We start from the raw sequence: 57,671 nt of genomic DNA, 5'->3' as shown, positions 1-57,671 counted from the left end.
TTGAACGTCAGCGCGTAGCGCTCCGGGTTGTCCGCCGGCCCCCAGCGCAGCGGCTGGTGGGAGTGCTCGATATCGATGATGGCCAGGCGATTAAACCCGAACACCGCAGAGTCGTCGTTCCAGGTGCCGGCGGCGTCCGGGCCGCGGTGGTACATGCACGGCAGGGCGCGCTCGACAGCATCAACGAACTTGGCTGCGTTTGCGTCCGCGCTAAGCAGGGCAAGAAGGCCACACATACTCAAACCTCTCCGTATATATAAGGTGCGCCGTTGCTACGCGGCGGGAAGTCCCCTCAACAATAAGGTTTTGCGTCCCGTTTTCGTGAACCGGAACCGCCCAACTTTCGCCGTGCCCCATAAGGGGGCCAACTTATGGATGAACTTTTTCACGGGTTCGTTTGCTTGGCGAAGCGTTATCGTCGCTAAGCACTTGCTTATCGACGTTCCCCCGGTGCCCGCGGCTGCGCCTCCCTCCGAGATTCCGACGGGGTAGGCGAGATGAACTATTCTGACCACGTAAGAATGTTCTGTCATGAGCATGGGCATTCAGTGTTTTTAGTGTGGACAGGAAGGCAGACACACGTGGATAAGGAAGTAAACCGCGGTATCGCCAGGAAGCTCGGCGTCGCGGGCGCGCTCCTGCTCGGCAGCTTCGGGCTTGCCGGCTGTGACGTTGCTGCGCCGGAGGCGCTCGCAAACATCCTCGACATGGGCTGGCCGGACCCGGTCACCCCGGAGGGCACCCAGATGTACAACTTCTGGGTGTGGACCTGGCTTGCCGCCTGGATTATCGGCATCATCATGTGGGGCCTGTTCATCATGGCCATCGTCCGTTGGAACGGTAAGGCTCGCGCCAAGAAGGGTGCCGGCGAGTTCCCGCGCCAGCTGCAGTACAACGTCGGCCTCGAGCTGGGCCTGACCATCCTGCCGGTCATCATTGTGATGGTGCTGTTCTTCTTCACCGTCCAGGCGCAGACCAAGACCACCGCCCTGGACAAGGACCCTAAGGTGACCGTGGATGTCACCGGCTACCAGTGGAACTGGAAGTTCGGCTACGCCAACGTTGCCGGCGACCTGACCGAGGACGGCAAGGACTACGACGGTCTGGACTCCGAGCGTCAGGCGCTCGCCGAGGAAACCAAGTACGACCCGGAGGACATGCACAACGCGAACCCGATTCACGGCACCTCCATGGGCGACCAGTCCTACCTCAACTTCAACGAGATTGAGACCATCGGCTCCACCGAAGAGGTGCCGGTGCTGGTGCTGCCGACCGACACCGCGATCGAGTTCCGCCTCGCCTCCGGCGACGTGAACCACGCGTTCTGGGTTCCGGAGTTCCTGTTCAAGCGCGACGTCTACGCGCACCCGGAGAACAACCAGCAGCAGCGCGCGTTCCAGATCGAGCGCATTGAGAAGGAAGGCGCATTCGTCGGCCGTTGCGCCGAGATGTGCGGCACCTACCACTCGATGATGAACTTCGAGGTCCGCGCCGTGAGCCCGGAGAAGTTCGAGCAGTACATCCAGTTCCGCCGCGACAACCCGGACGCACCGAACTCCGAGGCACTGAAGTCTATCGGCGAGGATCCGTACGCAACCTCCACCCGTCCGTTCGTCACCCAGCGCGATGCGACCCGCGACGGCAACAACACTGTCGACCCGAACGCGAACGTTTAAGAAAGAGAGAGCGAAGCCATGGGAACTGGATCAAAGGTTTTCTACGCCATCGGCACCTTCCTTGCTTTGATGGCCGTGTTCTACATCCTCGCTACGACGTGGATCGGCGAGGACGCGTACCTGTTCGGTATCGAGTGGATCGGCTCGGTCGGCCTCGTACTTGCCACCGTCTTCTCCTTCATGCTGGGCGGCTACCTCAGCATCACTGAGCGCCGCATGGACATCGTCCCGGAGGACTGGGAAGAGGCGGAGATCGAAGACGGCGCCGGCGTGCTCGGCTTCTTCTCTCCGAGCTCCATCTGGCCGTTCACGATGGCGATGGCGATCTGCGTGCTCGGCTTGGGCATTGCCTTCTGGCAGCTGTGGCTGCTCGCCCTTGGTGCGGTGTTCCTGATCTGGGCCACTACCATGCTGAGCCTGCAGTACGGTATTCCGCGCGAGAAGCACTAAACGCTGAAACGAAAACTCCCCCCGCCGCGATGGGTCGCGGCGGGGGAATTTTTGCGTTTGACGGTCGAAAATGGTCCGATCATCCGAAAGTTTGTCCCCCATTTTGCGCGGGCGGGCAAGCTGCGGGAGATGTGAGATCAGGCACACCGGGGAACTTTTCGAGGCCGGGAGAGCCGTCCAGAAAATTGTCGGCCAATTCTGCGAGGTAGGGCAGTAGGCGTGCACCCGATGCGATGACCAGCATCGTTCTAGTCGGATATGAGGCAGAAAAGTTCCCGGGAAATTGAAAAAAGTTTTTCCGCAATACGGGCCGTGCGAAAAGGTGCTGGTTGCGCGCGAGTTCACAGGAAAAATGCGGGGGTGAGTGAGATGAATATCAGGACGAAATAGGGGATAATCTCATCCGTGACGACCGCAATGACAAACCAAGATATGGCGACGCCGCAGAATCGCGTCCCAGCGCTGAACCGTCCGAACATGGTCAGCGTGGGCACGATTGCGTTCCTCGCCCAAGAGCTCATGTTCTTTGCCGGTTTGTTCGCGATGTACTTCACGTCGCGCGCAAACGGCCTCGCTAACGGTGACTGGAGCACCCAGACCGATCATCTCAACATCGTGTTCGGCGGAATCATCACCGCTGTGCTGATCGCGTCCTCCTTCACCTCCCAGTTCGGTGTGTTCGCCGCCGAGAGGGGTGACGTGTTCGGCCTGCGCAAGTGGTTCACCGTGACCATTGTGCTGGGCGTCATCTTCCTCGGCCTGGTGGCCTTCGAGTGGACCGAGATGGTCACGGCCGGCGTTACGCCGCAGTCTTCCGTCTTCGGTTCGGTGGTGTACATCATCACCGGCTTCCACATGGCGCACGTGACCGCCGGCATCATCGCGTTCATCGTGGTGCTGCTGCGCGTGGCCAAGTCGAAGTTCACCCCGGCTCAGGCAACCGCCGCAATGGCAGTTTCCTACTACTGGCACTTCGTCGATGCCATCTGGATCGGCGTGTTCATCACCATCTACCTCGTTCAGTAGTCCTCTTCCAGGTGAATGCCTGGGGGAGCGGAAAAGTTCTGAAAAGTCGATAAAGGGAACACAATGGAAAACACACCCAAGAAGAAGCGCCAGGGACGCAAGACGCAGCGCACGCTCGCTGGCGCTGCGGCCTTGACGCTGGGGTTGACCGGCGCGGGGCTTCTCGCGTCCGCACTGACCCCGAACGCACAGGTGGCAACGGCGGCCCGTGATGAGCAAGCGATGATCCAGGAGGGCAAGGACCTCTACGACATCGCCTGCATCACCTGCCACGGCGCAAACCTGCAGGGCGTTCAGGACCGCGGTCCGTCGCTCATCGGTACCGGCGAAGGCGCCGTGTACTTCCAGGTCAACTCCGGCCGTATGCCGATGATGTCCAACGACGCGCAGGCGGAACGCAAGCGCCCGCGCTACACCGAGGAGCAGGCTCTCGCCCTCGCTGCCTACGTCGCAGCGAACGGCGGTGGCCCGGAGCTGGTGTACAACGAGGACGGCTCGCTTGCCATGGAGGAGCTCCGCGGCAAGGACTACGACGGCAAGATCCAGGAAGGCGACGTCGCCCGCGGCGGCGAGCTGTTCCGCCTGAACTGCGCTTCCTGCCACAGCTTCACCGGCCGCGGCGGCGCACTGTCCTCCGGTAAGTACGCGCCCGCACTGGATCCGGCCAACGAGCAGGAGATCTACCAGGCCATGCTCACCGGTCCGCAGAACATGCCGAAGTTCTCCGACCGTCAGCTCTCCGCTGACGAGAAGAAGGACATCATCGCCTTCATCAAGTCCACCAAGGAAACCCCGTCCCCGGGCGGCTACGCCCTCGGTGGCCTCGGCCCGGTTTCTGAAGGTATGGCGATGTGGATCATCGGCGTGACCCTGGTCGCTGCCGCTGCTATGTGGATTGGATCTCGCTCATGAGTGATGTGAAGAAGAATTACACGAAGGAAGAGCTGGACCGCATGAGCAATGCGGAGCTGGCTGCCCTGGGCACCGAGCTCGACGATGTCACGGTGGCGTACCGCAAGGAGCGCTTCCCGGTCGAGGGCGATCCGCGCGAGAAGTCCGCTGCTGCCGGCATCGGCATCTGGCTGACTATCTCGATCATTTCCGCGCTGGCCTTCCTCGGCGTCTACCTGTTCTGGCCGTGGCACCCGAAGTTCCACGGTGATGAGGGTCTGTTTGTCTACACCCTCTACACCCCGCTGCTTGGCCTGACCGCGGCTTTGGCGTTTGTTGGCCTCGGCGTGGCGATCATCCAGTACGTGAAGAAGTTTGTGCCGGAAGAGATCGCAGTGCAGCGCCGCCACGACGGCCGCTCCAGCGAGCTGGACCGCCGCACCACCACCGCGCTGCTGAACGACGCATGGGAGACATCGACCCTCGGCCGTCGTTCGGCACTGAAGGGCCTGCTCGGCACCGCTGGCGTTCTCGCCGGCCTGATGGTCATCGCTCCCCTCGGCGGCGCGATCAAGAACCCGTGGAAGGTCCGCCACGAGCTGGACTACCACGGCGACGGCACCCTGTGGACCCACGGCTGGACCATCCAGGACAAGGGAGTAAAGGTCTACCTCGGCCGCGACACCGGCGCTATCGCCGAGCTGCACGAGGGCGAAACCGGCTCGCACTACACCACCGCGGGTGTGTCCCGCCTGGTGCGCATGCGCCCGGAGGACCTCGCGGCAGCCGCAATGGAAACGGTGTTCCCGCTCTACCCGGAGGACGTCAACGACGGCGACGATTACGATCCGACCCGCGACGTCTACGAGCACCACATGCACTCGATCCACGGTCCGCGTAACCCGGTCATGCTCATCCGCCTGCGTTCCAAAGACGCGCAAAAGGCGGTTGAGCGCGAAGGCCAGGAGGACTTCCACTACGGCGACTACTACGCCTACTCCAAGATCTGCACGCACATCGGTTGCCCGACCTCGCTGTACGAGGCTCAGACCAACCGCATCCTGTGCCCGTGCCACCAGTCGCAGTTCGACGCGCTGCAGTACGGCAAGCCGGTCTTCGGCCCGGCCGCCCGCGCACTGCCGCAGCTGCCTGTGACTGTTGACGAAGACGGTTACCTCATCGCCAACGGGAACTTCATTGAGCCCGTCGGCCCGGCATTCTGGGAGCGTCAGTCCTAATGAGCACTAAACTTGAGCAAGTCGCGGACAACGTTGATTCGCGCTACACAATCTCGGGCGTGCTGCGCCCGCAGCTGAACAAGGTCTTCCCGACCCACTGGTCCTTCATGCTCGGTGAGATGGCGCTGTACAGCTTCATCATCCTGCTGCTGACCGGTATCTACCTGGCACTGTTCTTTGACCCGTCCATCACGAAGGTCATCTACGACGGTGCGTACCTGCCGCTCAACGGCGTCGAAATGTCCCGCGCGTACGCAACCGCGCTCGATATCTCCTTCGACGTCCGCGGCGGCCTGTTTGTCCGCCAGATGCACCACTGGGCCGCGCTGATGTTCATGATGGCGATGTTCGCCCACATGATGCGCGTGTTCTTCACCGGCGCGTTCCGTCGCCCGCGTGAGGCCAACTGGCTCATCGGTGTCACTCTGGTGCTGCTGGGCATGATCGAGGGCTTCATGGGCTACTCCCTGCCGGACGACCTGCTCTCCGGCGTCGGCCTGCGAATCATGTCCGCGATCATCCTGGGCCTGCCGATCATCGGCACCTGGATCCACTGGGCAATCTTCGGCGGCGACTTCCCGTCCGACCTGATGCTGGACCGCTTCTACATCCTCCACGTGCTGATCCTGCCGGGCATCATCCTCGCCCTGGTTGCGGCTCACCTCGCGCTGGTCTGGTTCCAGAAGCACACCCAGTTCCCGGGTCCGGGCCGCACCGAGAACAACGTCGTCGGCGTGCGCATCATGCCGGTGTTCGCAACCGAAGCTATCGGTTACATGATGGTTGTCTTCGCGGTGCTGGCTGGCATGGCTGGTCTCACCTCCATCAACGCGATCTGGAACCTTGGCCCGTACAACCCGTCCCAGGTGTCCGCTGGTTCCCAGCCGGATATCTACATGCTGTGGACGGACGGCGCCGCCCGTGTCATGCCGGCGTGGGAGCTCTACCTGGGCAACTACACCATCCCGGGCGCGTTCTGGGTGGCCCTGCTCTGTGGCCTGATGGTCGTGCTGCTGATCACCTACCCGTTCATCGAGCAGAAGGTCACCGGCGACACCGCCCACCACAACCTGCTGCAGCGTCCGCGCGACGTTCCTGTGCGCACCGGTGTCGGCGTCATGGGCCTGACCTTCTTCCTGCTGCTGACCCTCTCCGGTGGTAACGACCACGTGGCGCACTTCTTCCAAATCTCGCTCAATGCGATGACCTGGGTCGGCCGTATCGGCTTGATCGTGCTGCCGCCGCTGGCCTTCTTCATCACCTACCGCCTGTGCATCGGCCTGCAGCGCTCCGACCGCGAGGTCCTCGAGCACGGTATCGAGACCGGCGTCATCAAGCGCCTGCCCAACGGCGCGTTCGTGGAGATCCACCAGCCGCTGGGCCCGGTGGACGAGCACGGCCACCCGGTGCCGCTGGAGTATGCAGGTGCCCGCGTGCCGAAGCAGATGAACCAGCTCGGTTTCGCGGACTCCGACACCATCGGCAAGTTCTCCCCGGCGGAGCTCGGCGTCACTGAGCGCGTGCGCGACGCTGAGGAGCAGAAGCACCACGAGGCCGTCGAGACGATGCGTGCGCTCGAGGCGACGAAGGATCGCTCCGACCGCGACGCAACTCACGAGAACGCGGAGTAAAAATAGCGCTCTTGCGGTCGCAAGCTGACCCCCTTTCCCGGCTATGGGAGAGGGGGTTTTGCTTTGTTACAAACGCGTAAACAAGGCCATGTGACAAAGACCACAGGAGATTTATGGTTGTGTCTGCGTGCAAACCTTGAGTGAAGTCGCGCGGGCTGAGCGCCACTCAAAAAACGCCAGCGTACGCGTGGAAAACTGTCTTGTTCTGCGTCCCTGAGAGGACGTTAAAGCATGCTGAGAGGCGGTCGTGTCACACAATATTTTTGTTGATAACGGAACTGTAACGGCGTGGCGGGTGGACACCGTTGTTGCCGTTTCGTAACCTGTTCGAGACATTGCGACAACAGCCGTTGGCAGCATGTACCGAAAACAACATATGAGCCGACACCCGAAGCGGCGGTCCGAATCCGCGGACCGTACGCCATGGGGACCGGGGAACCGCAGTGGAGCCAGAAGCTCCCGTGGGGCGCAGGGTCTTTTCTCAACGCCCGGCCCGACAGCTAACCCGGTTGGCGAAGAGAAGATATGGAGAAAACTATCGTGGCAAAGCACCGTCGCCAGGACAACACCGCAGCACGCGCAGCAGCGGCTACCGTAGCCGTCGCAGCGGGCGCCGCTCTGGTCGCGCCGGCCGCCGCCTCCGCAGCAGAGGTCCGTGTTCCCAACACTCCGGTTTCCGTCCAGGTTCCGGGCATCGAGAATGTCCCGGGCATCGCATCCATTCCGGGCATCGACGCTTGGATCCCGTCGCTCGCTGGCGCACCGGCAAACGGCAACGTCCAGAACGCCATTGCCTCTGTGAAGGCAATGCCGGGCGTGGCCAACGTCCCGGGCTTCACCCAGTTCCTCGCTAACGTCGAGCAACAGGTCCGCCCGGCGGCACCGGCTCAGGCACCGGTTCAGCAAACCTACTCCGCACCGGTTGCCGCACCGGCTCCGGAGCCGTCCATTGGCGAGCGCATCGTTTCCATCGCGCAGTCCAAGATCGGCTCCCCGTACGTCTACGGCGCTGCGGGCCCGAACGCCTTCGACTGCTCCGGCTTCACCTCCTGGGTTTACGCGCAGGCTGGCAAGTCCATTCCGCGCACCTCCCAGGCACAGGCGTCTGCCGGCCAGCAGGTCGCGCTGAGCGACATCCAGCCGGGCGACATCGTCGCCTACTACGGCGGCGCTTCCCACGTTGCCATCTACGCTGGCAACGGCCAGATCATCGACGCGTTGAACTCCGGTATCCCGGTCGGCTACCGCGATCTGCACATGATGCCGATCCACTCCGTGGTCCGCTTCTAAGAGTAGAAACTGTGCCCCGTCCCGCATCGCGCGGGCGGGGCATTTTTTCTCTCTTACCTCAGTATTCACTCAAGTCACACGTTGAGCATTTTGCTTGGCGACGGCCACGGGAGCAGCTATAGTTTGTTCGTTCGTGCAGAAATCTGAAGAGGTGTCCACCGTGGGTAAGCACTCCCTCCGCCCCAACCGCTCCCGCGCCGCCGTCGCGGCCACTGTCGCCGGCAGCGTCATCGCCACAACGGTGTTTCCCGCGGCCCCCGCACATGCGGACGACGTGGACGCGTTGATCGAGGAGATGGAGTCCGTCTCCCACGACGCCACGGCGAAGGCGGAGGAGATCAAGGAGCTGGAGGACGAGATTACCGAGTCCGAGGCGAAGCTGCGTTCGGCGAACGCCCGCGCCGCCGAGGCGAAGTCCCAGCTCGAGTCCCTGCGCGGAGTGTCGGACGCGCAGCGCAAGAACGTCGGCGACATTGCGCATTCGCGCTACCGCATCCCCAAGTCCGACGCGATTTTGACCACCCTGGATTCCGGCAACCCGCAGGAGGCGATCGACCGGTCTGCGTACCTGGCCGCATTGGGCCGGAACTCGCAGCGCGCGCTGACGGAGCTGGAGGACGCCAACCGCGCCGCCGGCGAGCGCGCGAGCGTGGCCAGCATCGCGGTGGCAGAAGCGCAGCACGCCCGCAACGAGCTGGACGGCAAGCGCAAGAAGCTGGAAGAGGAGCGCGAGGAGTTGGATCTGCGCGTCGCCGACATTGAGCGCCGCGTGGACAGCCTGAACGAGGCGGACCGCCAGCGGTGGATGAACAAGGACAACCCGGTGGATTCCGCGTCCCTGCCGGGTGTGGACTCCGGTATCGTCGCCGCGGCCATGGCGCAGCTGGGCAAGCCGTACGGCTGGGGCGCTGCCGGCCCGGACGCGTTCGACTGCTCCGGCCTGATGGTGTGGGCCTACGCCCAGAACGGCATCGGCATCCCGCGCACCTCGCAGGCGCAGCTTGCCGGCGGCACCCCGGTGTCGCTGGACGCCCTGCAGCCTGGCGACATCATCGGCTACTACCCGGGCGTGACCCACGTGGGCATGTACATCGGCGACGGCATGGTGGTCCACTCCTCGGACTACGGCATCCCGATCCAGGTGGTGCCGCTGAACTCCATGCCGATCCAGGGTGCAGTTCGCTATTAAGACGCTGCTGGTCACCAACGACTTCCCGCCCACAGTGGGCGGGATTCAGTCGTATTTGCGGGACTTCGCCGGCGAACTCGCGAACCGCCTCGGCCCCGACAAACTCGTGGTGTTCGCCTCCACCCAAGACGCCGACGCGGCCAGCGAGTGGGACGCGTCCGCGCCGTACACCGTGGTGCGCTGGCCGCGCCGCGTCATGCTGCCCACCCCGGCCACAAGCCGCGAGATGCAGCGTCTCATCCGAGACCGCGGCATCGGCACGGTGTGGTTCGGCGCCGCCGCACCGCTGGCGCTGATGGGCGCTGCCGCGAAGCGCGCCGGCGCCGCCTACGTCATCGCCACCACCCACGGCCACGAGGTCGGCTGGGGCATGCTGCCCGTCGCCCGCCAGGTCTTAACCGCCATCGGCCGCAGCGCCGACACCGTCACCTACATCTCGGAATACACGCGACAGCGCCTGACCGCGCTGGGCACCCGCCCCCGGTTCGTGGCGCTGCCGTCCGGCGTGGACACCGAGTTCTTCCGCCCCGCAACCGCCTCCCAGCGGGCCACCGCCCGCAAATTCCTCGGCGTCGGCGACGCGCCGCTGGTGGTCTGCTCCTCGCGGCTGGTGGCCAGGAAGGGGCAAGATGTGCTGATTCGGGGGTGGCCGGAGGTTCGTCGACAAGCAAAAGGCGCCCGGCTGGTCATCGTGGGCTCCGGGCCGTACGAGCGGAAGCTGAAGGCGATGGCGGGCGAGGGCGTCGTGTTCACGGGCGCGGTGCCGGGGGAGCGGCTGCGCGACATCGTGGCGGCCGCGGACGTGTTCGCCATGCCCGCACGCACCCGTCTCGGCGGGCTCGACGTCGAGGGCCTCGGCATCGTCTACCTGGAGGCGCAGGCGTGCGGCGTGCCCGTCGTCGCGGGCGACTCCGGCGGCGCGCCCGAGACGGTCACCGCGGAGACGGGGGTGGTGGTGGACGGCCGGGACACGGATGCCGTCGCCAAGGCGATTGCGCAGCTGCTTCTCGACGACCAAAGGCGCACCCAGATGGGTCGCGCCGGACGCGCGCATGTGACCGAGCACTTCTCCTGGGACGTGCTCGGGGCGCGGTTGGCTGCGCTATGCAGCGCTCGCGGGCGGCGGGACTAGACTGCCATTCCATGGTTGCTCACTCACCGATGACCGTCGGATTCGACATCGGCGGCACGAACGCACGCGCAGCAGTGGTGGACGCTGACGGGGTGATCGTCGATTCGCTCGGCACCGACACACCGCACGACGCGGAGGGGCTCACCCGCACGATCGTGGAGATGGTCGGCGAGCTGCGCGCATCCCACGACATCGGGGCGGTCGGCGTGGCCGTGGCGGGCTTTTTGGACCCTGACTGCGAGATCGTGCGCTTCGCGCCGCACCTGGCCTGGCGCGACGATCAGCCCGTGCGCCGCGACCTCGAGCAGGCGCTGGGCCTGCCGGTACGCCTGGAGCACGACGCGAACTCCGCCGCCTGGGGCGAGTACCGCTACGGTGCCGGCCGCGACCTGGACACGTGGGTGTTCTTCGCCGTCGGCACCGGCATCGGCGCGACGCTGATGCACCACGGCGAGATCTACCGCGGCGCGTTCGGCACCGCGCCCGAGTTCGGCCACATCACCGTGGTCCCCGGCGGGCGCGTGTGCTCCTGCGGCAAGCAGGGGTGCTTAGAGCGCTACGCCTCCGGCACGTCGCTTGTGGACTGCGCCATTGAAATCGCCACCAAGGGCAGCTTTCGCGATTCGTCGGTGTACCGGGCGGTCGTCGAGAAGCGGGCGAGCGGACACGACATCATGGCCGCAGCCCGCGCTGGTGACCCGCTGGGGCAGGCCGCCCTGGACAGCTTCTCCACCTGGCTCGGCCGCGGTCTTGCGATCGTCGCCGACGTGCTGGACCCCGCACACATCGTCCTCGGCGGCGGCGTGAGCGAGGACGCGGACCTGTACCTGGACGACGCCCGCGCGTCCATGGCCGCCAACATCGTCGGAACCGGATACCGCCCGCAGCCGGAGATCCTGTGCGCTGAGCTGGGGTCCCGGGCGGGTATGATCGGGGTCGCTGATCTGGCCCGTGAACTGCTGTAGAAGGCGAGTAAACGATGAACAACAAGTGGTATTCCCTGTTCAAGGTTATTCTCGGGCCACCTCTACTTGTGTGGAACCGCCCCACCATCGAGGGCGCGGAGAACATCCCCGACGAAGGCGCCGCGATTTTGGTGTCCAACCACCAGGCCGTGCTGGACTCGTTCTACCTGCCGCTTCTGGTCAAGCGCCAGATCACCTTCCCTGCGAAGAAGGAGTACTTCACCTCGCCGGGGCTGTCCGGGCGCATCCAGAAGTTCTTCTTCTCCTCGGTGGGCCAAATCCCCGTGGACCGCGCTTCCAAGGACGCCGGCGACGCGCTGCAGAACGCGGCGGAAAGTGTACTGGGCAAGGGCGACCTGTTCGGCATCTACCCGGAGGGCACCCGGTCCCCGGACGGGCGCGTGTACAAAGGCCGCACCGGCATAGCGCGCGTGGCCATGGCCACTGGCGCACCCATCGTGCTTATCGGCATGATCGGCTCTGGGAAAGCCAACCCGATCGGCACCACAATCCCGCGCCCGGTGAAGGTGCGCATCAAGGTTTCCGAGCAGATCCACCCGCACGCCTGGGCCGCCGAGCACGGCTTCGACCCCGCATCGCGCGAGGTCATGCGCCCGTTCACGGACTACTGCATGCGCCGCCTCGCGGACATGGTGGGGGAGGACTACGTGGATGTCTACGCCTCGGACGTGAAGAAGTCGCTGGCGGAGACGGGGGAGTACCCGGAGGAGGCACGCCCGTGAACAAACCGCTGATTATCCGTTTTGCGCTGGTCGCCGTTGTGGTGGCGATCTACCTGGTTGCCTCCGAGGCAGGCTGGTACCCCAAGCTGGCCGGGCCGCTCGCCGTGTTGGCGGTGGCTGCGGTGATGTTCTGGCCCCGCCGCGGCGGCGGTCCGAAGGGGCCGTCGAGACGCGAGCTTCTCGACGACATCCGGTCGGAGCAGCGCAAGTAGATGCGGTATTTCTACGACACTGAATTTATCGAGGACGGCTCCACCATCGAGCTCGTCTCCATCGGCATCGTCGCCGAAGACGGACGCGAATATTACGCCGTGAGCACGGAGTTTAATGCTTCCAACGCGAATGAATGGGTGCGCGAGAACGTGCTGAACAAGCTGCCGCGCGCTTCGCATCCGGCGTGGAAGCCGCTGCAGCAGATCCGCGACGAGGCCCACGAATTTCTCACCGCCGGCCGCGGCAAGCCGGAGCTGTGGGCCTGGGTCGGTGCCTACGATCACGTCGTGTTCGCCCAGCTCTGGGGCGACATGGCCGGCTTGCCAAAGGACCTTCCGCGCTACACGCGCGAGCTGAAGCAGTACTGGCAGATGGCGGGGCGCCCGCGCCTGCCCAAGGTGCCGGATGGCAACCACGACGCGCTCGTGGATGCGCGCCACAACCTGCGTAAATTCCGCGTTTGCATGGAGGCATTGCCTATCGACGCCTCCGGCGCAGTGTCCAAATAGTGAGACAGTTTCTTCACCGTTTGGGAAAGTGCAGGTGAAATAGGTTGTAGTGCGGTGGGATTCGTGCTACTACTGATTGGGTGAGTTGGACAATCGACATCCCCAAAGACGTACTGCCGGACCTGCCCCCGCTGCCGGGCGACCTGAACGAGCAGTTCCAGGACGCAATCTCCCGCGACGCGAAGCAGCAACCCTCCTGGGACCCCACCCAGGCGCAGTACGTGCGCAAGATCCTCGAGTCCGTGCCGCCGGTCGTGCTCGCCCCCGAGGTGGAGGAGCTGAAGGCCCAGCTGGCGGACGTCGCCAACGGCAAGGCGTTCATGCTGCAGGGCGGCGACTGCGCCGAGACCTTCGAGTCCAACACCGAGCCCCACATCCGCGCCAACGTCCGCACCCTGCTGCAGATGGCCGCGGTGCTGACCTACGGCGCGTCCATGCCCGTCGTGAAGCTGGCGCGCATCGCCGGCCAGTACGCGAAGCCGCGTTCCTCTGACCTGGACGCGAACGGCCTGCCTAACTACCGCGGCGACATCGTCAACGGCGTTGAGCCCACCGAGGAAGCCCGCCGCCACGACCCGGCCCGCATGGTCCGCGCCTACGCGAACTCGTCCGCAGCGATGAACCTGGTCCGCGCCCTGACCGCGTCCGGCACCGCCGACCTGCACAACATCAACGACTGGAACCGCGAGTTCGTGACCAACTCCCCGGCGGGTGCGCGCTACGAAGCTTTGGGACGCGAGATCTCCCGCTCCCTGGCCTTCATGGACGCCTGCGGCGTGCGCGACGACAACCTGCGCACCTCCAACGTCTACGCCTCCCACGAGGCGCTGCTTGTGGACTACGAGCGCGCCATGTTGCGCCTAGCCACCGACTCCAAGGGCGATACCAGACTCTACGACCTGTCCGCCCACCAACTCTGGATCGGCGAGCGCACCCGCGGCATCGACGACTTCCACGTCAACTTCGCCGCCCTGATCTCCAACCCGATCGGCATCAAGCTCGGCCCGACCACCACCCCGGAGGAGGCCGTCGCGTACGCCGACAAGCTGGATCCGGACCGCATCCCTGGCCGCCTGACCATGGTCATCCGCATGGGCCAGGACAAGGTCCGCGAGGTCCTGCCGGGCATCGTGAAGGCCGTCGAGGCGTCCGGCCACAAGGTGGTATGGCAGTCCGACCCGATGCACGGCAACACCTTCACTTCCTCAAACGGATACAAAACCCGCCACTTCGACAAAATCCTCGACGAGGTCCAAGGCTTCTTCGAGGTCCACCGCGAGCTGGGCACCCACCCGGGCGGCATCCACATCGAGCTCACCGGCGAAAACGTCACCGAGTGCCTCGGCGGCGCCCAGGACATCACCGACGTCGACCTGCCCGGCCGCTACGAGTCCGCCTGCGACCCCCGCCTCAACACCGAGCAGGCCCTCGAGCTGTCCTTCCTCGTCGCCGAGATGCTGCGCTACTAGTCTTCAGTCGGCCCGCTTGTGTGCTCTGCTGGTCTTCGGGGCCTTCGGGGCCTTCGGGGCCGGCGGGTTTTGTACGAATCGACAACGCTCCGGCATTTCCCCAGGTGGGGGAATGGAGACCCGGGGCGTTTTGTCGATTCGTACAAAATTGCGCTGCTTGCGGACTCCGCATTGCGGACACCTCGGCCAGTACCAACGGTTGGTCGGTGCCCACTATGCAGCTGCATAGCGGTGGGTGGTGGCCCCTCGTAAAAGCTGACATTCTGCCGAAATTGGCCCTTAGTGACCTGCGGAAATGTCGGGCGCCCTCTCTGTCAGGCTGGTTGTGAACAACGATCCGTAGGAGGTTTTGTTCATGACTTTGCTCGATGTTCCAGTGTTGATCCCGGAGCCGGACGTGCTGTCCGAGGCAGCTTCGGTCGGTGGTCAACAGGTTCGAAGCGGTCGCCTGCCCAGGCGGAGGCTTCGCGCTGATGATGTGTTGTCCCTTGCGGTGACGGTGCTGTCTCCTGGCGAGGTCCTCGACGAGGATGACCTGGTTATGCCGCAGGCTGGCGCGGTTGTGTTTACAGCGTGCCAGCCGTATTCGCGGGGGTTGGATTTTACTGCCGCTCAGAAGCGACAGATGGTCACGATCTATCGCCAGTTGCCGTATGGGGCGAAAGGTATCTGGCTTGATCGCCATGGGCTGTATGGAGCCAAGATCTTTCGGTGGGGCCAACAGCTTGGGCTTTTGACCTGCGCGCAGCAAAAGGCAGCGTCGGTCGGCGACGAGGAACTGCCAGCGGTGCTCGACGCCGCGGCGGTGACGTCGCTGGTGCAGCGCTACCTTTCGCTTCCTTACGGTGAAAAGGAGGCGTTTATCGCCAGGCATGATCTGTGCCACCGGACAGTGCTGCGGTGGGCCACCATGGTCGCAGACGGGTCGATCGCGCATTACACGCATAAACGAAAGGCAGGAACAGTGGGAAAACGCACCTCAGATGACCTCACGCAGTCACGTCGCCAGGTTGAGGCGATGATTCGGGAAAACGAACGGTTGAAAAAAGAACTCGCCAAAGCCAACCGCAAACTCACCCGGCAAGAACAAGAACTGGATAAATGGGTCAAAACCAGTGATGTGTTGGGAAAAGCTTTAGCGTCCATGCCCGATCTTCCTGGCGTGGACTACGACGCGGAGGAAAACGCCTATCCGAAGACGAAACGCGACGCTATGAAGCTGGTCGACAAGAAGAACAACGACTCATCGACGCCCTTGTCGGATTAGGCCACTCCACTTCCCGGGCGTGTGTGTTGCTGGGAGTCAGCCGCAGCCGGATCTACTACGAATCCAACCCGCGGCCGAAAACCGCCAACCCGATTGCCCACCACGAACGCAACATCGCCCGGCTCACACAGGAACACGTCGATAAGATCCTCGCCCAGCTGGACGCCAACCCGCAATCGAGCGTGGACGATGTGTTCTACAACGCCTATAACCACGGCGTTTACGTCGCCAGTTTGAGCAGCTTCTACCGCATCGCCCGCAAGCACAACAGACTGTTGAAGCACCGTAACTGCACTCGCACCAAACGCAGGTCGAAACGCGGCAACAACCAGCCACCACATGTCGTCGCTACTGCACCAGCACAAGTGCTGTGCTGGGACATCACATTCCTGCCTGGCCCGTTCGTCAACGAAAACTACGCCTGCCACACCATCATCGACCTGTACTCACGCGCCGTGATCGGCACGTTGGTCACCCACCGCGAAGACGCACGCGGTGTATCCAAACTCTTCGACGACATCTTGACGCGCTACCCCACAGTGCAAACCGTGCACTCCGACAACGGGGCAGCTATGCGAAGCAACGCCTTAAAGCGAGTGTTCGCCAAACACGACGTTGACGCATCGTTTAGCCGGCCGGCAACAAGCAACGACAACCCCCAGATGGAGTCACTGTTCCACACCATGAAGGGATTTGCGTACTACCCGAAAGCCTTCGCCGACATCGACGCCGCCACCCAATGGGTAGCCCGCTTTACCAGGCACTACAACAACCGGCCCCACAGCGGCATCAACGGCTACACCCCGCAAAGCGTGCTCGACGGTACCTGGAAGCAATACGAAACCAACCGCATCAACGCAGCACGTGCCGCACTCGAAGCCGGACTCATCACCGCAATGCCCAAAACACCGACCGGACTACCCAAAGAGGTCACCATCATCCGCACAACCACCAAAACCCGCCCACAATCACCCACACTTACCGTCGCCTGAACCAGAAACTGTTCACAACCACTTGACACAAAGCGGCGGTCGTCAGATCTTGCGAGCGCCGGGAGGGGGGGCGGCGCTTGCGGACTCCGCATTGCGGACAACTCGGCCGCCATCAATGATTGGTCGTCACCCACTATGCAGCTGCATAGCGGTGGGTGGTGGTCCCTCGTAAAAGCTGACATTTTTCTGAAATCGGGTCTCGGTTACCTGCAGAAAAGTCGGACGGTTGTCAGATCTTGCGAGCGCAGGGAGGGGTCGGTGCTTGCGGACCCCGCATTGCGGACAACTCCGCCGCCACCAATGATTGGCCCGCACCCACTATGCAGCTGCATAGCGGCAAGGCGCCGGTTGCGGACTCTGCATTGCGGATAACTCGGCCGTCACCTATGGTTGGCCGGCACCCACTATGCGGCTGCATAGCGACGAGGCGCCGGTTGCGGACTCTGCTTTTGCGGACAGCTTGGCCGTCACCAATGGTTGGCTGATACCCACTATGCAGCTGCATAGTGGAAGTCGCCCGGCTAGGGCTGGGGAACGATGACCTCCGGGATTTCGCCGTACATGCCGGAGCCGAACCACCAAGCCCCCAGCGCCACGGCGACGATCGCGATGATGGCGAAGACGGTGTACAGGGCCACGCCGAACGGGGAACGGTTCGACACGGGTTTAACGGTGGGACGTCGGGAAGCGGATTCGCGGGAGGAGGGGGCATCCGGGGCGTCGGGGGGAATCGGTCTCGGCGCAGGTGCAGGCACTGGAGCAGGTGCCGGGCCAGCGGCCGGGACTGGCGCAGGACCGGCAGCCGGAGCAGCCGCGGGCCATTGGCCGCGCGCCGGGCCGGGTGCTGGCTGGGCCGGCCTGGCGGGGGAAGGGGAGACGCGGGTGGGGGCGTCGTCGCCGGGGAAAAGGCGCTGGTGGGCGGCGCTCTGGGCGCTCGAGTCAGCACCGCCAGCACCACCGCCAACCCCCGCGGCCAGCCCAAAATTGGTCGGGTGCTCGGCGGCGCGGTGCGCGGCGGAGTTGCGCGGCGCCGGCACGGTGTAGGACGGAAGCCGCAGCTCGCTGGCCACATCGTCCAACGCCGCCAAAAACTCTGCGGCGTCGTGGAACCTGTCGTGCGGGTTGCGGGCGGTGGCGGTGGCCACGAGCTCGTCGAAAAGCTTGGGCACCCCCGCGATCAGCGAGGACGGCGCGGGCACATCGGAGCGCAGCCGCGCGTACGCGTGGGCCAAGGGGGTCTCGCCGCTAAACGGCGTGCGGCCGGTGAGTAGTTCGAAGAGGACGATGCCGGCGGAGTAGACGTCGGAGGCGGCGGTCAGCGCCCCTCCGTCGACCTGCTCGGGCGAGAGGTAGGCGACGGTGCCGACGATTTGATCGGTGGATTGGGTGGTTTCGGCGGTGGCGCGCACGAGGCCGAAGTCGGAGAGTTTGACGCGGCTGGAGGTGTCGATGAGCACGTTGTCCGGTTTGATGTCGCGGTGCACCATCCCCTTCGCGTGCGCGACCGAAAGCCCGGTGAGCATGCCGCGCATCACGGCCGCGGCGGCGTGCGGGGGCATGGGGCCGCGCTCTGCCAGCAGCTCGCGCAGGGTGCCGCCGGTGATCAGCTCCATGATCAAAAATACTTCGCCGCCGGATGCGGAGAAGTCGTACACGTTGACCAGGTTCGGGTGGCTGAGCTGCGCCATTGCGCGGGCTTCGCGGCGGAATCGCTCGCGGAACACTTCGTCGTGCACGTACTGCTCGTGCATGACTTTCGCGGCCACTTCGCGCCCGAGTCGCGCGTCGACGCAGCGGTAGACCGTGGCCATGCCGCCGCGGGCGATTGGGCGGTCGACAACGTAACGCCCGTCCAGTGTCGTGCCTGCGCGCAAGGTTGCCATGTGCACCAGAGTAGAATCGCCGACCGTGAGCGCACAAACGAATCTTGAGCAATTGCTTATCGACGAAACCCTGCTGCCGTTCCCGGATGTCGCCGAGAAGCTGGGCGTGCCGGTGACCAAGGTGCATGACTACATCGGCGCGAAGAAGCTGGTGCACTACGTCAAGAACGGCAAGAAGGTTGTGCCGGCGAGCCTGCTCGGCGAGGACGGCTTGAGCAAATTCGTCTCCGGCGCGATCACCGTGCTTTTCGACGGCGGCTACGACGCCGACGAGATCCTGGCGTTCCTGTTTACGCCGGATGAGTCTCTGCCGGGGCGTCCTGTGGACGCGCTGCACGGCCAAAAAGCTCGCGAAGTGATCCGCCGCGCGCAGGCGATGGCGTTCTAGCCGGATCCCTAAACAGCCACTCCACCGCCACGACGGCGGCGATCGCGGCAAAGGCGAGGAACCACATGTCGTAGAGGCGGTGGTTGCCGCTGCCCTTGAACGCCAGCGCCACGACTATGGACGCCCCCACGGTCACCCGCACCACCCAAGCCGGTGGCTTAAACGTGCCTGCCAGCGAGATGACGGAGGCGTAGTACCAGGGCAGCGTCACCGCGTTTGCGGCAAACGCCACGGTGTATGCGGCGGTGGTGCCGGCGACGGCGCGGCGCTCGTAGGCCTCGCCGCGGCGGGGGCGGAAAATCCACCACACCACCGCCAGGCCAACCAGCATGAGCACGGAAAAGACGGTGCGGGTCCAGCCGAGGGCGGTGTTGTAGCGGAACGTGTCGTCGAAAAGCTGGAGCACCGGCGTGATCAGTTCGGCGGCGAGGGTGGGGCCGGCGAGCGGGTTGATCACCTTCGAGTTGCCGGTGATCTCTTCGAGCCACCCCCAGGTGGTGCCAGATGCCCACGTGACCAGCTGGATCACCGCGACGTTGACGGCGAGCGCCCACGCCCCGCCGGCCACGAGCATGCCGGCGGCGCCAAGCGTGGTGGTGCTGCGCCGCTGGACCATCAGCCAAACCACGAACGGCAGCGCCACCGCGGCGGTGGCTTTCAGCGACACCGCCAGCGCGATCAGCGCGATGCCGGGGGTGCACCAGCGGCTGCGCAGGCACGACAGAAGGCCCACGCTGACCAGACCGACCATGACGGCCTCGTTGTGCATGCCGCCGATGAGGTGCAGCAGCATCACCGGGTTGGCCGCGCCCAGCCACAGGGCGAGGGCAGGGTCGCCGCCGATCTGCTTCGCTATCCGCGGCAGCGCCCACACGATCAGCGCGAACCCGGCCAGCGAAATCAGCCGGTAGACCACCAGGCCAGCTGTGACGTTCTCGCCGACCAGCCACGTCACCGCCTTGCCCACGCCGAGGTGCAAAGGACCGTACGGCGTGGTGGTGTTGCGCCAGTCGTGGGAGACCTCCCACAGGTACGGCCCCGGGTTGACGGCGGCGCCTTCGGAGTAGGGGTCGAAGCCGTCGCGAAGCATCGCGCCTTGCATGAGGTAGGAGTACACGTCGCGCGACAGGATCGGCGCGGACAGCGCGAGAACGCCCGCCCACCAGCACACGCTGCGGCGCACCTGCGCCAGGCCGGGCCGGGTTTTCCACAGCAGCACCCACGCCACCACCAGGCCGAGAATGCCGGCGGTGAGCAGCACGTCCATCAGCGCGCGGCCGTGCCCGTAGGACAGGTGCTCCAGGCCCACCGCGCGCAGCAGGCCGCCGCGGTAGCGGGTCGCGCCGGCGCCGAACGAACCCACGGCGATCAGCGCGCAGGCGGCCACGCCCAAATGCTGCGGGCGCATCACATCCGCCGGTCGGTGGCCTTGTGCGCGAGCACGGTGAGCGCTTCAACGGCGGCGTCGTTGATGCCGGCGCCGGCCAAAAAGCCCAGGCCGGAGGCGGTGAGCTCCTCGATGCGCGCCTCCACCGCGTCTTCCGCGCCGCTGGAGCGGATGAGCGCTGCTAATCGACGCAGCTCCGCCTCGTCCTCCGTCTTCCCAATCCCGTCACGTAGCTCTTGCGCGGCGGCCGGGTCCGCCTGGTCCAGCAGCTCGAGGGCGGTGGCGAACAGTTCCGTGCGCTTGCCTTCGCGGATGTCGTCGCCGGCCGGCTTGCCGGTCACCGCCGGGTCGCCGAACACGCCGAGCAAGTCGTCGCGCAGCTGGAACGCGATGCCGATGTCGCGGCCGTAACCACGGAAGGCGTCGATAAGCGAATCGCCCGCACCCGCAAGCGCCGCGCCCAGGTGGAGGGGGCGCTCGATGGTGTACGCCGCCGTTTTGAACCGGTTGACGCGGTTGGCCATCTCCACCGACTCGCTGCCGAGGCTCTCCAGCATCATGTCCAGCAACTGGCCGCCGATGACCTCGGTGCGCATGCCCACCCACGGCTCCGCGGCGCGCGCGAGCGCGTCTTGGGAGACGCCGGAGTAACGCCACATGTCCTCAGCCCAGGCGAGTGCGAGGTCGCCGAGCAGGATCGCCGCGTTCGTGCCGTAGAGCTCCGCGGAGCCGAGCAGGCCCTGGCTGCGGTGCTCCGCTTCGAGCGCGCGGTGCACCGTGGGGTTGCCGCGCCGGGTGTCGGAGGCGTCGATGATGTCGTCGTGCACCAGCGCGCACGCCTGGATCAGCTCCAGCGAGCTGACCGCGCGAAGCACTGCCGCGGGGTCCTCGGTGCCGTGAAGACCGCCGGCGCCGACGAACCCGGCCCATCCGTACGTGGGGCGCACGCGCTTGCCGCCGCCGAGGACAAAGCGACGCAGGTGGCCCACGGCGTGGGCGACAGGCTCACCAATGGTTTCGACAGCCTTCGCGCGCTCGTCAAAAAACGCTGCAAGATGCTGCTCCACCTGTGCCGGTACGTCCTCGAGCCCAAGATTTTTCACGCCCACGCTCCTCGTGCCTGAAATTCGTGCTTTCCCTGCAAACCCTACCCAGTGGGGTTTTGCAGATCGAGGGCGAGGATGGCGAAGGGCCGTTTATCTCCCTCATAGAGGAAATTGCGCGCCACGTCCGTGAAACCGAACTTTCGGTAGAGCCCGAACGCGTTGTTCGCCTCGCCCGCAACCTCCGGAGTAGACAGCAGCGCCCAGCGAGTCGGGGCTTCCCGCAGCAGCTCCGTGAGCAGGCGGGAGCCCAGACCATTGCCTTGCAGGGCGGGGGAGACGTGCACCTCCGCGACCTCGAAGTAGCTGCGCAGCATGTCCCGGTCCTGATCCGTGATCCCGCCGTTCGCCTCCATCGCGCGCACGAGTTGGCGGTCCCACCAGCGCTCCCGGGTGCCGATGAAGCCGTAGGCGACGCCCACGACCTGGCCGCCCTCGATCGCCGCGATCGCAGTGAAACCGGGGGAGCGCACCTCGCCCTTCCACACCTGAATGCGCTGGCGGCGCATAGACCGCGGGTACCCCATGGCCTCGATATAGATGTCAACGAGCGTGGGGACGAGCATCAGGAACTCGGCTGCCGTGAGGCGCTGGATGGTTGCAGTCACCCCTCTATGGAAGCACTTGCGGGTGCGGGGCGTGACAAGAACCCAAACATTGGTTCGAACACACGTTCGTTTGAGGGGCCGGTGGTGTCGAACGGGTGTTTTAGGGTGAGCCCATCACTTAAACGAAAGCAATGTTTGCGCAGGAGGAAGCGATGATGGGAAGCGTAGTTTCGGCAACAACCGGTGCGGTGTACGGGCGGGGCGCGCGTATCAGCAAGGCGGACCAGTTCCTGGCCGCGGCCGAGGAGCTGATTGGACTGGCGCACGATGATTTTGAGGCTGGCAGGCACGACGTGGCGATGGAAAACGCCTACCGTGCGGCGCTTCGGGTCGCCGGGGCGCGGAACGCGGGCTCGCCGGTCGTGCGCAAGCGCAAGCGGCTGCCCACCAGCGCGTGGGACAAGCTCGCGCTCACGGGCGACGACGGCGCGCATTGGGCGGCCGTGTTCAAGCGCTATTCGGCGCAACGCGGCAGGGTGGCGTCCGGCATTGAAACGGATCCGGGCGCGGCCGTCGTGCACCGCTTACTTGCGGATGCGGAGGAGTTCTACCTGTCCACCCGTGCAGGGGAGGTGCCGATGGCCGCCTAGCGGGACGAAAGTGGGACACGGGAACAATCTGCGTACCATGGCCGTTAATCGGATATTGTCAGTCCGCCATCGGTATCTGGAGAGTGAGCAGTGTCTCTATCTGAGCAGGAAATGCGGGCGTTGCGCGAAATTGAGCAGTCGCTCTTCGCGGACGACCCGAAATTCGGTAGCAGTGTCGTGACTGAATCTGGCTTCGGTTCCGCGCCTAAGACGGGGCGATTGACCATGCGCAGCGTCGCGCTGATCGTCTTGGGGCTCGTGCTGCTGCTCGGCGGCGTGGCACTGGCGAGCTTGAGCATTTGGACGATTGTGCTGAGCATCATCGGCTTCGCAGTCATGCTCTTCGGCGGCATCATGGCCCTGCGCACCCCGTCGAACCAGTCGTCCCCGTCCGCACGCGCGTCCAGGCAGGCAAAGCCCCGCACCCAGCGCAGCGCCAGCATGGAGGAAAGCTTTCGTCGGCGTTTTGAGGACCGTCAGTAATATTTAACGGCATCTGCGACAGCGCCTTCCCGGCATAGCGGGAGGGCGCTTTTTCGTGCCCGCCCCAAATCCCCCACTTCTCCCCACCTGTGCCCCAAAAGCGCCCAAACTTGGGTGCAGACGTTCCACTCGGGACGAAAGCCATGGGGTTAGAGGGGGAGAAAGTGGCGTGTGTGAGCCGTGGTTCGAGACTTTGCGGGTAAACTCGCCCACGGCGAAATAGCGGCTTTGAGCTGTGAAAATGCGACACGTCAGAACAAAAAACTGCCGAAGTGTGGCGTTTGTGGGGGAAAGTGGGTTAAAGTGGGGCTCAGCGGAGTGACGTGGCGCGCATCTTGACTACGTGCGCGGTGTGGAACGAAGCCGAGAAAATTTCACAGCCAACGTCAGAAAGTGAAGGAAGGTAGGTCGCCGGATGTTTCTGGGAACCTACACTCCCAAGCTCGACGACAAAGGTCGCCTGACGCTCCCCGCGAAGTTCCGTGAGGATCTTGCGGACGGGTTGATGGTGACCAAGGGGCAGGACCACTCGCTTGCGGTGTACCCGCGTGACGAGTTCGCCGCCCGCGCCCGCAAGGCCGCAGCGGCATCCCGCACAAACCCCAAGGCGCGCGCGTTCATCCGCAACCTGGCTGCCAGCGCGGATGAGCAAACGCTTGACGGGTCTGGGCGAATCACCCTGTCCCCGGCGCACCGGGAGTACGCAAACCTTTCCAAGGAGTGCGTGGTCATCGGTTCGGTGGATTTTCTCGAGATCTGGGACCTCGAGTCCTGGAATAAGTATCAAGAAGAGACTGAAGCCGCGTTCTCCGCGGCGGATGACGACGACATTCTCTCCGGTCTGCTGTAGGGCTGACTACCCGGCAGCAGGCATCGACTACGGAGAGCGTGTACGGACTCTGTCCGGGGCGTGAAGCGTTCTGGTGTACTTCCCCGACATCAGAACAGCCGCCCCGGGCAGGGCTCTATGCGCTCCCCGCGCTGACATCGCTGACACACCGCACGAGCTTGGGACACTAAAGGGACACGGAGGGCATGGCATGGCGAACTTCACGCTCGCTGACGACCCGCACGGTCACGTCCCCGTCATGCGCGAACGCATGGCTGAACTGCTCGTTCCCAGCGTCGAGAAGTTCGGCGCAAATGCGGTGCTTATCGACGGCACGCTTGGCGCCGGCGGCCACACCGAGCACTTCCTCACCGTGTTTCCCAACGCCCGCGTGATCGGCGTGGACCGGGACCCGAACGCGCTGCGTCAGGCGCAGCAGCGCTTGGCGCCCTTCGGCGACCGCTTCACCGCAGTGCAGTGCCGCTTCGACCACGTCGACGAGGCGGTGGCGGACAACACCGGCGACATCTTCGACACGGCCCGCGAGCACGGCATCGCGGGCGCGCTGTTCGACCTGGGCGTGTCGTCCATGCAGCTGGACCAGGAAGAGCGCGGCTTTTCCTACCGGGGCGACGCCCCGCTGGACATGCGCATGGATCAGACCCAAGGCATCACCGCGGCCGAGGTGCTCAACACCTACAGCCACGGCGACCTCGCCCGGATTTTGAAGACCTACGGCGACGAGCGTTTCGCCGGCAAGATCGCCTCCGCCGTGATCGCGGAGCGCGAGCGCGAGCCCTTCGACCGCGCCGCGCGTCTGGTGGAGCTGCTTTATGCCACCATCCCGGCGGCGACCCGCCGCACCGGCGGACACCCCGCCAAGCGCACGTTCCAGGCGCTGCGCATCGAGGTCAACCGCGAGCTCGAGGCGGTGGAAAACGTCGTGCCCGTGATCACCGACCTGCTCGGTGTCGGCGGGCGCGCGATGTTCATGAGCTACCAGTCCCTGGAAGACAAGATCGTCAAAGCCGCGTTCAACGAGCTCACCACCTCCAAGACCCCGGCTGGCCTGCCGATGGACCTGCCGGGCACCGAGCCGGAGTTCCGCACCGTCACTCGCGGCGCGGAGAAAGCTCCGGCGGAGGAGATCGAACGCAATCCCCGCGCCGCACCCGTGAGGGTGCGTTGCATTGAAAAACTCAGCCCCTCCCAGCCCACCCACTAAGCCCGACAAAGGACGGACACCATGGCCGCACGAGCAACGAGATCGGCAACGCTGACCCGTAACCAGAGCCGCACACAGGGCCGCACCCCGCGCCGCACTGAGCACCCGGCCAACCGCGTGCGCACCATGCCGGGTGTGAAGCCGCACGTGGAGTACCCGAAGTCCCGGGGCCGCCTGGGGTCGAATCAGGTGGTGTCCGTCCGCGGGCGCCGCGTGGCCACCACGAAGGCGCGTTCCAAGTTTTCCTCGCTATCCCAGATTGCGTTGCCGCTGCTGGTGGTTGGCATCGCCGCGGCAATGATCTTGTCCGGTATCGCAACTACGCAGACGTTTGCGATCCAGAAGCTACAGGCGCGTGAGCAGGAGCTGTCCAACGAGGTCGAGTCCCTCAATCGCGACTTGGAGGACCGCCGTTCCTCGGCGGCGCTCGCGCAGCGGGCGGACTCGATGGGAATGGTCCTTGCTGGTGAGCCGGGCGTGATTGCGGTGAACGAGGAGGGCCACGCTGAGGAACAGCGCCCCTACAACCCGGAGTCGGCCACCAAGCTGGTGGATGTCAACGGAGAGGGAAGCCCCACCTCCCGCGCCTCGTCGGACAACCGCGCGACGAAGGAGCTGGAAGACGCTCTGACTCAGCGTCCGGGACGCGCCGCGAACGCTCCGCGCCTTGACAATTTGGCGCCGTACCAGGCCAACGTTGCGGCCCGGCCGTAGCGGAGGGCGTGGCGCACCTAGGTATCTGCCCGGGGGCGGGGCATGATGGTTGTCGACAAAACGGCGGGTACCAGCCAGTGGATATGGGAGGTGAGCAGTGCCACGCACTCACGCTAACGCGCAGGTAAGGCCAGAGAAGCCAGCGCCGGCTTCCCAAAAGCAGATCACGGGTACGCGCGTGTATTGGCTTGCTATCGCTTTCTTGGCGGTGGCGGCCTTGCTTATTGGACGCCTGTTTTGGGTGCAGGTGATCATCGGCGACGAACTGCGCGAGCAGGCCAACGATCAACGCAGCCGCACCTATGTGGACCGCGCGCGCCGCGGCGAGATCGTGGACCGCGACGGCAACAAGATGGCATACACCATGCAGGCGCGCTCTTTGACGGTGTCTCCGGTGCAGCTGCGCAAGGAGCTCAAGGAACAGCAGGAACTTGAGATGCGTGTGGATGGCATGTCCCCGGAGGAGATCGCCGCCCAGGTCGATGCCCGCGTGGAGGACCAGCTGCGCACGATGGCCAACGAGATCCCGGGCATGATCGGCGACGGGGAAGTGGTGCGCGACGCGCCAGCGAATACCGCCACCGGCGAGCCGACCACCAAGGTCGGACAGGTCAGCGCCAAGGAGATCCTGGACAAGCTGCACGCCGACACCAGTTATGAGGTGCTGGTGCGCAACGTCGATCCGGATGTGGCCGCCACCGTCGCGGATGCGTTCCACGGCATCGCGGCGGACCACCAGGACATCCGCCAGTACCCGAACGGCGCGGTCGGCGAGAACATCATCGGCAAGGTGTCCATGGACGGCCAGGGCCAGTTCGGCATGGAAGCTTCCCGCGACGCGGATCTCACGGGCATCGACGGCCGCTCCACCGAGGACGTTTCCGCGAACGGCCAGTCCATTCCGGGCTCGCTTCGCGACGTCGTTCCGTCCGTCGGCGGCGCCCAGATCGAGCTGACCATCGACCTGGATCTGCAGACCTACGTCCAGCAGACCCTGGAGCAGGCCAAGGCCAACTCCCTGGCCAAAGAAGCCCAGGCCGTGGTGATGGACGCCCACACCGGCGAGGTGCTGGCAATGGCCAACACCGACACGATCAACCCGAACGGCAACGTGGACCAGCAGGTCAAGCAGGGCAAGGACTTTGAAAACCCGAGCGTGTCGCACCCCTTCGAGCCCGGCTCGGTGGCGAAGGTGATCACCGCGGCCGCGGCGATCGACCAGGGGCTGACCGACCCGTTCGAGGTGCACCAGGTGCCCGGCTCCATCGACATGGCGGGCGTCACGGTGCGCGACGCGTGGGAACACGGTGTAATGCCGTACACCACCGCCGGCATCTTCGGTATGTCCTCCAACGTGGGCACGCTCCAGTTGGCCCAGCGCCTGGGGGAGGAGCGGTTCTGGGATTACCTGAACCGCTTCGGCATCGGCCAGGGCACCGGCATTGAGTTGCCCAACGAGTCCTCTGGCCTGCTTCCGGTCCTTGAGCAGTGGTCCGGCGGCACGTTTGCCAACCTGCCCATCGGTCAGGGCATGAGCTGGACCACCCTGCAGATGGCCGGGGTGTTCCAGACCATCGCGAACGAGGGCGAGCGGATCCAGCCGCGCATCATCCACAAGATCACGGGCCCGGACGGAGAGGAGATCGCGCAGGAGGAGCCGCAGCGCACACGCGTGATCAGCGAGGAGGCTGCGCGCACCACGCTGGACATGTTCCGCGCCGCGTTCCAGGAGGACCCGGCCGGCGTCAACAACGGCACCGCCCAGGGCAACAACCTGGAGGGCTACCAGTTCTCCGGCAAGACCGGCACGGCCCAGAAGGTCAACCCGGACACCGGCGCGTATTCCAACAGCGCCTACTGGATCACCTTCGCCGGCGTCGCGCCCGCGGACGACCCGCGCTTCGTCGTCGCCGTCATGCTGGACGAGCCGCAGCGCGGCGTGCTCGAGGGCGGCAACGGCGGGCAGTCCGCGGCCCCGATTTTCAAGCAGATTTCGGGTTGGCTGCTCAACCGTGAGAACGTGCCGCTGAGCCCGCCGGCAGAGCCGTATCCGTTGCAGGGCCAGTAGATACAGATGGAGGACTCACCTATGACAAGCTTGCAGCATCTCGCCGACATCGCCGGCGCGCGCATCGTCAACCCGCCGAGCGCGGACGCGCCGGTGACCTTCATCGGCCTGGACTCGCAAAACGTCGAGCCCGGCGGCCTGTTCGCCGCGCTGCCCGGCACCCGGGTGCACGGCGCGACCTACGCGTTCGACTCAGCCGCCGGCGCGATACTTACCGACGAAGCCGGGCTGGCGATTATCCAGCAGACGGCCGACCGCCGCCCGGTGCTGGTGGTCGAGGATGTGCGGGCAATTTTGGGCCATGTGGCGGCTGAGGTGTACGGGCACCCGTCGCAAAGCTTCATGCTCCTTGGCGTGACCGGCACGTCCGGTAAGACCACAACCACCTACATGCTGGAGAAAGGGCTCACCGCAGCAGGCTGCAAGGTGGGGCTGATCGGCACGACCGGCACGAAGATCATGGGCCGCGACGTGGCCACGGAGCTGACCACGCCCGAGGCGCCGATGCTGCAGCGGCTGTTCGCGCAGATGCGCGACGAAGGCGTCACGCACGTGGTCATGGAAGTTTCCTCGCACGCGCTGATGCTGGGGCGCGTCACCGGCTCCGACTTCGACGTCGCCGCGTTCACCAACCTCTCGCAGGACCACCTGGATTTCCACCTGACCATGGAGGATTACTTCCAGGCCAAAGCGCTGTTCTTCGACCCGGCGAGCGAGCTGCGCGCCAACCGCAGCGTCATCTGCGTCGACGACGAGTGGGGCGAGCGCATGGCCGAACTCGCCGAGGCGCCGGTCACCGTCGCAACCACCAAGGGCGCTGATGTGACCGCGGAGCTTGTGCGTATCGACGACCAAGGCCGCCAACGTATCCAGCTCACCGCCGACGAATCCCACGAGTTCACACTGCCGATGCCGGGCGCGTTCAACGTGGCCAACGCCGCCCTCGCCGCGGCTGTCGCCCAGACTGCGGGCGTGGAGCTGGAGGCGTTCTTGCACGGCCTGGAGCAGGCGGCGGTGCCGGGGCGCATGGAGCGTATCGACGAAGGCCAGCCCTTTGTCGCCGTCGTGGACTACGCCCACAAACCGGCCGCCATCGGCGCGGTGCTGGCCACCCTGCGCGGCCAGGTGGAAGGCCGCATCGGCGTGGCCGTCGGCGCGGGCGGCGACCGCGATTCCTCCAAGCGCCCACTGATGGGCGCCGAGGCCGCCAAGGGCGCGGACTTCGTGGTGGTCACCGACGACAACCCGCGCACCGAGGACCCCGCCGCCATCCGCGCCGCGGTGCTCGCGGGCGCCTGCGAGGCCGGCACCGGCGCCGAGATCGTCGAGGTCGGCTCCCGCGGCAAAGCCATCGACGCGCTCGTCGAGTGGGCGCGTCCCGGCGACGCCGTGATCGTGGTGGGCAAAGGCCACGAGGTTGGCCAGCTCGTGGGCACCGAGAAGCTGCACTTCGACGACCGCGAAGAGATGCGCAGGGCAATCACAGAAAGGCAATCTCGAGCATGATCGACATGACGCTGGCGCGCATCGCCGAGATCACCGGCGGGCGCCTAAGCCCCGAGGCCGACCCGGACACGCACGTGACCGGGTTCGTGGAGTTCGATTCCCGCAAGATCGGCCCCGGCGGGCTCTTCGTGGCCTTCCCGGGCGCGCGCGTGGACGGGCACGACTTCGTGGACAAGGCCGCCGAGGCTGGCGCTGCCGCGTCGCTGACCACGCGTGAGGTGGGCCGGCCAGCGGTGATCGTCGAGAAGCTTCCGCCCCGCGAAGGCGACAACTCGGACCTGGCCGCGAACGACCCGGACGGCTCCGCCGCGGGCGTGGTGGACGGCATGTCCAAGCTCGCTTCCGCCGTCGCCCGCGAGCTGACAAACAATCACGGGCTGACCATCGTGGGCGTGACGGGCTCTGCGGGCAAGACGTCCACGAAGGACCTCATCGCCGCGGTGCTCTCGCGCGCAGGCGAGACGGTGGCGCCCCCGGGCAGCTTCAACAACGAGATCGGCCACCCGTACACGGTGCTGCGCTGCACCGAAGACACAGACTTCTTGGTCGCGGAGATGTCCGCCCGCGGCATCGGCCACATCGCTCACCTGGCCACTATCGCACCGCCGAAAATCGGCGTGGTGCTCAACGTCGGCTCCGCGCACATCGGCGAATTCGGCTCCCGCGAAAACATCGCGAAGGCCAAGGGCGAGCTGGTGGAGGCGCTGCCGCAGAGCGGCGTCGCCGTGCTCAACGCGGACGACGAACTGGTAGCCGGCATGGCGCCGCGCACCAACGCGCGCGTGGTCACGTTCTCCGAATCCGGCAACACGTCCGCGGACTACTACGCCACGGGCGTTGAGCTGGACGCGGTGGCGCGGGCGTCCTTCACTATGCACACCCCGGACGGCGAGCCGCAGCGCGTCACGCTCGGCGTGTTCGGCGCGCACCAGGTGGGCAACGCGCTCGCCGCGGCGGCCGTGGGCACGGAGTTGGGCATGGACGCGTCCGCCGTGGCTGAGGCGCTGTCCGCGGCCAGCTCGGTGTCCGTCAACCGCATGGACGTGAACACGCGCGCCGACGGCGTGACCGTGATCAACGACGCCTACAACGCCAACCCCGAATCCATGCGCGCGGCCATCGCGGCGCTTGGCTACACCGCCGCCGCCCGCCCGGGAGTGCGCTCTGTGGCTGTGCTCGGCGAGATGAGCGAGCTCGGCGCGGGCGCCACGCAGGAGCATGCGCTGCTCGCCGACGAACTGGCGCGCTACCGGGTGACGCACCTTGTGGCCGTCGGCAAGTCCGATGCAATGGCCGCGCTGACCCAGCGCGCCGAAGACCAGGGCATCCGCACCACCGCAGTCGCCGACACCGACGAGGCCGCGCAGGCCGTGCGCGAGCTGTTGGCGTCCGCGCCTGCGGGGGAGGACAATTGGCGCGAGCGCGCAGACCGGGATGTTGTGCTGGTCAAGGCCTCCAACGCCGCCCGGCTGTGGGTGGTGGCTGAAGCGCTCCTGCAAGGGCATACGCTTAGGTAGACCACGCGACGTAGAGAAATAGCAAGGTACAACTTCCATGGTTCAAGTTATCTGCGCCGGAATCATCAGCTTTTTGGTTTCGATCTTCCTCACCCCAGCGCTTATCCGGTACTTCAACCGGCGGGCCATGGGCCAGGAGATCCGCGAGGATGGTCCGGCGTCCCACGCCCGCAAACGCGGCACCCCGACGATGGGCGGCATCGCCATCCTCGCCGGCATCACCATGGGCTACCTCGGCGGCAGCCTCGTCGCCCTGATCACAGGTCACGCAGCGTTCACCGCCACCGGCCTGATCGTGCTGTTTCTCACCCTGTCGTTGGGCCTGGTCGGCTTTGCGGACGACGGCATCAAGCTGTTCATGCAGCGCAACCTGGGCCTGAACAAGACTGCGAAACTGTTGGCACAGTTGGCCATCTCGCTGATCTTCGGCGTGCTCATCCTGCGCTTCCCGGACGACAACGGGCTGACCCCGGGCTCGCAGTTTCTAAGCTTCGTGCGCGACATCGAGACGATCGACCTGACCTTCGGCGGCGGGACCATCGGCACGGTGTTCTTCCTCATCTTCATCTACATCTTGCTGGCCGCGTGGTCGAACGCGGTGAACCTCACCGACGGGCTGGACGGGCTCGCCTCCGGCACCACCGCCCTGGTGATGGCCGCGTACGTCGGCATCACCTTCTGGCAGTTCCGCAACTCCTGCGAGGCCGTGGCTGCCGCCGGCTGCTACAGCGTCCGCGACCCGCTGGACCTGGCCATCCTGGCCTCCGCCGGCTTTGGCGCCTGCGTGGGCTTCCTCTGGTGGAACGCAGCACCTGCGAAGATCTTCATGGGCGACACCGGCTCGCTCGCACTCGGCGGCCTGGTGGCTGGCCTGTCCGTGGGTTCGCGCACGGAGCTGCTGATGATCATCATCGGCGCGCTGTTCGTGCTCGAAGCGCTCTCGGTGGTCATTCAGGTGGTGTCGTTTAAGTCCACCGGCAAGCGCGTGTTCCGCATGGCGCCGTTCCACCACCACTTTGAAAACGGCGGCTGGCACGAAACCACCGTTGTGGTGCGGTTCTGGATCATCTCCGCCATGGCGTTCATGCTCGGCCTGGCTGTGTTCTACGGCGAATGGCTGAACGGGGCGAACCTGTGACGCATTCGATCCTGCCGGACTACACCCTGGTCGCCGGCGCCGGCGTGTCTGGCCTCGGTGCGGCGCAGCTGCTTGAGCGCGCCGGCGCCCGCTTCACCATCGTGGACGACAACGAGGACGGCCGCGCCCGCGCCGAGGCAGCCGGCTACGACACCTGCACCGGCGACGAGGCCCGCGCCCGCTTCGGCGAGGTCGGCCTTGTGGTCACCTCGCCCGGGTGGCGGCCGGACACGCCTTTGCTTGTCGACGCCGCATCCGCCGGCATCGACGTCATCGGCGACGTCGAGCTGTGCTTCCGCCTGGACCGCGCCGGAGTGTTCGGCAAACCCCGCACCTGGCTGGTGGTCACCGGCACGAACGGCAAAACCACCACCACCGGCATGCTCGCGCAGATGATGATCGAGGCCGGCAACGACACCGGCCTGCGCGCCGGCGCCTGCGGCAACATCGGCGTCGCGGTGGGGGAGGCGATGCTCGCGCCGGAGCGTTTGGACGTGCTGGTGGCCGAGCTTTCCAGCTTCCAGCTGCACTGGTCGTCCCAGCTCGTGCCCGATGCGGGCGTGCTGTTGAACCTGGCGGACGACCACATCGACTGGCATGGCAGTTTCGCCGAGTACGCCGCGGCCAAGGCGAAGGTGCTCAAGGCGCCGGTAGCGGTGGCGGGCATCGACGACACCGAGGTCGCCCGCATCGCCGCCGGCACGGGGCGCGAGGACATCGTCGGGTTCACGCTCGGCGAGCCGGCGGACGGCCAGGTTGGTGTGTCGGGCGGACGCATCGTCGCAAAGCTTGGCGGGAAGTCTGTGGACGTCGCATCGGCCGACGGCATCGAGCCCGCCGGTGCCGCAGGTGTGCTGGACGCGCTGGCCGCCACCGCGGTCGCGCTGACCCAGGGTGCCAGCCCTCAGCACATCCAACGTGCGCTGGACGCGTACCAGGTGGAGGGCCACCGTGGTGCGGTCGTGCACTCCGGCGGCGGGGTGGATTGGGTGGACAACTCCAAGGCCACCAACCCGCACGCGGCGGATTCGGCGCTCACCGGCGCTGGCACCGTGGTGTGGGTCGCCGGCGGGCAGCTCAAGGGCGCGTCCGTGGACGCCGTGGTCAAGGCGCACGCCACGCAGTTCCGCGCGGTGGCGCTTCTGGGCGTGGACCGGGAGCTGATCCGCACCTCGCTCGAGCAGGTCGTGCCGGAGGTGCCCGTGTTCGTCTCCGACGCGCAGGACCCGGAGCAGGCGATGGACGAGGTCGTCGCGTGGGCGGCCACGCAAGCGCAGCCGGGGGACACCGTGCTTTTGGCGCCCGCCGCGGCGAGCTTGGACATGTTTTCCGGCATGTCTGCGCGTGGCGACGCATTCGCGGCCGCCGCAATGCGACACTGGAACCCGCACAACAAGTAAGCTCAACTCAAGGTTGAGGTTTTCTTCCGCGGTTCCAATCGAAAGGGCAGCATGACGGTTCAACGCGCACCCCGGCAACGCGCACCACGGCCGGACGCCCCATCGAAGCTCAGTGCAGGGGTCAGGCGCATCCAGGAGGCGCTCGACTCCCGGCCGCTGATCGACTACACCATGATCCGCAGCATCGTGCTCTTCCTCGCCGGCCTCGGCGTGGTCATGGTGATGAGCTCGTCAATGGCGACCTCGTTCGCCGCGAGCGCGAGCGTGTGGTCGCTGGCGGCGCGCCAGTTCGTGATGGTCGTGCTCGGCCTCATCGCGTTCTGGGCGGCGCTGAAGACCCCGCCGGAGCGGCTGCGGGGCCTGAGCAACTGGCTGATGATCATTGCGGTCCTGCTGCTGATCGCCGTGCTCACGCCGCTGGGCACTGGCCGCGCAGAGGTGGGCTCGCAGTCCTGGCTGGTGGCCGGCCCGCTTCGCCTGCAGCCCTCCGAGTTCGCGCGCGTGGCCATATCTATGTGGGGCGCGAAGATCCTGTCCAACAAGGACCCGCGCCGCCTGAGCACACCGAACAACGGATTCGCCGCGTTCCTCACCGTTTCCATCATCTGCGTCGGGCTGATCGCCATGCAGGGAGACATGGGCATGGCGCTGTCGCTCGCCGTCGTGGTGGCGTTCATCCTGCTCTTTGCCGGCGTGTCCCTGAAGGCCGTGGGCGTCGTCGTGGCCTCGGGCCTGGTGGCCCTGGTGGTGATCTTCCTCTCCGGCAGCTTCCGCTCTGACCGCTTCCACGTCTACTTCGACGCGTTGCGCGGCCACTTCGATGATACGCAGGGCATCGCGTTCCAGTCCCACCAGGGCTTCCTCTCACTGGCGGACGGCCACATTTTCGGCGTGGGCCTGGGCCAGTCCCGCGCGAAGTGGTTCTACCTGCCGGAGGCGCGCAACGACTTCATCTTCGCCGTCATCGGCGAGGAGCTCGGTCTGTGGGGCGGCGCGCTGGTCATCACCCTGTTCGCGCTGCTGGGCTTCTTCGGCATGCGCACCGCGCTGCGCGCGCAGACGCAGTACCAGACGCTCATGGCTGCGTCCCTGACCGCCACGGTGGTCTCCCAGGCTTTCATCAACATGGCCTACGTGGTGGGCCTTCTGCCGGTGACCGGCATCCAGCTGCCCATGCTGTCCGCCGGCGGCTCCTCGGCCGTGTTCACCCTCGGCGCGATGGGCGTGCTGGCCTCAGTTGCGCGCCACGAGCCGGACGCGATTTCGTCCATGCAGAACTACGGCCGCCCCGTGTTCGACCGCATCTTCTTCATCGCCGAGCCCCGCGCGCTCAAGCAGCGCCGCCCGGCTCCGGCTGCCGCGCCGCGCCGCGAGCGCTACGGCACGCCGGTGACCCAGCCGGTCGCAGCGGCCTACCATAGGCAGCCGCACCGCCGGACCCCGCGCCGTTAGGAGAGCTATGACTACCGAAAACTTCAGCGTCGTCATCGCAGGCGGCGGCACCGCGGGCCACATCGAGCCCGCACTCGCAGTCGCGGAGGTGCTTCGCGAGGCCTACGGGGCCAACGTCGTCGCCCTGGGCACGGAGCGTGGACTGGAAACCACCATCGTGCCGGCCCGCGGGTTCGAGCTTTCCCTGATCGACCCTGTGCCGATCCCGCGCAAGAAGCCGTGGAAGCTCGCGTCCGTGCCGTTCAAGCTGGCGCGCAGCGTGCGCCAGGCCAAGCAGGCGATGAAGCGCAGCGGCGCGAGTGTTGTCTTTGGCACCGGCGGCTATGTCTCCGGCCCGGCGTACCTGGCCGCGAAGCAGCTGGGACTGCCGTTTTTCGTGCTGGAAACCAACGCGCTGGCCGGCATGGCCAACAAGCTGGGCGTGAAACTCGGCGGCACCGGGTTTAATGCGGTGCCCAACTCCGGCATGGACGGCGAGGTCGTCGGCGTGCCGGTGCGCCCCGGCGTGGGCGTGGACCCGGACGGCGCGAAGCGCGAGCGGGGCCTGCGCATGTGGAACTTGCAGGAGGACCGCCCGACCATCCTGGTCACCGGCGGCTCCCAAGGCGCGGTGAGCATCAACGCGGCCCTGGCCGACGCGGTGGAGCGTCTCACCGGCGCGGGGTACCAAATCCTGCACGCCTACGGCCGCAAAAACGACGCGCCGGCGGGCCACGACCACTACACGGCCGTGCCGTACATCGACGACATGGAGGCCGCCTACGCCGTCGCCGACGTGGTGGTGTGCCGCTCCGGCGCGATGACGGTCGCCGAGAACTCCGCCGCCGGCCTCCCCGCCATCTACATCCCCCTGCCACACGGCAACGGCGAGCAGGGGCTCAACTCGGCCCACCTCGTCGATGCCGGGGCGGCCCTGCGTATCGACGATGCGGCGCTGAGCGGCGACGTGCTCGTCGAGAAGCTGCTGCCCCTAAAGGACCCCGACGCACGCGCGACGATGCGCGCGACGCTCGAGGACACCGGCGCAGGCAGCGTTGCCGAGGACCTTGCCGCGCGCATCGCCGCGGCTGCTGGAAAGGACACAAAATGACAGATCTCTCCCGCGTCCACCTCATCGGCATCGGCGGGTCCGGCATGTCCGGCGTGGCGCACATCCTGCTGGACCGCGGCGCGACCGTGACCGGCTCCGACGCCAAGGATTCCCGCCCCGTGCGCGCGCTGAAAGCCAAGGGTGCCAAGGTCGCTCTCGGGCACGACGAGGCCAACCTGGAGCTGTCCGGGGAGCTGCCCACCGCCGTGGTGACCAGTTTCGCCGCCATCCCGCAGGACAACCCTGAGCTGGTGCGCGCCAAGCGTGAAGGCATTCCGCTGCTGCGCCGCTCCGACCTGCTGGCGGAGCTGATGGATGGCTCGACCCAGCTGCTGCTCGCGGGCACGCACGGCAAGACGTCCACGACGTCGATGGCGGTGGTGGCGCTGCAGGCGGCGGGGGAGGACCCCTCGTTCGCCATCGGCGGCCAGCTCAACCGCGCCGGCACCAATGCGCACCACGGCCACGGCGACGTGTTCGTGGCGGAGGCCGACGAGTCCGACGCCTCGTTTTTGCGCTACTCGCCGGACGTCGCAGTGATCACCAACATTGAGCCCGACCACCTGGACTTTTACGGCACCCGCGAGAAGTACTTCCAGGTCTTCGACGAATTCGCGGACATTGCCAAGCACGTGGTGGTCTGCCTCGACGACGACAACGCCGCCGCCTGCGGCGAGCGCGCTCTCGAGCGCGGCTTGACCGTCTCCGGCTACGGCACCGCCGAGGCCGCCGCCCGGCACCCGAAGATCCCGGCGGCCGCGGTGATCACCGGCGAGCGCCAGGAGGGCGAGCGCGCCGTGGTGGAGGCGCAGCTGCGCACCGACCGGATCTCCGGCGACGTGATGTACACGCTGGCGATCCCGGGCCGCCACATGGTGCTCAACTCGGCGGCCGCGCTGCTGTCCGGCGTGCTCGTGGGCGCCGCCCCGGCGAAGCTCGCCCAGGGGCTCAGCGAGTTCACCGGCGTGCGCCGCCGCTTCGAGTTCAAGGGAGAGGTGGGCGGCACCCGCGTCTACGACGACTACGCCCACCACCCGACGGAGGTCGCCGCCGTGCTCACCGCCGCGCGCGACAAGGTCGCCGCCGAGGGCAACGGCGCCCGCGTCGTCGTCTGCTTCCAGCCGCACCTGTACTCGCGCACCCAGGAGTTCGCCGGCGAGTTCGCCGAAGCGCTTTCGCTTAGCGACGAATGCGTGCTGCTGGACATCTACGGCGCCCGGGAAACGCCGGTGGAAGGCGTGACCTCCCGGATCATCGCCGAAAAGATGACCGCGCCGGTACGTGTGGAGCCGGACTTCTCCGCGGCGCCTGCGACCGTGGCGTCGGTGGCGAAGCCGGGCGACCTCGTGCTCACTATGGGCGCGGGCAGCGTGACCATGCTGGCGGACGAGATCCTCGCCGCCCTGCAGGAGGCGTAAAGATGTCTCGCCGCGCGATCACCATCGTTGCCGGCTGCGTAGCCCTTGTGCTCGCGGTTGTGGCGGCGCTGCCGTTCACCCCGGCTATGCCGGTAGACAGCGTCAACGTTGAAGGCGCAGTGAACCTGCCAGCGGAAGAAATCGAGGGGTTGTCCGGCGTGCAGCCGGGCACCCCAATGGGGCGTGTCGACGTGCGCGGGGCCGCCCAGAAGGTGGCCGGCAACCCGTGGGTGGACTCGGTGACGGTGAAGCGCAACTGGCCCAACGCGGTGGATGTCACGGTGGTGGAGCACACCCCGGTGGCCTGGATCGACCAGGGCGGCGAGCCGCACCTGATCAACAGCGAGGGCAAGGATTTCGTGGTCGCCCAGCCGCCGCTGGGGGCGGTGCAGCTCGTCGGCATCAGCGAAGCGCAGCTGCCGAAGGCGGTGGAGGTCGCCTCCGCGATCACGGACCCGGCCCGCCCGCAGGTCCGCGAGCTCACCAGCGACGGGGACCACAGTTTCGTGCTCAAGCTCGACGGCGACAGGACTGTCACGTGGGGTGCGTCCGAGGACAACCACAACAAGGCGCTCGCGCTTGAGACGGTGCTGCAGCTGGACGGAAAAACATTCAACATTTCCAACCCGGAACTGGTCACTTCGCGCTAAAACCGCAGGTCACAACCCTAAAGTACAGGTTTAGGGTTGTGACACGCCGATCCAGAAAACAAAAAACCGCGCGCTTTCACACAAGATGGGTAGCAACTCCAAAAACCAACTTGTGAAAGGCGAGACCACCATCATGACCTCTCCCGCCAATTACCTCGCCATGATCCGCGTCGTCGGTGTCGGCGGCGGCGGCGTCAACGCCGTCAACCGGATGATCGAGGAAGGCCTCAAGGGCGTCGAGTTTGTCGCGATAAACACTGACTCCCAGGCACTGCTGTTCACTGATGCCGACACGAAGCTCGACATCGGGCGCGAGGCCACCCGCGGCCTCGGCGCCGGCGCCAACCCCGAGGTTGGCCGCACCTCGGCCGAGGACCACAAGCAGGAGATCGAGGAGTCCCTGAAGGGCTCCGACATGGTCTTCGTCACCGCCGGCGAGGGAGGCGGCACCGGCACCGGCGCCGCCCCGGTGGTCGCCGGCATCGCCAAGAAGATGGGCGCGCTGACCATCGGCGTGGTCACCCGCCCGTTCACCTTCGAGGGCAAGCGCCGCACCCGCCAGGCGCTCGAGGGCATTGAGAACCTCAAGGAAGTCTGCGACACCGTCATCGTCATCCCGAACGACCGCCTGCTGCAGCTGGGCGACGCGGAGCTTTCGATGATGGAGGCCTTCCGCGCGGCGGATGAGGTGCTCTACAACGGTGTCCAGGGCATCACCAACCTGATCACCATCCCGGGCATGATCAACGTCGACTTCGCGGACGTGCGCTCCGTCATGGCCGACGCCGGCTCCGCCCTGATGGGCGTCGGCTCCGCCCGCGGCGACAACCGCGTGATGACGGCAACCGAGCAGGCCATCAACTCCCCGCTGCTGGAGACCACCATGGAGGGCGCCAAGGGCGTGCTCATCTCCGTCGCTGGCGGCTCCGACCTGGGCCTGATGGAGGTCAACAACGCGGCCTCCATCGTCGAGGAGAAGGCCGACGAGGACGCCAACATCATCTTCGGCACGATCATCGACGACAACCTGGGCGACGAGGTCCGCGTGACCATCATCGCCACCGGCTTCGACGAGAAGGCCAACGCCCGCCCGGCCGAGCCCGCTGAGCAGGAAGCGCCGCAGGCGCAGCCGGAGCAGACCTCCACCAAGGTCGTGGAGGCCGAGCCAGCCAAGGAGGAGTACCAGCCGCGCCACCGCTACGAGCCGTCCACCCGTAGCGGCCTGTTCACCGAGCGTGAGCGCGAGCCCCGCGAGCCCCGCGACGGCGGTTTCGACGGCGGCTTCGATGACGTCGATGTGCCGGACTTCATGCGCTAGTTAAGCTGGCAGGCATGCCAGATCTTTCCTCCCGCCCCGTCCGCATGGTGTTCACCTCCCGTGCGGGCGGGGTTTCTGCTGCCCCCTACGATTCGTTCAACCTGGGCACCCACGTCGGCGACGACGCCGCCGATGTCGCCGCGAACCGCGCCCGGCTCGCGCAAATACTTGGCCTGCCCGAGGAGCGCTTCGTGTGGATGGAGCAGCTGCACACCAACACAGTCACGCTTATCGACGGACCTTCGGCCACCCCCGTGGAAGCCACCGACGCCATCGTCACCAGAGAAAAGAACCTGGCCCTGTGCGTACTCGTGGCTGATTGCACCCCGGTGCTGCTGTCGGACCACACCGCCGGCGTCATCGGCGCGGCGCACGCCGGGCGGATGGGCGCGCGCAACGGGATCGTGAAAAACACCGTCGAGGCGATGGTGGGCCTCGGCGCTGAGCCGTCGCGCATCCAGGTGCTGCTGGGGCCTGCCGCGGCCGGGGAGTCGTATGAGGTCCCGGAGGGGATGGCGTTAGACGTCGAGAAGCATTTGCCCGGCTCCCGCACCCGCACAAAGAAGGGCACCCCCGGCATCGACGTGCGCGCCGGGCTGGTGCGCCAGCTGATGAGCCTGGGGGTGACCCACATCGACGCGGACCCGCGCGACACCATCACCGACAAGGACTTCTTTTCCCACCGCCGCGAAGGTGTGACCGGGCGCCAGGCTGGCGTAATTTGGATGCCAAATGTCTGATCTCTCGCGAAACCTCGACACTGTCCGCCAACAGATCCGCGACGCGGAGCGCGCCGCCGGCCGTGAAGAAGGCAGCGTGGCACTTTTGCCGGTGACGAAGTTCCACCCGGTGGAGCGCATCATCGAGCTGGCATCGCTCGGCGTTGTGCTGGTGGGGGAGAACCGGGAACAGGAGGCCCGCGACAAGGCGGCGGCGCTTGAGGGGCGCTGCGGCATCGCCATGATCGGCCAGATCCAGTCCAAGAAGGCAAACTCGGTGGCGCGCTGGGCCTCGGAGGTGCACTCGCTGGACTCGCTGAAGCTGGCCCACGGGCTGGACCGCGGCATGGCGCTGGCGCTCGAGCGCGGCGACCGCACAGGCGAGACCCTGCCGTGCATGGTGCAGCTGTCTTACGACGGCGACACTGCCCGCGGCGGCGCACACCTCGACGACGTTCCCGCGATCGTGGAAGCGGTGGAGGAATCCGAGTACCTCGAACTGACCGGATTCATGGTTGTGCCGCCGTTGGATTCGCAGCCCCGCGAGGTGTTCGCCCAGGCGCGCTCGTTGACGGACGACTACGCCGCGAAACTCAAGCGCGACTTGAGACTTTCCGCAGGTATGAGCGGTGATTTCGTCGACGCGATCGAGTGCGGATCCGATATCGTGCGTGTCGGAACAGCCCTCCTCGGGCCCCGGCCCGTACTCTGAAATCCACCGCGAATCACCCCATAAAAGGAGCCGCCCGCATGTCCTTCTTCGACAGTGCTAAAGATTTTTTCGGCCTCGGCCCCGTGGATAACGCCGAGGACGACGCCTACTACGACGACCCGCAGTACAGCTCAAACGCCGCCGGTTCCACCGCCTATGACCGCGCAGACCGCGCAGACCGTGTGGAGCGCCCCTCGCGCATGGACCGCCCCGCCGCGCGCGACTACGGCCGTGAAACCGTCCGCCCCAGCTACCGCTCCACGACGCACATCGTCACCGCGGCGCCGCGCAACTACAACGACGCCAAGGAGATCGGCGAGCCGTTCCGCGACGGCGACGCTGTGGTCATGGACTTGACCGACCTGGACACCGCCGACGCGAAGCGTATCGTCGACTTCGCCGCCGGCCTGTGCTTCGCGCTGCGTGGCAGCATGCACAACCTGTCCCGTGGCGTCGACACGCGCAAGCGCCTGTTTGCCATCGTTCCGGAGAACGCGAAGCTGGAGAAGGACGACCTCAAGCGTGCTGCCGGCTTGCGCTAGCCGGTAGGGTGATTCGCCGTGGCACTTTTTGGAGCAATCATCTACGCCCTGGTGGGTCTGTACTCGCTGCTGGTTATCGTGCGCATCATCATTGAGATGGTGCAAGCGTTTTCCAAGCAGTTCGACCCGCCGCACTGGTTCATCATGGTGGCCGAACCCATCTTCCGGATGACTGATCCGCCGGTGAATGCGCTGCGCAAACTCATTCCGCCCCTGAGGCTCGGCGGAAGTGGTGTGGGCCTGGACGTGAGTGTAATTGTCCTGTTTTTCATCCTCATGCTCATCCAGATGCTCATCGGTGCCGTGCTGATTAATCCGGCGTTGCGATAGCTTTACTTGAGCTTTAGCCCGGCTCTACGGCTAGGCTGGGCTACACTCGTCGAACGAAACCGTTACAATTCAGCAGATAATGCTTCGCGCGAGCGAGAACTCACACGATTATCGAAGGGAACGCAAATGCCGCTGACACCAGCAGACGTGCACAATGTCGCTTTCAGCAAGCCGCCGATTGGCAAGCGAGGCTACAACGAGGACGAGGTGGATCAGTTCCTCGACCTCGTGGAGGACACGCTTGCACAGCTGCAGGATGAGAACGACGAGTTGCGTTCCCGCCTGGAGGAGGGCGGCCAGGGCGCTGTCGCTGCAGCCCCGGTGAAGCGTTCCGACGACTCCGAGAAGGTCGACGAGGCCGCTATCCGCCGCGAGGTGGAGCAGAAGGTCCGCGCCGACTTCGAGGCGCAGCTGCGCTCCGCGAAGCAGGCGCAGGAGAAGGCTGAGGCTGAGGCCCGCTCTGCCAAGGACGAGGCCGCAAAGGCCCGCAAGCAGGCTGAGGAGGCCGCGAAGGCTCCGAAGCAGGCAACCGCTCCGGCCGCTGCCGCGTCCCAGCCGGCCCGCAGCGACGTTTCCGCTGACACCCACGTGCAGGCAGCCAAGGTGCTCGGCCTGGCGCAGGAGATGGCGGACCGCCTGACCAACGACGCGCAGGCGGAGGCGTCCTCCATGCTCGCCGACGCCCGTGCCGCGGCAGAGCGCGAGATCGCCGATGCCGAGTCCAAGTCCAAGAAGCAGCTCGAGGACGCGCAGACCCGCTCCCGCACCCAGCTGCAGGACGCAGAGACCCGCTCCAAGCAGATGGTCGCCGACGCGCAGAAGAAGGCCGAGGAGACCACCAACGAGGCCAACTCCCGCGCTGAGGCGCAGATCCGCCAGGCGGAGGAGCAGGCGAACAAGCTCAAGGCAGACGCCGAGCGCAAGCACACCGAGATCATGAACACGGTGAAGCAGCAGCAGACCGCACTGGAGAACCGCATTGCGGAGCTGCGCACCTTCGAGCGCGAGTACCGCACGCGTCTGAAGACGCTGCTGGAGTCCCAGCTGGAGGAGCTGGAGTCCCGCTCCACCACCGCGCCGAACGAGAAGTAGTACCTGACTCTTCACAAACGCCCAGCATCCCTGTAGGATGCTGGGCGTTACTCGTAACACGCAGTGATCCGGCCATCACCGGGGAGCGTTTCCGGAAGAACGGCTTTTGCTTACTAGACCCGGACGTCAACCACGGAAGACGTAACTTCCTTCACCGCAACGAAGTGGGGGCGCATCACGCGCTCCAAGCAGGGTGGTACCGCGCAGCAATGCGTCCCTGCACGGCTGAAGGAGTGATGTCATGGTTGGCAACGTCTACCCCAAGGTTGACATGACCGGCGGCAGCGACCGTTTCCCGGAGATGGAACGCGTCGTCCTCGACTACTGGAACACGGACGGCACGTTCAAGGCCTCCCTGGAGCAGCGCGAGGGCTGCGAGGAGTACGTGTTCAACGACGGCCCGCCGTTCGCAAACGGCATGCCGCACTACGGCCACCTGCTCACCGGCTACGTCAAGGACATCGTGCCGCGTTTCCGCGCCATGTCCGGCTACCACGTCCCGCGCGTGTTCGGCTGGGACTGCCACGGCCTGCCCGCAGAGCTGGAGGCGGAGAAGCAGCTCGGCATCACCGACAAAGCCCAGATCGAGGACATGGGCCTGGAGCAGTTCAACGAGTACTGCGCCAAGTCCGTCATGCACTACGCGGGCGAGTGGGAGGACTACGTCACCCGCCAGGCTCGCTGGGTGGACTTCGAAAACGGCTACAAGACTATGGACCCGGAGTACATGGAGTCCGTCATGTGGGCGTTCAAGGAGCTCTACGACAAGGGCCTGATCTACCAGGGTTTCCGCGTCCTGCCGTACTCCTGGGCCGAGCACACACCGCTGTCCAACCAGGAGACCCGCCTGGACGATTCCTACCGCGACCGCCAGGACCCCACCGTCACCGTCACCCTGCCGTTTACAGGCGGGCGCGCCGGCTACGCCGCGGAGAAAACCTGGGCCGAGCACCCTGAGCTTCACGACGCCTCCGCTATCGCCTGGACCACGACCCCGTGGACCTTGCCGTCCAACTTGGCCCTCGCGGTCCACCCCGAGGTGGAGTACTCGTTGGTGAAGGTCGGTGCGGACGGGGCCGAAGGGTTCGTCGATAAGCAATTGCTCTTGGCGACGAATCTGCTCGGCGCCTACGCGAAGGAGCTCGGCGAGTACGAGGTCGTGGCCACCTACGCCGGCGCGCAGCTGGAGGGCCTGGAATACGAACCGGTCTTCGACTACTTCCGCGACCACGACAACGCGTTCATGATCCTCAACGCGGACTACGTGACCACCGAGGACGGCACCGGCGTGGTCCACCAGGCGCCAGCCTTCGGTGAGGACGACATGCTCACCTGCCAGGAATACGGCATCGACCTGGTCATCCCCGTCGACGCCGACGGCAAGTTCACTTCGCTGGTGCCGGAGTACGAGGGCAAGCTGGTCTTCGACGCCAACCGCGACATCATCCGCGACCTGCGCGCCAAGGGCCGCGTGCTGCGCGACCAGACCATCGTGCACTCCTACCCGCACTCCTGGCGCTCCGGCGAACCGCTGATCTACATGGCGCTGCCGGCCTGGTTTGTGAAGGTCACCGAGTTCCGCGACCGGATGGTGGAGCTGAACCAGGAGATCGAGTGGATCCCGTCGCACATCCGCGACGGCCAGTTTGGCAAGTGGCTCGAGGGCGCGCGCGACTGGAACATCTCCCGCACCCGCTACTGGGGCTCGCCGGTGCCGGCGTGGGTCTCCGACAACCCGGAGTACCCGCGCGTGGACGTCTACGGTTCCCTAGATGAGCTGGAGCGCGACTTTGGCACTCGTCCGAAGTCCCTGCACCGCCCGCACATCGACGAGCTGGTGCGACCGAACCCGGACGACCCGACCGGTAAGTCCATGATGCGCCGCGTGCCGGACGTGCTGGACTGCTGGTTCGAGTCCGGCTCCATGCCGTTCGCGCAGTACCACTACCCGTTTGAGAACCGCGAAGAGTTTGAGACCCGCCAGCCGGCCGACTTCATCGTGGAGTACTCCGGCCAGACGCGCGGCTGGTTCTACCTCCAGCACGTCATGTCCACCGCGCTTTTCGACCGCGTCGCGTTCAAGAAGGTTGTCGCCCACGGCATCGTGCTGGGCTCCGATGGTCTGAAGATGTCCAAGTCGAAGGGCAACTACCCGGACGTCATGGAGGTCTTCGACCGCGACGGCTCCGACGCCATGCGCTGGTTCCTCATGTCCTCGCCGATCCTGCGCGGCGGCAACCTGATCGTCACCGAGCAAGGCATCCGCGAGGGAGTGCGCCACGCGCTGCTGCCGATCTGGAACGCCTACACGTTCCTGCAGCTGTACTCCTCGGAGGACGCGCAGTGGTCCGTGGACTCGGATAACGTGCTCGACCGCTACATCCTAGCCAAGACGCACGACCTGGTCGCAGCAGTGGGGGAGGCGCTGGACGACACGAGCATCGCCGACGCCTGCGACGAGGTGCGCCGTTACGCCGACACGTTGACCAACTGGTACGTGCGCCGCTCCCGCGACCGTTTTTGGGAGGGCCAGGAGGCGCACCCGGAGGCGTTCAACACCCTCTACACGGTGCTCGAGGTCGTCTCCCGCGCGGTGGCGCCGCTGCTTCCGTACGTCTCCGAGGTGATCTGGCGCGGGCTTACCGGCGGCCGTTCGGTGCACCTGACGGATTACCCGCAGGCGACCGAGCTGCCGGCCGACGCTGACCTGGTCGCCGCGATGGATGCGACCCGCGCGGTCTGCTCTGCGGCGTCGTCAGTGCGAAAGGCGAACAAGCTGCGCAACCGCCTGCCGCTGCCGAAGCTCACCGTCGCGCTGCCGGATTCCGCCAAGCTTGAGCCGTTCCGCTCCACCATCCGCGACGAGGTGAACGTGAAGGACGTCGTTTTGACTGACGACGTTGACTCCGCCGGATCCTTCGAAGTCGTGGTGAACGCGAAGGTGGCTGGCCCGTCGCTGGGCCGAGACGTGCAGCGCGCCATCAAGAACGTCAAGGCCGGCAACTACGAGCGCCGCGGCGACGACGTGGTGGTCGACGGCGACATCGTGCTCACCCCGGAGCTCTACACCGAGCGACTGGTGGCGGAGAACCCGGACAGCACCGCGCGTGTCGACGCCGACGGCACCGTCGGCCTGGTCGTCCTCGACACCGAGGTCACCGAGGAACTCGAGGCCGAGGGCTGGGCCGCCGACGTGATCCGCGGCCTGCAGGACGCCCGCAAGCGCGAGGGCTTCGAGGTCTCCGACCGCATCGCCGTGGTGCTTGCCGTGCCGGCTGAGAAGGAAGCGTGGGCCCGCACGCACGCGGACCACATCGCCGCCGAGACCCTGGCGACGTCCTTCGACGTGGTCACCGAGCCCGTCGAGGGCCACGACATCGTCGACGGCGTCACCGCCACCGTTCGCAAGAACGGCTAGGTTCTACTGGGAAACCTGGGGCCTCACTCGTGCAGGGTGGGGCCCTTTTGCCTGCTGAGCAGGGGTGGGCGGATAGGCCATCGTTTTTGGGCACTATGCAGCTGCATAGTTTTTCTAACCAACAGTGGGGTGTTACCCACTATGCAGCGGCATAGTCTTTTGGGATGTTCGGGTGGGGCGCTTGGAGAGTGGCGTCGGCTATGCAGCGGCATAGTTTTTCTAACCAACTGTGGGGTGGTACCCACTATGCGGCATAGTCTCACGGGGTATGCGGGGCGGGGCGTTCACTATGCAGCTGCATAGTTAAAGGCTCCTATGTTCGACATTCCAAATCAGTTAAGACGCATGCGTTGTCCACTTCAGTTGACATTTTCCGCAGAGCCCTTGACTCGAACACATGAGCGGTCTATAAAGGTGTCAATGTTCATGAGCGAGGGGATTAACCATGACAATTGCGGTGGACGAACGGACGGAAGGTCGAACGGGTGGCCTGTCGGCAGAGGTGCTCGAGGACCAGATCAAATGCAATCAGTTGTCGGCGAATCACCACCGGGCGCTAATGCTCGATGCGGTGGGACAGTTCGACGAACAAGAGCTCGCGGAGCAGTACGGGGAGAAGTCGACGGCAACGTGGCTGCGCAGCGAGCTCAACCTCCCGCAGGCCACTGCGTTCGAGTATGTGCGCGTGGCACGGGGGCTGAGGAAGTTCAGGCGTTTGTACGACGCATTCGAATCAGGGGTGATGCCGTATTCGACTGTTCGCTTCCTTCTCCCGTATTTGGACGAGCACAACGAGGAACAGCACGTCAAACTAGCACTGAGCATGTCGTTTGCTGATCTCCAGCTTTTGCTCGCCGGGGCAAGGCCCAAAGAGGAGGACCCGACTGAACCTTTCGCTCGCGCCCGCGAGTGCGATGACGGCATGCTCGCCTTCGAGGCGAGGCTTCCCGCGGTAGCCGGCCAAAAACTTCTGACTGCGTTGAAGGTGGCACAGTTGGCCAGTTTCGGTCTGGAGGATGTGGACCCGGATGATCTGCAGGATCCGGAGAAGGTGCAGAAGCTTATCGACGATGCAGCTGCCACCGAAGACGCCGTCCCGTCAGAGCAGGACCGCGCTCCGCGTAAGCGCACGAAGATCACTATGGACGACATCGTGCGTTCGGTGTCGCGTTACGGGCCTCCAGAAAAACAGGACGTGTACGGGGCTTTGTTGTCGATGATCGACATGGTCCGCGCCAACCCGAAGAGTCCGCTTCGCAGCCCCGGTGTGCAGGTCAACCTCATGGTGAGTCAGAGCGGACAGTGTTGGATGCCGGAGAACCGCTCGGCACCTTCTGAGGACGTGCGCAGCTACCTCGCTAATGCGATGGTGCGTTTGCACTTGCTGGATGACACGGGACTGACTATCCGCGTCGGACGTTCGCGGAGGTTCGCTACAGACGGCCAGGTGCAGGCACTGCTCGCGATCTGGGGGTATCAGTGCGCCATGCCTGGATGTTCGCATAGGCGCTTCATAGAGATGCACCACATAAAGGAGTGGGAGCACGGAGGCATGACCGATTTGGACAACCTGATCCCGCTGTGCTCGAGCTGCCACTCCCAGGTGAGCCACGGAGTGATCACCATCGAGCGCCAGGGAAGCGATTTGTTCTTCACGTTCAAAAACGGTGCCCGGTTCGTCTCGCGTAATCGAAAGCAGCCGAGGCGGATGGAGTACGTCACCGGAGATTCGTTCGCCGGGTGAGGAGATTGGAACTAGGCGGTCCCGGTGGTGCACAGTGGTGGACATGAACCGCTGGGTGCTGCACATCGACATGGATGCGTTCTACGCCTCCTGCGAGCAGCTGACCCGGCCGACGCTCAAAGGACGCCCAGTGCTGGTGGCGGGAGTAACGGGCCGCGGCGTGGTCGCAGGCGCCAGCTACGAGGCACGCAAGTACGGGGCGCGCTCGGCGATGCCGACGCACCGGGCGGCGCGCCTGGTGGGGTCGAAGGCGGTGCTAGTGGCGCCGCGCAGGCCGGTCTACGTGGCGGCGTCGCGGCGGGTGTTCGAGGTAATCGGCAGGCACGTGGGCGTGGTGGAGCAGCTGTCCATCGACGAGGCGTTCATGGAGCCGGAAGATTTGGTCGGGGCGAGCCCGGAGGATGTGGAACAGTGGTCGAACGAGCTGCGTGCAGCCATCAAAGAGGAGACGGGCTTGCCCAGCTCGATCGGGGCCGGTCCGGGAAAGCAATACGCAAAGATCGGTTCGGGCCGGGCAAAGCCGGACGGGGTGTTCGTCATCCCGCACGATCGGCAGCTAGAGGTTTTGCACCCGATGCCGGTCAACGAGCTGTGGGGTGTGGGCCCGGTGACGGAATCGAAGCTGCTCGCTGCCGGAATTGAAACGATCGGTGACCTCGCCAACCTCAGCGAGAAAGAGCTGGACATCGCCATCGGCGGCGCGGTGGGCAAGCAGCTGTGGTGGTTGGCGCGGGGCGTGGACGAGCGGCCGGTGGCGCCGAGGGCGGAGTCGAAACAGATCTCCTCGGAGCACACGTACCCGCAGGATCTGACCACCCCGCCGGAGGTGGACGCGGCGTTGGAGCGGGCGGCTGCGGAGTCGCACCGCAGGCTGCGCAAGGACGGCCGCGGGGCGCGCACGGTGACGGTGAAGCTGCGGATGGCGGACTTCCGCATCGAGTCGCGTTCGGCGACGCTGCCGTACGCCACCGATGACGCGGAGACGCTGCTGGCCACTGCCTTCCGTATCGTGCGCTACCCGGACGAGGTGGGCCCGATCCGGTTGGTGGGAGTGTCGTACTCGGGGCTGGAGGACACGTTGCAGGATGTGCTCTTTCCGGAGCTGGACCAGGCGATTGTGAAGCCGGCGCCGGTGTCGGCGGACTATGAAACCGGGGTGAGCGACCATGAGACGCAGTTCGACACGGAGGTGCACCAGGAGACCGCTCCGGAGCAGGGGGTGTGGCGCGCGACCCAGGACGTCTACCACCCGGAGTACGGCCATGGCTGGGTCCAGGGCGCCGGCAAGGGCTGGGTGACGGTGCGGTTTGAAACGCGGGCGACGGGGCCGGGCAGGATCAAGAGCCTGCGCGCGGACGACCCGCAGCTCCAGCAGGCGGACCCGTTGGATTCGCTGGCGTGGGAGGACTGGTTCTCACAACAGTGAGCTCGGGTTCACGCCGCTGGCCAGCGCGGTGGCCAGCGCGATGCGGGCCTGGCCGGCGCTGAGGTAGCCGGCGGGCAGCGCGCCAAGATCGCCGAGGGTGGAGCCGCCGCCGGCCCCGCCGTAGGCGAACGACACCTCGCCGTAGGGCACCGACGTGGCGACAACCACAGGGACCCCGCGACGCAGCAGCTTTGCGACGGCTCCGCCCATGCACGCCGACACATTGCCGGAACCGAGGGCTTCGAGGACGAGCCCGTCGATAGGCCCGAGCGCGCGGATGAGGGCGTCGTCGGCGCCGGCCCACGCGCGGATGATGGGGATGTTCAACCCGGCCAGTGGCGCGGGAGGCACCGACATGGGGCGGGGCAGGGGCGAGCCGCTGGTCAGAGTGAAGGCGTGCTCGGCGGTGGTTTGCGTCTTCATCAACCCGCGCGCCGGGAGGGTCTCGCCGGCAAAGTGGACGAGCACGCCGGTGTCGCGCCGGGTGGCGGCCACCTCGATCGCGCCGCGCAGGTTGGCGGGCCCGTCGGGGTGCGCATGGTCGGCGGAGCGCATCGCGCCGGTGAGTACTACGGGGCGGGGGTCGGCGTGGACAAAGTCCAGCGCGAGGGCGGTTTCGGCCATGGAGTCGGTGCCGTGGGTGATGACGAGGGAGGCGGAGTCGTCGAGAAGCGAAGTGCGCACGGTTTCGCGCAACATGTCGATCTCAGCCAAGCCCATGGACGAGGAATCGAGGCTGGCGACGTCGATGGCGCGCACTCGGCGTGGGGTGCCGCAGCGGGCGACGAGTTCCTCGCCAGTGAGGGTGGGTACGAGCGCGCCGCGGGCGTTTGCAGTGGAGGCGATCGTGCCGCCGGTTGAGATGACTAACACGTTCATGCACACAGAGTGCCAGAAAGTTGCGGGTGTGCAGTAACGTGAAGCGAGAGATTTACGCTACGCAAGGAGAACACGTGAAAACACCGAAACTTGTCGCAGCCGCAGCTGTCGCGGGGCTTGCGCTGAGCCTGACGGCCTGCTCCGAGGATTCGGACACGACTGAAACTACCGCCGAAACCCAGGCGGCCTCCTCCGAGGCCGCCCCGGTGGCCGAAATGCCGACGGCGGAAGAGCTCAACGCCGTGCTGCAGCGCGCTGCCGACCCGAACCTGCCGATCGCCGAGCGAGCGAACACCGTGCAGGGCGGCGAGACCACGCCGGAGCTGTTCGACCTGATGACGCAGTCGCAGCAGGAATCCGGCGCGAACTTCCAGGTGGTCGACCCGGTGTTGCCGGGCTACACCGCCAACTCCGTGCTCGCCACCGTGAACTTCACCCGCCCGGACGCTGAGTCCCAGCTGGCGGAGGACGTGGAGTTCATCAACGAGGAAGGCAACTGGAAGATCTCCAAGAGTTGGGCCTGCTTCCTGGTCAGCAACACGCTGCCCCCGGAGCAGGTGCCGGACATGTGCAACACCGGTGCGCCGGCAGCCCCCGAGGCGCCGGCCGAGCAGCCGCCGGCCGAAGCACCGGCCGAAGCGCCGGCGCTCTAAGCGCCGTACTGCACAGCGCGGGTGATGTCTTGGACCACCCGCGCTTTGTCGTCTCCGCCGTAGATCAGGCGGGTGGTCCAGGCGGTCTGGCCGGACACCGGCAGCGGACGCGACAGGTCCACCACGATCTGGCCCTCGGAGGTGGTGCGGGAGGAATCCACTTGCACGCTTTCGCCCTCGAGCTCGCCGGGGCCGTCGATGGTGACGTTGTTGTTCTGGGGGTGCTCCTCAACCTTCGTGTCCAGCGTCAGCGTGTCGCCGTCGCGGGAGACCAGCGTGTAGGTGGTGGTGCGCGTCATTGCGGTGTCGCCCGCGACGCGGCCTTCCACGGTCCAGGTCGCGCCGGGACCGATGGGCTCGTCGGGGAAGACGACGGAGTTGTTGATGAGCGCGATGAGGGTGGGCTCGACAAGCTGAAGGCCGCGCTGCGGCGCGTCGGCGGGCGCGAGCAGTTTCAGGGTGGAGATGCGGCCGGTGTCGTCGGCGCGCCAGCTCATGCGGAACCCCTCGGAAGCGGCGACGTCCTGGCCGATATCCAGGTCGGAGTGCTTGCCGGAGCCGACCACGAAGTCGATGCGGGAATCTGCGTCCTCCTCGTCGCCCTCCGGGGCCGGGGCTTCGCCGGCGGTCACCGTCAGCGGCAGGGTGGTTTTGTTCACGTTGCCGCCGGCGGGCGCATCCGCGACCTCGGCTTCGCCCGGGGCGGCGATGTGCTGGTCCACGCCGGCGGACACGGAGACAGCGGTGTCCCACTCAGCATCAGGAGAGTAGCGCACTTCTTCCGGGTTCTCGCCGGGGTTGACCAGGGTGACCGAAGGGGCGTCGATAGGAAATGCCGGCACCCCAGCCACCGGATCGTCCTCGGCGGAGGAGCAGGCGGTGAGCGCGAGGGTGAGGGTGGCTGCGGCGGCGATACTGCGGAGGGTGCGGAACATTCTTCTCAAGCTACCTGGCCCGCGCAGCGGAATACAGGCAGGCTGTGCGCGACCGGCTAAAGTGGTTTGGCAATGAAGCAGGACACGACAGCACAACGCACCCCGCGCTACCTCGGACTGGTGGTGGCGGTCATGCTCGCGGTTGGCGCGGCGGACCAGGGGATCAAGCAGCTGATGCTGAACTGGTTGGAGCCAGGGGTGCCGCAGCCGGTGATCGGGGATTGGTTCCGCTTCTACCTGCTGTTCAACTCCGGCGCGGCATTTTCGATGGGGGAGAACCTCACCTGGTTGTTCACCGCGATCCAGCTGGCGTTCGTGCTGGGTGCGCTGTGGTTCGGGCCGCGCATGACCTCGAAGTGGGAGGCACTGGGCCTGGCGTTAATTGCCGGCGGCGCGCTGGGCAACCTGATTGACCGGTTGTTCCGCGACCCTGGATTCTGGTTCGGCCACGTGGTGGACTACATCTCCGTAGGAAACTTCGCGGTGTTCAACTTGGCCGATGCGTCGATCACCGTCGGCGTGGTGGTGTTCATCCTGGGAACGATCGCCGCGGAGATGAAGGGAGGCGAACGTGGGCGGTGAGTTCAGGGCCCTGCCCGTGCCTGAGGGGCTTGAGGGCATGCGGGTGGACGCGGCGATCGCCAAACTCTTCGGGGTGTCGCGCTCCGTCGCATCCGAGATGGCGGCGGAGGGCGATGTGCTTGTCGACGGAGCTGCCGCCCAAAAATCCGACCGCGTCACCACCGGCGCGATGCTGGAGGTCACCCTGCCTGAGCCGAAGCGCGCCCCGCAGCCGGTGACCGAGCTGGTGGAGGGACTGGAGATCCTCTACCAGGACGCGGACGTCATCGCCGTGGACAAGCCGGTGGGCGTAGCCGCGCACCCGACGCTGGGATGGGAGGGCCCGGACGTGGTCGGCGGGCTGCAGGCGATGGGCTTTACCCTGCCGGACGCGGGACCCCCGGAGCGCCAGGGCATCGTGCAGCGTCTGGACGTGGGCACCTCAGGCGTCATGATCGTGGCGGCGAGCGTGCCCGCCTACTCCGTGCTCAAGCGCGCCTTCAAGGAGCGCACGGTGGACAAGACCTACCACGCGCTGGTGCAGGGGCTGCCGGATCCGATTGAGGGCACCATCGACGCGCCGATTGCGCGCCATCCGTCGGCAGGCTGGAAGTTCGCCGTCACCCAGGACGGCCGCCCGAGCGTGACCCACTACAGCGTCATCGAGGCATTCCGCCGCGCGAGTCTTTTGGACATCCACCTGGAAACCGGGCGCACACACCAGATCCGCGTGCACATGTCCTCGGTGGGGCATCCCTGCGTGGGCGACCCCATGTACGGCTCCGACCCGAACCTGGCCAAGGAGCTGGGCCTGAAGCGCCAGTGGCTGCACGCCACCAAGCTGGGGTTTACCCACCCGCGCACCGGCGAGTACATGGAGGTCGCCTCCGAGTACCCGGAGGATCTGCGCACCGCGCTGGATAAGGTGCGGAACGGCTAGATGCGCGCACTCGCCCTGGTGCTCGCGCTCGTGGCCGGATTCTGGCTCGTCGGCGAGGCCAACCCGCCTGCCCCGCCAGTACTGCAGGGCGACCAGCTCGGCCCGGAGAACGGGGAGACCGCGCAGCAGTACGTCCAGCGGGCCGCCGCAACCCTCGACCACGATGAGGCCTCCTTCGCGTTGGTCACCTTCGACCGGCCGCTTGGCCCCGACGAGGCTGCCACGGCACTCGAGCCCGCCCCGCGCGTGAGTGCGCTGGTGGTTCCGGGGGTGGCTCCGGTGGTGGTCCCGGAGGCGTCGATAGGCAAAATGCGTATCGACGTCCTCCGGTCCGCCACCGCCTCCCCAATCGCCGGAGCAGTAGTGTTTGCCCCGCGCACGCAACTGGAGCGGATTAACGCCACGGACACGGTCCTTGCTGTGGAAATGCTGCCAGCGGACGCGGTGTGGGGAGCGTTTTCCATCACTCCTTCTGCGACACGTGGGGGGTGTATAGTTTGCGGAGTTGTACGCAAGCCCGTTTTGCACCGTTAGGCAAGGAGAGCTCTTGACTTCCTCTACCGAAAACTCGACCGGACACAAGCGTCTTACCCGCGCGGGGCTTGTGTTGGTGACAACCTCCGCGCTCTTCCTCGGCGCCTGCGGTTTCGGCGGAGGCGGCGACGACAGTGCTGAGGGCGCGGGCCTGAACCCCGGCGACTACACCGTGGCCACCAACGAGGGCGTGTCCGACAGTGTGGTGGTCAACGGCACGATCGAGCCGATCCGCTCCGTGAACATCTCCACCCCGGTGCAGTCCGAGGTGGAAAAGGTGGCAGTCAAGGCTGGCGACCGCGTGCAGCCGCAGCAGTTCTTGGCCTCCATGAACTCCGAGCAGCTGGAGCGCCAGCTGGAGGTGCAGCAGAAGCAGCAGGCCAACGCGCAGGCGGATGCCCAGGCGCAGGTGGATCAGGCGCGCGCGGCGCTCAACGCCCACCAGGAAAGCGTGAACAACGGCACTAACGAGGCCATCCGCGCAGCCCAGGCGCAGGTCAACCAGGCGCAGGCGGCGTACGACGCGGCCGTAGCTGCGAACGGCGGAGCCCGCATTGTCAACCGCGGCATCGCGGCCGTCGAGCACGCAGCCGGCGGCATTTCTTCGAACCTGGGCATCAGGACCGCACCCCCGGAGGCGCCGCAGCCACCGGCAGCGCCGGCCGCGCCGGCTCCGGAGCAGCCCGGCCAGCCTGGACAGCTGAGCCCCGAGCAGCTCGCGCAGCTGACGGGAGAGAACGCTGGCGGCGGTGCTGCCGTGGGCGCGGGCTTGAGCGTCGAAGAGGCCAGGGCCGCGCTGCAGGACGCGCAGGCGGGCCTAGCTGCGGCGCGGTCCGCGGCGGCGCAGGAGGGTAACCAGCTGCAGGCGCAGCTGGATTCCGCGGTGCGCCAGGCGGAAACTGCCCAGCTCGGCGACGGTGACGGCACCCTGGAGTACCAGGTGCGCGAATCCACCATCTACGCCCCGATGGCGGGCCTGGTTACCAGCGTGGACGTGCGCGAGGGCGACATCCCGCAGGGCAAGCTGCTCACCATCGCGGATGACTCCCGCTTGGTCATCCGCACCGACGTGCGCGAGTCGGACGTCCCCAACGTCAAGGAGGGCGACCGGGTGGAGTTCACCACCACCGCCACCGGCAAGAAGACGTTTAAGGGCCGCGTCACCCGTATCGCGCCGGCGTCCGATTCCGTTGCCAGCGGCAACCAGAACCCGATGCAAGGTATGCCGCAGCAGGGCAACAACAAATCCAGCGAGGTGACCTTTCCCGTGGAGATCGAGGTCACCGGCGACAAGGAAGGCCTGCTGCTCGGCGGTTCCGCCCGAGCGGAGATCATCACCGCCGAGGCGAAGGACGCGCTGAACGTGCCGCTGGACGCCGTCTACGGCGAGGACAACGACCAGAAGGTGCTCGTGCTGGCCACGGACGGCGACGACGCCACATCCGGCACCGTCGAGGAGCGCAAGGTGAAGACCGGCGCCTCCAACGACGTGGACGTCGCAGTCACCGGCGGCGAGCTCAAGCCGGGCGACATCGTGATCAACTGGCCGGATGAGTACCAGGGCCGCCTTGGCGAGAGCGTGGAGATCACGGACCCGAACTTCAACCCGGACCAGGTGCGTCAGGCGCGGGAGAAGAAAGAGCGCACCACGGCCACGGTGACGGTCACCAGCACCCGTCGTGCCGCCGAGGGGCAGCAGTAGATGACGGAGGCTTCCAAGCACGGCGGCATGGCCGATTCCGGCCTGCTCATCGACATGCGCAATGTGGTCAAAACCTACAACGAGGGCGAACCCAGCGAACTGACGGTGCTGCACGGGGTGGACTTCTACGCCGACCAGGGCGAGTTCGTCTCCATCGTCGGCCCGTCCGGCTGCGGCAAGTCCACGTTGATGAACCTGATCGGCATGCTGGATAGGCCCACGGAGGGTGCCTACGCCTTCAACGGCGAGCCGGTCTACGCCAAGGAAGACAAAGAGCTCGCGTCCTACCGCAGCAAGAACATCGGCTTCATCTTCCAGAACTTCAACCTGATCGGGCGCATGGACGCGCTGCAGAACGTGGCCATGCCCATGATGTACGCCGGTGTGGAGCGCAAGGAGCGCGACGAGCGCGCCGCCGAGCTGCTGGACCGGATGGGCATGGGCGACCGCCTGCACCACAATCCGAACGAGCTTTCCGGCGGCCAGAAGCAGCGCGTGGCCATCGCGCGCAGCCTGGCCAACGACCCGGATCTGCTTCTCGCGGACGAGCCCACAGGCGCGCTGGACTCCAAGACTGGCCGCATGGTGATGGACCTGTTCCACGAGCTGAACCAGGACTTGGGCAAGGCCATCGTGTTCATTACCCACAACCCGGAGCTCGCCGAAGAGACCGGACGCGTGGTGGAAATGATGGACGGCCGCATCGCCGGCGTGCGTCAACCGGGAGGGGCGAGCTAGATGAACATCCGCGAATCCATGCGGCTGGCCATGTCCAGCCTGAACACGAACAAGCTGCGCTCGCTGCTGACACTCCTGGGAATCATCATCGGCATCATGGCCGTGATCATCATTATGACGCTCGGCCGCGCCCTGGAAAACGACGTCATGGGCGGCCTTGAAGACGCCGGCACCACCACCTACCCGGTCATGATCCACGAGCGCGCCGAAGAAGGCGAGGGCAGCGACGACCCGTTCGCGGGCTTCGGCATGGCCCCACCGTCGGAGGAGCGCGACGGCATGAGCTTGGACGATCTCAACGACCTGTCCTCCACATTCGGCGACCGGATCCGCGGCGTGGACATCGACGTCTTCGGCCAAGGCGAGGCCAGCACCGGCGACGATTCCGTCTCCGTCGGCATCAACCCCGCGCTGACCGGCTCGCTAGACCTGCGCAGCCTGAAGGTGCAGTACGGCCGCGGCATCACGCAGGACATGCTCGACGGCCGTCGCCCCGTCGCGGTCGTCTCGCCGGAGCTTGTGGAGGCGCTTTTCGACGGCGATTCTGCCGCCGCCCTCGGCTCCCGCTTCGACGTGGACGTAGACGGCACCACCAGCGTGTTCACCATCGTCGGTGTGCTGGAGCGGGCGGAGAAGGACCCCGCGTTCGGGCAGTCCGCAGCCGCGGAGATCTTCATTCCGGCCACGGCCGCGGACCGGGTTGGGCTGGACGCCAGCTGGACACCGTCGTTTAGCGTCCGCTCCTCACCCGAGGAAGACCCGGAGGTTTTCCGCAACGATTTGCAGTCCTACCTGGACCGCAAGTACGCAGGCAACGAGAACTACGAGGCTGAGGTTTTCGACATCTCCGCGAGCCTGGAGGGCCTAACCACGATCTTCCGCACGCTGTCCACAGTGCTGTCCGCCATCGGCGGCATCTCGCTGCTCGTTGGCGGCATCGGCGTGATGAACATCATGCTCATCACGGTCACCGAGCGCACCCGCGAGATCGGTGTGCGCAAGGCCCTGGGTGCGACGCAGAACGACATCCGTGTGCAGTTCATCGTCGAGGCGATGCTGGTCTGCCTCATCGGCGGCATCATCGGTGTGATCCTCGGCGGCGCGATCGGCATGATCGCAAGCTCCGCGGTGTTGGACCTGACGTGGCCGCCGCTGAGCGCCGTGATTTTCGCGCTGCTGTTCTCGCTCGCGACAGGTGTGTTCTTCGGCGCGTACCCCGCCTCGAAGGCGGCGAAGATGCAGCCGATCGACGCCCTCCGGTACGAGTAACCGCACTGGTTTTCGAGGGGATTCGCGCG

The 57,671-nt window shown here is 66.0% G+C and carries 54 protein-coding genes (1 of these 54 cut by a window edge); 47 read left to right on the top strand and 7 right to left on the bottom strand.

Going from position 1 to position 57,671, the window contains the following annotated elements; translation table 11 throughout:
• On the bottom strand, positions 1-236 hold the 5' portion of the coding sequence (gene asnB, locus ACX1NL_RS08195; RefSeq protein ID WP_458897844.1) for an asparagine synthase (glutamine-hydrolyzing). 1,687 nt of this gene lie to the left of the window's left edge; only the first 236 of its 1,923 coding nucleotides appear in the window; it begins with the start codon at positions 234-236; its stop codon lies off the left edge, out of view.
• A gap of 345 nt (positions 237-581) precedes the next feature.
• On the opposite strand from asnB, the gene ctaC reads away from it, so the two are divergent.
• The 16 genes from ctaC to ACX1NL_RS08115 all read left to right on the top strand — a co-directional run bounded on the left by ctaC (position 582) and on the right by ACX1NL_RS08115 (position 16,681).
• Positions 582-1,676, top strand: a complete 1,095-nt coding sequence (ctaC, locus tag ACX1NL_RS08190) for an aa3-type cytochrome oxidase subunit II (RefSeq protein WP_181888761.1) — start codon at positions 582-584, stop codon at positions 1,674-1,676.
• A gap of 18 nt (positions 1,677-1,694) precedes the next feature.
• Positions 1,695-2,126: an aa3-type cytochrome oxidase subunit IV gene (gene ctaF / locus ACX1NL_RS08185; protein WP_239306640.1), complete on the top strand. Its 432-nt coding sequence runs from the start codon at positions 1,695-1,697 to the stop codon at positions 2,124-2,126.
• A 405-nt stretch (positions 2,127-2,531) separates the two neighbouring features.
• The gene (gene ctaE / locus ACX1NL_RS08180; RefSeq protein ID WP_181888759.1) at positions 2,532-3,152 is read left to right on the top strand and encodes an aa3-type cytochrome oxidase subunit III; all 621 of its coding nucleotides are present in this window, start codon (positions 2,532-2,534) and stop codon (positions 3,150-3,152) included.
• Between the two features lie 63 nt (positions 3,153-3,215).
• Positions 3,216-4,064: a cytochrome bc1 complex diheme cytochrome c subunit gene (qcrC, locus tag ACX1NL_RS08175; protein ID WP_181888758.1), complete on the top strand. Its 849-nt coding sequence runs from the start codon at positions 3,216-3,218 to the stop codon at positions 4,062-4,064.
• On the top strand, positions 4,061-5,281 hold the full coding sequence (gene qcrA, locus ACX1NL_RS08170; RefSeq protein ID WP_181888757.1) for a cytochrome bc1 complex Rieske iron-sulfur subunit: 1,221 nt from the start codon (positions 4,061-4,063) through the stop codon (positions 5,279-5,281). Before qcrC ends, qcrA begins: the two co-directional genes overlap by 4 nt.
• Positions 5,281-6,912, top strand: coding sequence for a cytochrome bc1 complex cytochrome b subunit (gene qcrB / locus ACX1NL_RS08165; protein ID WP_239356970.1), 1,632 nt, complete (start codon positions 5,281-5,283; stop codon positions 6,910-6,912). Before qcrA ends, qcrB begins: the two co-directional genes overlap by 1 nt.
• A 540-nt stretch (positions 6,913-7,452) precedes the next feature.
• The gene (locus tag ACX1NL_RS08160; RefSeq protein WP_458898928.1) at positions 7,453-8,202 is read left to right on the top strand and encodes a C40 family peptidase; all 750 of its coding nucleotides are present in this window, start codon (positions 7,453-7,455) and stop codon (positions 8,200-8,202) included.
• Positions 8,203-8,362: 160 nt separating this feature from the next.
• On the top strand, positions 8,363-9,391 hold the full coding sequence (locus tag ACX1NL_RS08155) for a C40 family peptidase (RefSeq protein WP_458898927.1): 1,029 nt from the start codon (positions 8,363-8,365) through the stop codon (positions 9,389-9,391).
• The gene (locus ACX1NL_RS08150; RefSeq protein WP_458897843.1) at positions 9,375-10,523 is read left to right on the top strand and encodes a glycosyltransferase family 4 protein; all 1,149 of its coding nucleotides are present in this window, start codon (positions 9,375-9,377) and stop codon (positions 10,521-10,523) included. Before ACX1NL_RS08155 ends, ACX1NL_RS08150 begins: the two co-directional genes overlap by 17 nt.
• A gap of 11 nt (positions 10,524-10,534) precedes the next feature.
• Positions 10,535-11,488 carry an ROK family protein gene (locus ACX1NL_RS08145; protein ID WP_458897842.1) on the top strand — a complete coding sequence of 318 codons (954 nt, stop codon included), beginning with the start codon at positions 10,535-10,537 and terminating at the stop codon, positions 11,486-11,488.
• Positions 11,489-11,502: 14 nt separating this feature from the next.
• Positions 11,503-12,231 carry a lysophospholipid acyltransferase family protein gene (locus ACX1NL_RS08140; protein WP_301614346.1) on the top strand — a complete coding sequence of 243 codons (729 nt, stop codon included), beginning with the start codon at positions 11,503-11,505 and terminating at the stop codon, positions 12,229-12,231.
• A complete protein-coding gene (locus ACX1NL_RS08135) occupies positions 12,228-12,443 on the top strand; it encodes a hypothetical protein (protein ID WP_034998511.1) in 216 nt (71 codons plus the stop codon). The genes ACX1NL_RS08140 and ACX1NL_RS08135 overlap by 4 nt, the downstream gene beginning before the upstream one ends.
• On the top strand, positions 12,444-12,953 hold the full coding sequence (locus tag ACX1NL_RS08130; RefSeq protein WP_181888750.1) for a polyadenylate-specific 3'-exoribonuclease AS: 510 nt from the start codon (positions 12,444-12,446) through the stop codon (positions 12,951-12,953).
• 80 nt (positions 12,954-13,033) lie between these two features.
• Positions 13,034-14,422 carry a class II 3-deoxy-7-phosphoheptulonate synthase gene (locus tag ACX1NL_RS08125; protein WP_392398896.1) on the top strand — a complete coding sequence of 463 codons (1,389 nt, stop codon included), beginning with the start codon at positions 13,034-13,036 and terminating at the stop codon, positions 14,420-14,422.
• 355 nt (positions 14,423-14,777) lie between these two features.
• On the top strand, positions 14,778-15,689 hold the full coding sequence (locus ACX1NL_RS08120) for a hypothetical protein (RefSeq protein ID WP_181890113.1): 912 nt from the start codon (positions 14,778-14,780) through the stop codon (positions 15,687-15,689).
• Positions 15,668-16,681, top strand: a complete 1,014-nt coding sequence (locus ACX1NL_RS08115) for a DDE-type integrase/transposase/recombinase (protein ID WP_181889614.1) — start codon at positions 15,668-15,670, stop codon at positions 16,679-16,681. The genes ACX1NL_RS08120 and ACX1NL_RS08115 overlap by 22 nt, the downstream gene beginning before the upstream one ends.
• Positions 16,682-17,202: 521 nt before the next feature.
• On the opposite strand, the gene ACX1NL_RS08110 is transcribed toward ACX1NL_RS08115, so the two are convergent.
• Positions 17,203-18,564 carry a protein kinase domain-containing protein gene (locus tag ACX1NL_RS08110; protein ID WP_458897841.1) on the bottom strand — a complete coding sequence of 454 codons (1,362 nt, stop codon included), beginning with the start codon at positions 18,562-18,564 and terminating at the stop codon, positions 17,203-17,205.
• Between the two features lie 25 nt (positions 18,565-18,589).
• Between ACX1NL_RS08110 and ACX1NL_RS08105 the strand changes: the two genes are divergently transcribed.
• Positions 18,590-18,952 carry an Rv2175c family DNA-binding protein gene (locus ACX1NL_RS08105; protein WP_458897840.1) on the top strand — a complete coding sequence of 121 codons (363 nt, stop codon included), beginning with the start codon at positions 18,590-18,592 and terminating at the stop codon, positions 18,950-18,952.
• Here the strand turns inward: ACX1NL_RS08105 and ACX1NL_RS08100 are convergent.
• From ACX1NL_RS08100 to ACX1NL_RS08090, 3 genes are read right to left on the bottom strand one after another with little or no spacing between them, the layout of a single operon-like run.
• Positions 18,855-20,360, bottom strand: a complete 1,506-nt coding sequence (locus ACX1NL_RS08100) for an alpha-(1->6)-mannopyranosyltransferase A (protein ID WP_458897839.1) — start codon at positions 20,358-20,360, stop codon at positions 18,855-18,857. The two genes, ACX1NL_RS08105 and ACX1NL_RS08100, sit on opposite strands and share 98 nt — an antisense overlap.
• Entirely contained in the window at positions 20,360-21,442 is a 1,083-nt protein-coding gene (locus ACX1NL_RS08095; RefSeq protein WP_338026591.1) for a polyprenyl synthetase family protein, read from the bottom strand. Before ACX1NL_RS08095 ends, ACX1NL_RS08100 begins: the two co-directional genes overlap by 1 nt.
• A gap of 44 nt (positions 21,443-21,486) precedes the next feature.
• Complete coding sequence (locus ACX1NL_RS08090) at positions 21,487-22,050, bottom strand: GNAT family N-acetyltransferase (protein WP_181888745.1); 564 nt, start codon at positions 22,048-22,050, stop codon at positions 21,487-21,489.
• Between the two features lie 152 nt (positions 22,051-22,202).
• On the opposite strand from ACX1NL_RS08090, the gene ACX1NL_RS08085 reads away from it, so the two are divergent.
• From ACX1NL_RS08085 to ACX1NL_RS07975, 23 genes are all read left to right on the top strand, one after another.
• The gene (locus ACX1NL_RS08085; protein WP_370642144.1) at positions 22,203-22,640 is read left to right on the top strand and encodes an SAV_6107 family HEPN domain-containing protein; all 438 of its coding nucleotides are present in this window, start codon (positions 22,203-22,205) and stop codon (positions 22,638-22,640) included.
• Positions 22,641-22,751: 111 nt separating this feature from the next.
• A complete protein-coding gene (locus ACX1NL_RS08080) occupies positions 22,752-23,123 on the top strand; it encodes a DUF3040 domain-containing protein (RefSeq protein ID WP_202032190.1) in 372 nt (123 codons plus the stop codon).
• Between the two features lie 415 nt (positions 23,124-23,538).
• The gene (gene mraZ, locus ACX1NL_RS08075; RefSeq protein WP_171192781.1) at positions 23,539-23,973 is read left to right on the top strand and encodes a division/cell wall cluster transcriptional repressor MraZ; all 435 of its coding nucleotides are present in this window, start codon (positions 23,539-23,541) and stop codon (positions 23,971-23,973) included.
• A 190-nt stretch (positions 23,974-24,163) separates the two neighbouring features.
• A complete protein-coding gene (gene rsmH, locus ACX1NL_RS08070; RefSeq protein WP_458897838.1) occupies positions 24,164-25,177 on the top strand; it encodes a 16S rRNA (cytosine(1402)-N(4))-methyltransferase RsmH in 1,014 nt (337 codons plus the stop codon).
• 21 nt (positions 25,178-25,198) lie between these two features.
• Positions 25,199-25,891 (top strand): hypothetical protein, encoded by a 693-nt coding sequence (locus ACX1NL_RS08065; protein WP_458897837.1) that lies wholly within the window; start codon positions 25,199-25,201, stop codon positions 25,889-25,891.
• A gap of 178 nt (positions 25,892-26,069) precedes the next feature.
• Positions 26,070-27,959 carry a peptidoglycan D,D-transpeptidase FtsI family protein gene (locus tag ACX1NL_RS08060; RefSeq protein WP_458897836.1) on the top strand — a complete coding sequence of 630 codons (1,890 nt, stop codon included), beginning with the start codon at positions 26,070-26,072 and terminating at the stop codon, positions 27,957-27,959.
• Positions 27,960-27,980: 21 nt separating this feature from the next.
• Positions 27,981-29,465 (top strand): UDP-N-acetylmuramoyl-L-alanyl-D-glutamate--2,6-diaminopimelate ligase, encoded by a 1,485-nt coding sequence (locus ACX1NL_RS08055; protein ID WP_458897835.1) that lies wholly within the window; start codon positions 27,981-27,983, stop codon positions 29,463-29,465.
• Positions 29,462-30,982: a UDP-N-acetylmuramoyl-tripeptide--D-alanyl-D-alanine ligase gene (locus ACX1NL_RS08050; protein WP_458897834.1), complete on the top strand. Its 1,521-nt coding sequence runs from the start codon at positions 29,462-29,464 to the stop codon at positions 30,980-30,982. The genes ACX1NL_RS08055 and ACX1NL_RS08050 overlap by 4 nt, the downstream gene beginning before the upstream one ends.
• 37 nt (positions 30,983-31,019) lie before the next feature.
• A complete protein-coding gene (mraY, locus tag ACX1NL_RS08045; protein WP_458897833.1) occupies positions 31,020-32,120 on the top strand; it encodes a phospho-N-acetylmuramoyl-pentapeptide-transferase in 1,101 nt (366 codons plus the stop codon).
• A complete protein-coding gene (gene murD, locus ACX1NL_RS08040; protein WP_458897832.1) occupies positions 32,096-33,520 on the top strand; it encodes a UDP-N-acetylmuramoyl-L-alanine--D-glutamate ligase in 1,425 nt (474 codons plus the stop codon). The genes mraY and murD overlap by 25 nt, the downstream gene beginning before the upstream one ends.
• A 51-nt stretch (positions 33,521-33,571) precedes the next feature.
• Positions 33,572-34,972 carry an FtsW/RodA/SpoVE family cell cycle protein gene (locus tag ACX1NL_RS08035; RefSeq protein WP_458897831.1) on the top strand — a complete coding sequence of 467 codons (1,401 nt, stop codon included), beginning with the start codon at positions 33,572-33,574 and terminating at the stop codon, positions 34,970-34,972.
• A gap of 7 nt (positions 34,973-34,979) precedes the next feature.
• Complete coding sequence (murG, locus tag ACX1NL_RS08030; protein WP_458897830.1) at positions 34,980-36,062, top strand: undecaprenyldiphospho-muramoylpentapeptide beta-N-acetylglucosaminyltransferase; 1,083 nt, start codon at positions 34,980-34,982, stop codon at positions 36,060-36,062.
• A complete protein-coding gene (gene murC / locus ACX1NL_RS08025) occupies positions 36,059-37,480 on the top strand; it encodes a UDP-N-acetylmuramate--L-alanine ligase (RefSeq protein ID WP_458897829.1) in 1,422 nt (473 codons plus the stop codon). The genes murG and murC overlap by 4 nt, the downstream gene beginning before the upstream one ends.
• A gap of 2 nt (positions 37,481-37,482) precedes the next feature.
• Complete coding sequence (locus ACX1NL_RS08020; RefSeq protein ID WP_181888731.1) at positions 37,483-38,130, top strand: cell division protein FtsQ/DivIB; 648 nt, start codon at positions 37,483-37,485, stop codon at positions 38,128-38,130.
• A 133-nt stretch (positions 38,131-38,263) separates the two neighbouring features.
• Complete coding sequence (gene ftsZ / locus ACX1NL_RS08015) at positions 38,264-39,448, top strand: cell division protein FtsZ (protein ID WP_181888730.1); 1,185 nt, start codon at positions 38,264-38,266, stop codon at positions 39,446-39,448.
• Positions 39,449-39,462: 14 nt separating this feature from the next.
• A complete protein-coding gene (gene pgeF, locus ACX1NL_RS08010) occupies positions 39,463-40,188 on the top strand; it encodes a peptidoglycan editing factor PgeF (protein ID WP_181888729.1) in 726 nt (241 codons plus the stop codon).
• Positions 40,181-40,879, top strand: a complete 699-nt coding sequence (locus ACX1NL_RS08005; protein WP_458897828.1) for a YggS family pyridoxal phosphate-dependent enzyme — start codon at positions 40,181-40,183, stop codon at positions 40,877-40,879. Before pgeF ends, ACX1NL_RS08005 begins: the two co-directional genes overlap by 8 nt.
• Before the next feature lie 38 nt (positions 40,880-40,917).
• Positions 40,918-41,421 (top strand): cell division protein SepF, encoded by a 504-nt coding sequence (locus tag ACX1NL_RS08000; protein WP_269510280.1) that lies wholly within the window; start codon positions 40,918-40,920, stop codon positions 41,419-41,421.
• An 18-nt stretch (positions 41,422-41,439) separates the two neighbouring features.
• Positions 41,440-41,751 carry a YggT family protein gene (locus tag ACX1NL_RS07995; protein ID WP_181888726.1) on the top strand — a complete coding sequence of 104 codons (312 nt, stop codon included), beginning with the start codon at positions 41,440-41,442 and terminating at the stop codon, positions 41,749-41,751.
• Positions 41,752-41,877: 126 nt separating this feature from the next.
• Entirely contained in the window at positions 41,878-42,843 is a 966-nt protein-coding gene (locus ACX1NL_RS07990; protein WP_301613486.1) for a DivIVA domain-containing protein, read from the top strand.
• Between the two features lie 241 nt (positions 42,844-43,084).
• Entirely contained in the window at positions 43,085-46,261 is a 3,177-nt protein-coding gene (gene ileS, locus ACX1NL_RS07985) for an isoleucine--tRNA ligase (RefSeq protein WP_458897827.1), read from the top strand.
• Between the two features lie 445 nt (positions 46,262-46,706).
• A complete protein-coding gene (locus ACX1NL_RS07980) occupies positions 46,707-48,005 on the top strand; it encodes an HNH endonuclease signature motif containing protein (protein ID WP_239306904.1) in 1,299 nt (432 codons plus the stop codon).
• Positions 48,006-48,048: 43 nt separating this feature from the next.
• Entirely contained in the window at positions 48,049-49,431 is a 1,383-nt protein-coding gene (locus tag ACX1NL_RS07975; protein WP_458897826.1) for a DNA polymerase IV, read from the top strand.
• On the opposite strand, the gene ACX1NL_RS07970 is transcribed toward ACX1NL_RS07975, so the two are convergent.
• The gene (locus tag ACX1NL_RS07970; RefSeq protein WP_458897825.1) at positions 49,420-50,310 is read right to left on the bottom strand and encodes an asparaginase; all 891 of its coding nucleotides are present in this window, start codon (positions 50,308-50,310) and stop codon (positions 49,420-49,422) included. The genes ACX1NL_RS07975 and ACX1NL_RS07970 overlap by 12 nt on opposite strands.
• Before the next feature lie 74 nt (positions 50,311-50,384).
• Here ACX1NL_RS07970 and ACX1NL_RS07965 point away from each other — a divergent pair, with 74 nt between their 5' ends.
• Complete coding sequence (locus tag ACX1NL_RS07965) at positions 50,385-50,963, top strand: hypothetical protein (protein WP_301613477.1); 579 nt, start codon at positions 50,385-50,387, stop codon at positions 50,961-50,963.
• On the opposite strand, the gene ACX1NL_RS07960 is transcribed toward ACX1NL_RS07965, so the two are convergent.
• Positions 50,960-51,898: a hypothetical protein gene (locus tag ACX1NL_RS07960; protein WP_458897824.1), complete on the bottom strand. Its 939-nt coding sequence runs from the start codon at positions 51,896-51,898 to the stop codon at positions 50,960-50,962. The genes ACX1NL_RS07965 and ACX1NL_RS07960 overlap by 4 nt on opposite strands.
• A 72-nt stretch (positions 51,899-51,970) precedes the next feature.
• Here ACX1NL_RS07960 and lspA point away from each other — a divergent pair, with 72 nt between their 5' ends.
• From lspA to ACX1NL_RS07930, 6 genes are read left to right on the top strand one after another with little or no spacing between them, the layout of a single operon-like run.
• Positions 51,971-52,480 carry a signal peptidase II gene (gene lspA, locus ACX1NL_RS07955; RefSeq protein ID WP_311389374.1) on the top strand — a complete coding sequence of 170 codons (510 nt, stop codon included), beginning with the start codon at positions 51,971-51,973 and terminating at the stop codon, positions 52,478-52,480.
• Positions 52,481-52,517: 37 nt separating this feature from the next.
• Positions 52,518-53,399, top strand: a complete 882-nt coding sequence (locus ACX1NL_RS07950) for an RluA family pseudouridine synthase (protein ID WP_458898925.1) — start codon at positions 52,518-52,520, stop codon at positions 53,397-53,399.
• Positions 53,400-53,933: a hypothetical protein gene (locus tag ACX1NL_RS07945; protein WP_458897823.1), complete on the top strand. Its 534-nt coding sequence runs from the start codon at positions 53,400-53,402 to the stop codon at positions 53,931-53,933. It abuts the gene before it with no gap.
• 13 nt (positions 53,934-53,946) lie between these two features.
• A complete protein-coding gene (locus ACX1NL_RS07940; protein ID WP_458897822.1) occupies positions 53,947-55,635 on the top strand; it encodes an efflux RND transporter periplasmic adaptor subunit in 1,689 nt (562 codons plus the stop codon).
• Entirely contained in the window at positions 55,636-56,373 is a 738-nt protein-coding gene (locus ACX1NL_RS07935; protein ID WP_370645825.1) for an ABC transporter ATP-binding protein, read from the top strand. It abuts the gene before it with no gap.
• Entirely contained in the window at positions 56,374-57,642 is a 1,269-nt protein-coding gene (locus ACX1NL_RS07930) for an ABC transporter permease (protein ID WP_458897821.1), read from the top strand.
• The last annotated feature ends 29 nt before the right edge of the window (positions 57,643-57,671 follow it).

This window comes from Corynebacterium sp. CQ3829_602738 (assembly GCF_054478435.1).
The sequence above is the reverse complement of the archived record's forward strand: the minus strand, read 5'-3'. Positions and strand labels throughout refer to the sequence as shown.

Coding starts and splice junctions, on each gene's coding strand:
- ctaF (WP_239306640.1), top strand. CDS start 1,695: ATGGGAACTGGATCAAAGGTTTTCTACGCCATCGGCACCTTCCTTGCT.
- qcrC (WP_181888758.1), top strand. CDS start 3,216: ATGGAAAACACACCCAAGAAGAAGCGCCAGGGACGCAAGACGCAGCGC.
- qcrA (WP_181888757.1), top strand. CDS start 4,061: ATGAGTGATGTGAAGAAGAATTACACGAAGGAAGAGCTGGACCGCATG.
- qcrB (WP_239356970.1), top strand. CDS start 5,281: ATGAGCACTAAACTTGAGCAAGTCGCGGACAACGTTGATTCGCGCTAC.
- ACX1NL_RS08145 (WP_458897842.1), top strand. CDS start 10,535: ATGGTTGCTCACTCACCGATGACCGTCGGATTCGACATCGGCGGCACG.
- ACX1NL_RS08140 (WP_301614346.1), top strand. CDS start 11,503: ATGAACAACAAGTGGTATTCCCTGTTCAAGGTTATTCTCGGGCCACCT.
- ACX1NL_RS08130 (WP_181888750.1), top strand. CDS start 12,444: ATGCGGTATTTCTACGACACTGAATTTATCGAGGACGGCTCCACCATC.
- ACX1NL_RS08120 (WP_181890113.1), top strand. CDS start 14,778: ATGACTTTGCTCGATGTTCCAGTGTTGATCCCGGAGCCGGACGTGCTG.
- ACX1NL_RS08110 (WP_458897841.1), bottom strand. CDS start 18,564: ATGGCAACCTTGCGCGCAGGCACGACACTGGACGGGCGTTACGTTGTC.
- ACX1NL_RS08100 (WP_458897839.1), bottom strand. CDS start 20,360: ATGCGCCCGCAGCATTTGGGCGTGGCCGCCTGCGCGCTGATCGCCGTG.
- ACX1NL_RS08085 (WP_370642144.1), top strand. CDS start 22,203: ATGATGGGAAGCGTAGTTTCGGCAACAACCGGTGCGGTGTACGGGCGG.
- ACX1NL_RS08080 (WP_202032190.1), top strand. CDS start 22,752: ATGCGGGCGTTGCGCGAAATTGAGCAGTCGCTCTTCGCGGACGACCCG.
- mraZ (WP_171192781.1), top strand. CDS start 23,539: ATGTTTCTGGGAACCTACACTCCCAAGCTCGACGACAAAGGTCGCCTG.
- rsmH (WP_458897838.1), top strand. CDS start 24,164: ATGGCGAACTTCACGCTCGCTGACGACCCGCACGGTCACGTCCCCGTC.
- ACX1NL_RS08065 (WP_458897837.1), top strand. CDS start 25,199: ATGGCCGCACGAGCAACGAGATCGGCAACGCTGACCCGTAACCAGAGC.
- ACX1NL_RS08055 (WP_458897835.1), top strand. CDS start 27,981: ATGACAAGCTTGCAGCATCTCGCCGACATCGCCGGCGCGCGCATCGTC.
- ACX1NL_RS08050 (WP_458897834.1), top strand. CDS start 29,462: ATGATCGACATGACGCTGGCGCGCATCGCCGAGATCACCGGCGGGCGC.
- mraY (WP_458897833.1), top strand. CDS start 31,020: ATGGTTCAAGTTATCTGCGCCGGAATCATCAGCTTTTTGGTTTCGATC.
- murD (WP_458897832.1), top strand. CDS start 32,096: ATGGCTGAACGGGGCGAACCTGTGACGCATTCGATCCTGCCGGACTAC.
- ACX1NL_RS08035 (WP_458897831.1), top strand. CDS start 33,572: ATGACGGTTCAACGCGCACCCCGGCAACGCGCACCACGGCCGGACGCC.
- murG (WP_458897830.1), top strand. CDS start 34,980: ATGACTACCGAAAACTTCAGCGTCGTCATCGCAGGCGGCGGCACCGCG.
- murC (WP_458897829.1), top strand. CDS start 36,059: ATGACAGATCTCTCCCGCGTCCACCTCATCGGCATCGGCGGGTCCGGC.
- ACX1NL_RS08020 (WP_181888731.1), top strand. CDS start 37,483: ATGTCTCGCCGCGCGATCACCATCGTTGCCGGCTGCGTAGCCCTTGTG.
- ftsZ (WP_181888730.1), top strand. CDS start 38,264: ATGACCTCTCCCGCCAATTACCTCGCCATGATCCGCGTCGTCGGTGTC.
- pgeF (WP_181888729.1), top strand. CDS start 39,463: ATGCCAGATCTTTCCTCCCGCCCCGTCCGCATGGTGTTCACCTCCCGT.
- ACX1NL_RS08005 (WP_458897828.1), top strand. CDS start 40,181: ATGTCTGATCTCTCGCGAAACCTCGACACTGTCCGCCAACAGATCCGC.
- ACX1NL_RS08000 (WP_269510280.1), top strand. CDS start 40,918: ATGTCCTTCTTCGACAGTGCTAAAGATTTTTTCGGCCTCGGCCCCGTG.
- ACX1NL_RS07990 (WP_301613486.1), top strand. CDS start 41,878: ATGCCGCTGACACCAGCAGACGTGCACAATGTCGCTTTCAGCAAGCCG.
- ileS (WP_458897827.1), top strand. CDS start 43,085: ATGGTTGGCAACGTCTACCCCAAGGTTGACATGACCGGCGGCAGCGAC.
- ACX1NL_RS07980 (WP_239306904.1), top strand. CDS start 46,707: ATGACAATTGCGGTGGACGAACGGACGGAAGGTCGAACGGGTGGCCTG.
- ACX1NL_RS07975 (WP_458897826.1), top strand. CDS start 48,049: ATGAACCGCTGGGTGCTGCACATCGACATGGATGCGTTCTACGCCTCC.
- ACX1NL_RS07970 (WP_458897825.1), bottom strand. CDS start 50,310: ATGAACGTGTTAGTCATCTCAACCGGCGGCACGATCGCCTCCACTGCA.
- ACX1NL_RS07960 (WP_458897824.1), bottom strand. CDS start 51,898: ATGTTCCGCACCCTCCGCAGTATCGCCGCCGCAGCCACCCTCACCCTC.
- lspA (WP_311389374.1), top strand. CDS start 51,971: ATGAAGCAGGACACGACAGCACAACGCACCCCGCGCTACCTCGGACTG.
- ACX1NL_RS07950 (WP_458898925.1), top strand. CDS start 52,518: ATGCGGGTGGACGCGGCGATCGCCAAACTCTTCGGGGTGTCGCGCTCC.
- ACX1NL_RS07945 (WP_458897823.1), top strand. CDS start 53,400: ATGCGCGCACTCGCCCTGGTGCTCGCGCTCGTGGCCGGATTCTGGCTC.
- ACX1NL_RS07935 (WP_370645825.1), top strand. CDS start 55,636: ATGACGGAGGCTTCCAAGCACGGCGGCATGGCCGATTCCGGCCTGCTC.
- ACX1NL_RS07930 (WP_458897821.1), top strand. CDS start 56,374: ATGAACATCCGCGAATCCATGCGGCTGGCCATGTCCAGCCTGAACACG.